The organism is Sphingomonas sp. Sphisp66 (assembly GCF_047324325.1).
Classification (GTDB): Bacteria; Pseudomonadota; Alphaproteobacteria; order Sphingomonadales; family Sphingomonadaceae; genus Sphingomonas.
This window is the reverse complement of the sequence record NZ_CP168508.1, coordinates 559,545-614,141: the sequence shown is the minus strand read 5'-3', so window position 1 is coordinate 614,141 and position 54,597 is coordinate 559,545. Positions and strand designations below refer to the sequence as shown.

Genomic DNA, 54,597 nt, shown 5'->3' with positions numbered 1-54,597 from the left:
TCGTCGCGTGCGCCCATCACCACGATGCGGTCGCCCGGCCTGGCGATCGCGACGAGGTGCGCCGCCGCCGCTGCGCGGTCGGGGATATGGACCGCGTTCCGCCCGGTCGCCGCGACATCGGCGACGATGTCGGCGCTGGTCACCTCGCGGCTGGTGGTGCCGCCGTGATAGACCGGATCGGGCAGGACGAGCACGTCCTCGGCGCCCAGCTTCGCGGCGAACATCCCGACCAGCTCGGCGCGCATCACCTTGAGCGGGCCATAGCCATGCGGCTGGAACAGCAGCAGCAGCCGCCCCTCGAACGCGTGGAGCGTGTCCAGCGTCGCGGCGATCTTGTCCGGGTTGTGCCCGAAATCGTCGATCACCGCGATGTCACTGGCCTCGCCGACCAGCTCGAAGCGTCGCTTGAGGCCCTGGAAGCCCTGGATCGCCTGCGCCGCGTCGCGGATATGGAGGCCCGCCGCCACCGCCGCGCCGATCGCCGCCAGCGCATTGGAGACATTGTGCCGCCCCGGCACCTGCAAGGTCACCGGGATCGACGGCTCGCCTTCCCGCGCCAGCTCGAACGCGATGCCGTAGCGCTGCTCGCGCAGGTTGATCGCGGTCAGGTCGGCCGGGCTGCCGATCGCGAAGGTCAGCAGCCGGTCGCGCGGCATGGTCGCGGCGAGCAGCGCGCCCTCGCCATTGTCGAGGTTGATCACTGCCTTGCCGGCCCGCGCGATGAACGCGCCGAACAGCTCGATCAGCTTCTCCATGGGCAAGTGATCGAGGCTGACATTGTTGAGCACCGCCACCTGCGGGCGATAGAGCGCGATCGATCCGTCGCTCTCGTCGACTTCGCTCACATAGGTGCCGCCCGCGCCGACCAGCGCGGTCGCGAACGGCGCCTCGGGCGTGACGAAGTTCTTCATCACCGCGCCGTTCATCACCGTCGGATCGCGGCCCAGCGCATGGAGGATCCAGCCGATCATGCCCGTGACGGTCGACTTGCCGCTGGTCCCGGCCACGCCGATCGACAGCGGCGATGCGTTGAACAGCGCCGCGTTGAGCTCGGCCCGCGTCATCCGCGGGTTGCCCAGCTCGCTCGCGCGGCGGGCATCGGGCACCGTCTCCTCGATCGCGGCGGAGGCGACGACGATCTGCTCGCTCGAGCTGATGCCGCTGCCATCCTGCGCGAACAGGTCGATGCCGCTCGCCTTCAGGAAATCGAACTTGGCGGGCAGCCGCCCCGAATCGAGGCTGCGGTCCGATCCCGCCACCTTGGCGCCCTGCCCGGCCAGGATCATCGCGAGGGGCATCATCCCCGAACCGCCGATGCCCACGAAGAAGTAAGGTTTGCGATGCTCCATGACCCCGCGCTATCGGCAATTCGAAGCAAAGGGGCAAGGCATGCGCATCGGAGTCGTCGCACCAGCAAGACCGGTCAGCCGCGAAGGATCGCTGCGCATGGCCGCGTTCATGGCGCTGACCTATCCGCAGCACGAGATCGTCTTCCACCCGCAATGCTATCTGGAGGCCGGCCATTTCGCCGGCACCGACGAACAGCGTGCTGCCGCCTTCCTCGAATTCGCCAATGATCCGGGGTTCGACGCGATCTGGTTCGCGCGCGGCGGCTATGGCTCGAACCGCATCCTCGAGGCGGTGATGCCCAAGCTCGGCCCGGCGGCGAACCACAAGACCTATATCGGCTTCTCCGACATGGGCTTCCTGCTCGGCGCGCTCTATGCCCGGCGGATCGGCCGAGTGGCGCACGGCGCGATGGCCTCCAGCATCGGCAAGAACGACGACGGCACCGCCGCCGGCTGGGTGCTCGGCTGGCTGATCGACGGCGACAGGCGCGGGCTCGAACCCGGCCTGGCCGACGGGCGCCCCGCCGCCGCGTTCAACCTGTCGATCCTGGCGTCGCTGATCGGCACCAAGTACCTGCCCGACCTGACCGACCACGTCCTCTACATCGAGGAAGTGGACGAGCCGCTCTACCGGATCGACCGGATGCTGTTCCAGATGGCCCATGCCACCCAGCTCAAGGGCATTGCCGGTGTCCGCCTGGGCCAGGTCACCGCGGTGAAGGACAATGGCGAGGCCGAGGGCAATTACAGCTTCGGCGAGACGATCGACCAGATGATCCTGCGCTGGTGCGCCGAGATGGGCGTACCCTATCTCGGCCGGGCCGAGATAGGGCATGTCGAGCTGAACCGCGTGGTGCCGTTCGGGCTGGCCTAGGGGAAGATGATTTCCTCGTCGCAATGCCTGCCGGTGATCGTGACGGTCAGCTTGGCGGTGGCGGTGCCCCCATTGCCGTCCGACACGGAATAATAGATTTCGTCGGTGCCAACGGAGTCAGCCGAATAGGAGATCATGTTGCCGTCGACTTCGGCATAGCCATGATTGCCCGTCTGCCAGTCGACACTGGTGACCGTGAGCGGATCACCGTCCGAATCATAGTCATTGGCAAGCACGTTGATGGACTGGATCGTCAGACACTGGACCGATGCCGTATCGTTCACCGCGACTGGATTGCTGTTGAACAGAAATGCGGGCGCCGGTTGGGCAACTCCTGCCGCCGCCAGATAGATGCTCGAAAGTACATGAAGCATGGGCATGCATTTCCTCCGCGTCTGAAAGGGCGAGAGACCTCCCGGCCCTTTTGAAAGCTCCCATGCCGGCCCGCGTCACGACAATCCGAATCTGACCGATACGTCCGAAAGCGTTGCTTCTATTGGTATCCGTCCGGTTCAGGCTGTCCCGCACCCCATTCGGGTATCGCCCTTCCGCCGGGCGTGCCCGCTTCCTATCTGTCGCCCGGACAGGGCTGAACAAGGGCGAGCGACATGGCGATCAAGGACATCCTTCCCGGCAAGCTGGGCTTTGGCGCCGCGCCGCTCGGCAACATGTTCCGCGACATTCCCGAGGCGGAAGCGCTCGCCACCGTCGATGCCGCCTGGGACCAGGGCATCCGCTATTACGACACCGCGCCCTTTTACGGCGCCGGCCTGGCCGAGATCCGGATGGGCGACGTGCTCGCGAACCGGCCCCGCGAAGACTATGTGATCAGCACCAAGGTCGGACGCGTGATCCTCGATGAGCTGGAGGATGTCAGCGCGCGTGACCAGGGCGAGAAGGCCGGCGTCTTCGCCCATGGCCGCGCCAACAAGGTGATCAACGACTATTCGGCCGACGCGACGATGCGCTCGATCGAGGACAGCCTGAAGCGGCTCAAGACCGATCGCATCGAGATCGTCTTCGTCCACGACCTCGCCCAGGATTTCTACCGCGACGAATGGGTCGATCGCTTCGCCGAGGCGCGCAAGGGCGCCTTCCGCACGCTCGACCGCCTGCGTGATGAGGGCGTGATCAAGGCCTGGGGCCTGGGCGTGAACAAGGTCGAGGCGTGCGAGCTGCTGCTCGATCTGGAGGAGCCGCGTCCCGACGGCTTCCTGCTCGCCGGGCGCTATACGCTGCTCGATCATGAGCGCGCGCTGCAGCGGCTGATGCCCAAGGTCGCCGAGCGCGGGCTCGGCATCGTGGTAGGCGGGCCGTACAGCTCGGGCGTGCTCGTCGGCGGGGCGCATTTCGAATATGCCCCGGCGCCACAGGCGATGCTCGACAAGGTCGCCCGGATCAAGGCGATCGCCGATCGCCACGGGATCAGCATGAAGGCCGCCGGCCTGCAATTCTCGCTGGCCAACCCGGCGGTCGCCGCGGTGATCCCGGGCGCCAGCAAGCCGAGCCGTCTCGCCGAGGATCATGCCGCGCTGAACGAGGTCATCCCGGCCGATTTCTGGCGCGAGCTGCGCGAGGCGGGCCTGGTCTCGCCGGAAGCGCCGCTGCCGATCGACGGGTGAGGCATGGCGATCGGAATCAACCTGTAACCGTTGCCTACCTCACAAACGTCATCCCCGCGCAGGCGGGGATCCAGAGCCAAGGGCAAGTTGCGCGCCGCAATGTCAGGCATTTCCGGCAGCGAATGGCCTGATTGCTTCGACACCCCGACCTACCCTGGATCCCCGCCTGCGCGGGGATGACGGAGGTACTTAGCCGATCTTCCGCGCCCACAGATGGAACATCCCGGCGAACAGGTGCGGCGCTGTTGCCTCCAGCCGGTCCCACAGCGCCAGGTTGCGCCGGTCGCTTCCCGTCCCGAAAAGCTGCGCGAACAGGCCCTGCGCCTCGGGCGGCGCGTCGAGCATCAGCAGCTCAAGCCCTGCAGCCGCGAGCATCTCGCCGATCGCGGGCAGGCCGTACCAATGCTCGCGGACATGGAAGCACAGGTCGCGGCAGCCGCTCAGCGTGTAGAAATCGTCGCTTTCGCGCAGGCGCGAAATCGGCTGCTCCGCCGGCAGCGCGAGGACATGGGCCCGGAACGCGCGAATGCCCTCGGCACTCGCGTCCCAGCCATGCTCGGCGATCACCCGGTGCGCCTCCGCCACCCATGCCCGCGCCCGCTCGCTGTAGAGCGCGAGGCGCAGCACCCCGCCCGGCGCCATCACCTCCGCCAGCGCGGATAGCCCGTCGCCGGGCCGCTCCATGTGATGGAGCACCCCCGTGCAGCTGACCAGGCCGAAGCGCTGGCCGAGCTGGGCGACATCGAGGATATCGCCCTGCACGAAGCGGACCCGCTCCACGCCCAGCACCCCGGCCATGCGCTTGCCATAGGCGAGGCTGGCGGCGCTGAGATCGAGCGCGGTGATCGCCAGGGACGGGTCCATCCGCGCCAGGTCGATCGGCTCGAACCCGGTGCCGCAGCCGGCGACGAGGACCTCGAGCGGCTCGGCCTGTGGCGCGCCGAGTGCCGCGAGGTGCGCCGCCACCGACACGCGCTGCCGTGCCCCGGACACTCGCCAGCGCGGATAGGGATTAACCTCATACTGGGCGCGGACAGCATCTGAGACGCGTCGTCCCGCCCGCTCCTCTTCTTCTTTCCCTTCCTGTTTCCCCGGCGAAGGCATTTCCACTGCCAGCACACGCTCCTCGGCAAGCTCGACCGCGGCTTCGGCAGGAACCCCCAATTCCTCCCCGCCCCACACATATTCGCTCGCGAATGCCTGCACCGCCAGCGCATCGCGCAGGCCGTCCGGCAGATTCTGCCCGGCCAGCCAGCTCAGCCGCATTTCCATCGCCGGATCGACATTGATGCAGCGGGTGAGGAAAGCCTCCCACAGCGCATCCCCCGTCACCACCGGCTCGGGATATTTGACTAGCAGCATCCGCGCCGCGGCGCGCGCCAGCGTCTGCGGATCGACCGAGCCTGCATGGAGGCACGTCACCAGATCGGCTTCGAGCTGGCGCGGCCAGCTGGTGAGCGACAAGTGGGAGAGCAGCTCGGCATAGGCCGGGGCCGTCGCCTCGGAATCGATCGCCAGCGCATGGCTCAGCATCGGCAGCGCCTGCGCGAAGTCGCCCCGGTTGGCGGCATCGGCCGCCATGCGCAGCAATTGCCCGGCTTCAGTCTGCAACGCGACCGATCCGTACCAGCGTCCCGTCCGGATCGCTCACCGCAAACTCATAGCAGCCCCAGGGCTTGAGGCTCGGCCCTTCCTTCTCGATGATCAGCTCGCGCACCCGATCCGCCACGCCATCGACATCGTCGGTGTAGAGATAGATGCCGAACGGATTGTGCCCCGGCACCAGCCAGCCGAGCACCGCCTTGTTGAGGTGCAGGTGCCAGCCCTTGCCGTCCTCCAGGATCTTGTAGTCGCCATAATCGCTGACCAGCCGGAACCCGAGCCGCTCGTAAAAGGCCAGACTCGCCGCCAGGTCGTTGCAAGGCAGGATCGTCGTCGCGCGCTGCTCTTCCATCTCGCCCTCTCCGTTTCTCCGGCTGCTCTATGCCATCTCGAAACGGGCTTCCAATGTAGGATTTTGTCTGTCACCGCCGATGTATGCGCAAGGGAGCTGCAGAATCGATCGCCGGGAGAGCGATCGGGGCCGCGGGTCAAAGTGGAATGATAGGACGCGACTCCGTTCACTTTGCGCGCTTCCGACAAGCAATTTCGCGAGCGCTTGCTTATATCGCGCCCGCGAAGGCATAAGCCGCGCTCCGACCAACCCTTCACGAAAGTCAAACCCGTGTCCGAGATGTTCCGCATTACGCTGCCCGACGGTTCCGTCCGCGAGGTAGCCCCGGGGACTACCCCGGCGGACATCGCCGCGGCGATCGGTCCGGGCCTGGCCAAGGCGGCGATCGCCGCGCGCGTCGATGGCGAGTTGCGCGACATCGGCCGGCCGTTCGAGGGCGACGCCCAGCTCGCGCTGGTCACCGCAAAGGACGAGAAGGACGCGCTCGAGCTCGCGCGCCACGACTTCGCGCATATCCTGGCGGAGGCAGTGCAGAACCTCTTCCCCGGCACACAGATCACCTTCGGCCCGGCGACCGATGACGGCTTCTATTACGACTTCGCTCCCAAGGACCGTCCGTTCACCGACGAGGACCTGCCGGCAATCGAAGCCGAGATGCGCAAGATCATCGGCAAGAACGAGCCGCTGATCCGCGAGGTCTGGTCGCGCCAGCAGCTGATCGATCGCTGGACGAAGCAGGGCGAGACCTTCAAGGCCGAATGGGCGCAGGAACTGCCCGAGGGCGAGGAACTGACCGTCTATCGCGCCGGCAAGGGCGAGGACGCCTGGCTCGACATGTGCCGCGGCCCGCACCTCGCCTCCACCGGCAAGGTCGATCCCAACGCCTTCAAGCTGACCCGCGTCTCGGGCGCCTATTGGCGCGGCGACCAGAAGAACGCGATGCTCTCGCGCATCTACGGCACGGGCTGGCTCAACAAGAAGCAGCTCGACGAGCACATGATGCGCCTCGAGGAGGCCGCCAAGCGCGACCACCGCAAGCTCGGCCAGGAGATGGACCTGTTCCACCTCCAGCAGGAAGCGCATGGCAGCGTGTTCTGGCATCCGAACGGCTATGTCATCTACCGCGCGCTCGAGGATTACATGCGCCGCGCGGTGAACGGCGCGGGCAGCAAGGAAGTGAAGACGCCGCAGGTGATGGACGCGCGCCAGTGGGAGCAGTCCGGCCACTGGGGCAAGTACCGCGAGAACATGTTCGTCATCCCCGACGAGACGCCGAACATCGAGGACGAAGGTCCGATGGTGTCGGAAGACGTGCAGTGGATGGCGCTCAAGCCGATGAACTGCCCCGCGCACATCCTGATCTTCAAGCAGGGCATCAAGTCGTATCGCGACCTGCCGCTGCGCCTGGTCGAGAATGGCTGCTGCCACCGCAACGAGCCGCATGGCGCGCTGCACGGGCTGATGCGCGTCCGCCAGTTCACCCAGGACGACGGCCATATCTTCTGCCGCGAGGACCAGATCGTCGATGAGGTGCAGGATTTCTGCCGCCTCGCCGACCGCGTCTACAAGGATTTCGGCTTCAACTATTCGATCAAGCTGGCGCTGCGCCCCGACAATCGCTTCGGCACCGAAGAGATGTGGGACCAGGCCGAGACCGAGCTGCGCGACGCCGTGGTCCGTGCCGGCATGGCGACCGAGGAATATGGCTGGGAAGAGCTGCCCGGCGAAGGCGCCTTCTACGCGCCGAAGCTGGAATGGCACCTGACCGACGCGATCGGCCGCACCTGGCAGGTCGGCACGATCCAGTCGGACCGCGTGCTGCCCGAGCGCCTCGATGCGTCGTACGTCGCTGAGGATGGTGAGCGTCACCGCCCGGTGATGCTCCACCGCGCGATCTTCGGCTCGTACGAGCGCTTCATCGGCATCCTGATCGAGCATTTCGCCGGCAAGCTGCCGACCTGGCTCGCGCCGACCCAGGCCGTGGTCGCGACGATCGTCTCGGACGCCGACGACTATGCGAAGGAAGTCGCGAAGAAGCTCCAGGCTGTCGGCATCCGCGTCGAGACCGATCTTCGCAACGAGAAGATCAACTACAAGGTCCGCGAGCATTCGGTGGCCAAGGTCCCCAACCTGCTGGTCGTCGGCAAGCGCGAGGCCGAGGAAGGCACCGTGGCGCTGCGCGTGCTCGGCTCGCAGGGCCAGCAGATGCTCAGCCTCGACGAGGTCGTCGCCAAGCTGGTGGCCGAGGCGACTCCGCCCGACCTGGCGTGAACCCGGCAACGCTCGCGATCTATGCCGGCGCCGCGCTGGCGGAGATCGCGGGTTGCTTCGCCTTCTGGGCGGTGCTGCGGCTGGGCAAGAGCGGCTGGTGGCTCGTCCCCGGCGGCGTGTCGCTTGCCGTGTTCGCCTGGCTGCTCACGCTGAGCAGTGCCGATGCGGCCGGGCGGGCCTATGCCGCCTATGGCGGCATCTACATCCTCGCCTCGCTCGGCTGGCTGGTGCTGGTCGAGCGGGTGACGCCCACCCGCTGGGACCTGGCAGGCGCCGCGCTGGCGGTGCTCGGCTGCATCGTCATCCTCTGGGGACGCCGCTGATGGCCCGTATCCGCCTGGGCACCGAAGCCGATGTGCCGCGGGCGCTGGCGATCTGGCGTGCCGCTGTCGATGCCACGCATGACTTCCTCAGCCCGGAGCACCGCGCCGAGATCGATACCATTGTCGCCGAACAGTTCCTGCCGCATGTCCCGCTCTGGCTGGTCGAGGACGAGAGCGGCACGGTGCAGGGCTTCCTCGCGCTCGACGGCGACATGATCGACGCGCTGTTCGTCGATCCTGCCGCCCATGGCCGCGGCTTCGGCAGTGCCCTGGTCGCCCATGCGCTCAGCCTGTCGCCCGATGCCCGGGTCGATGCAAACGAACAGGCCGACAACGCCTTGCCCTTCTATCTCGCCCGCGGCTTCGAGGTGAGCGGCCGCTCGGAAAGAGACCCCCAGGGCCGGCCTTATCCGATCATCCACTTGCGTTATCCGGGCTGAGTCCCGATATCTGCGGTGCGTCCGCGCCACACTGCGCGGAATTTCGGCGGAAATGCAGGTGCCGGGCTACCGAAGCTTCGTTTCCTGCGTTATTGAGCCGCCCAAACGCCGAGTCTGCAACAACAGGAGCAAGTCGTATACGTCCGCCCATGAATCGCCGCTCGATGGTGGCACCGCCGATGAACGGTCCGCGGTTTAACGAATTCATTCAGTCGCCCAAGGTCCGTGTGATCGACCATGAGGGCGAGAATCTCGGCGTGATGTACACGCGCGAGGCGATCGAGCAGGCGCAGGAGCATGGGCTCGACCTGGTCGAAGTGTCCCCCAATGCGGACCCGCCCGTCGCCAAGTTCCTCGATGTCGGCAAGTTCAAGTACGAGGCCCAGAAGAAGGCCAACCTCGCCCGCAAGAGCCAGAAGACGCAGGAGATCAAGGAGATCAAGATGCGTCCGAACATCGACGATCATGACTATGATACGAAGATGAAGGCCGTTCACAAGTTCATCGGCGAAGGCGACAAGGTGAAGATCACCCTGCGCTTCCGTGGCCGCGAGCTTTCGCACGGCCAGCTCGGCATGAACCTGCTGAAGCGCGTCCAGGAGGATTGCGCCGAGGATGCCAAGGTCGAGAGCTATCCGCGCATGGAAGGCCGCCAGATGCTGATGGTGCTGGCGCCCAAGTGATGCACAAGGCGCGAGGGCTGCTCATCGCGGCCCTCGCCGCCCTTCCCCTGCCCGTGGCGGCGCAGGAAACCACTGCTGCCTCTTCCACCACTTCCGAGACCAGCGAGCCGATGGCGGTTCCCGCCGGCTACAAGCAGGTCTGGGCTGACGAGTTCGACCGGTCCGGCGCCCCGAACCCCAAGAAGTGGCGCTACGACACCAGCCGCAACAAGGCAGGCTGGTACAATAACGAGCTCCAATATTACGCCGCCGACCGCCGCGAGAATGTCCGCGTCGAGAAGGGCCATCTCGTCATCGAGGCGCGCAAGGAGCGGCTGGCCGACCGCCCCGATTTCGGCGGGCAGGACTATGCCTCGGGCAAGCTCGTCAGCCCCGCTTCCTGGACCTATGGCTTCATCGAGGTCCGCGCCAAGCTTCCCTGCGGCCGCGGCATCTGGCCGGCGATCTGGATGCTCGGCACCGACGGCAAGGCCGGCTGGCCGGCGCTGGGCGAGATCGACATCATGGAGCATGTCGGCTGGGACCCCGGCCGCGTCCATGGCACGATCCACACCAAGACCTACAACCATGTCGCCCACACCCAGCGCGGCGCGAACATGCTGGTACCGGACGCCTGCACCGCCTTCCACAGCTACCAGCTGGACTGGAATGCCGAGCGCATCCTGATCGGCATGGACGGCCGTGCCTTCATGCGCTTCGACAACGACCACAAGGGCGACCTCGCCGCCTGGCCGTTCGACAAGCCTCAGTACCTGATCCTCAACGTCGCCGTGGGCGGCTGGGGCGGACAGAAGGGCATCGACGACGCGGCGTTCCCGGCGCGGATGGACGTCGACTATGTACGGGTGTGGCAGAAGCGCTGAGCAGCTTCCTACAACGCGACTCGGGCGCGACGCCGGAAGTTCACTAAAGTCACACCACTGGAGAGTTTCGCGGCGCGCCATATGGCGGATTCCGCAATATTCTTGCGCGGGTGTGATCCTATTTTTCCAACAGATTCAAAGAGCAGCCGTCACCAGGACCGGCCGCGCAAGCCAAGCAGGCAAAATCCTACATTGCAAGCGCACGCCATCAGCGGTCCGCCGTGCACCACACGGCCAGCCGGTCAACCGGCTCCGCGAACTCGATGAGCACGGCGATCTTGCGGTAGCTCGGCTCGGCACTGGTAAGCTGATAGCCTTCCAGGAGCAGAAGCCTGGCCTCCGCACCGTAACGCGCCTGAAGGATCGTACCGTACCCTTCGTCGCTGTCAGCACCAGCGAACAAGCCGGCCCGAACGAGGAGGATCGGACCGGATGTCACCAACCGATCACCCGGGCCGAGCAGCGCAGCCGCCTCGTTCCGATCGAGCGGGATCATCGGAACCTTGTCGAGCCGCGCCTTCGCGCGGGCCTGCAAATCCCAGCGCACCAGGTGAAGCGGTCCACCGCTAGGCTGACCACTCTTTATCGTGTCCAGGATTTTCTCAGCCCCCATGGCGGGATAGCTGGCACCGCACCAACCATGCGCATCCGGGACGGGCTGCACACCGTGGACAAGCAACGCGATGAGCAGAGACGCCATCACGCCGCCGGTGGCTCCCACAGTTCGATCGGGTTGCCCTCGGGATCGTGGATGCGGGCGAAGCGGCCGGTTTCCGGCGTGTCCCATTCGTCCTTCGTCACGATCTCGATGCCGCGGGCGTTGAGCTGCTCGAGCAGGCTGTCGAGATCGCGCACCCGGAAGTTGAGCATGCAGCTCTTGTCCGGCGCGAAATAGTCGGTCGTCGCCTTGAACGGCTCGAACACGATCGGGCCAGGCTCGGGATGCCAGAACCAGGGGCTGGTCTGGCCGCTCTCGTCCGTACCGAAGCCGCCGCCTACGCCGAGCACCTCGCCGTACCAGGCCTTGAGCCCCTCGGGATCCTGCGCCCGGAAGAAATAGCCTCCAAATCCCACAACCGGCATCGTCATCCCCTTTCGTCAGGCGGCCTCTGCCACCGTCCCGTCAGCTGCCGCGGCTTCGAGCAAGCGGCGCTCGATCGTCTTCAATCGCGACCCGGCCTCGATCTTATCGCCGATCAGATCGGTCAGGTAGAAGGTATCGACCGCCCGCTCGCCATAGGTGGCGACATGCGCGGAGTGGATCGTCACCTTCGACTGGAACAGCGCATAGGCGAGGTGGAACAGCAGCGCCGGACGATCTCGCGCATTGATCTCGACCACGGTGAAGCGGTTCGAGGCGTTGTTGTCGATCAGCACGTTCGGCTCGATCGCGAACGCTTCAGCGCGCGGGCGGACGAGCGGCTTGGCCTTGAGCCGATCCTGCAGCTTCGCCCGGTTGGCCAGCGCATCGGCGATCGTCGTCTTGATCCGGTTGAGCCGCGCTTCCTCGTCGAACGGGCGGCCGAGCGGATCCTGGATCAGGAAATTGTCGAGCGCCATGCCGTCGCGCGTGGTGTGGATGCGTGCGTCGATGATGTTGCCCCCAGCGACATGGATCGCGCCGGCGATGCGGTAGAACAGGCCGGGATGGTCGGCGGCATAGACCGTCACCAGCGTCGCGCCGCGCTCAGGATAGACCTGCGCCTCGACCGAGAGCTGGGCATCGCCCGCCGCGTCGATCTGCTTCGCGTTGCGCTCGAGCACATCGGCCGGCTCGGCGATCCAGTAGCTCTCGGTCATCCGCTTCCTGAACGCGGCCATGCGCGGTTCGTCCCAGCGGAGCATGTCGGCCAGCTCCTGCTGCTTGGCCGCGATCCGCTCAGTCCGGCCGCGCTGCTTGTGGCCGAGGCGGAGCACTTCCTCGGTGCCGTCATAGAGATCGGCGAGCAGCTGACGCTTCCAGCCATTCCACACGCCCGGCCCCACCGCGCGGATGTCGACGATAGTGAGCAGCAGCAGCATGCGCAGCCGCTCGGGGCTCTGCACCTGGCCGGCGAAGTCGAGGATCGTCTTGAAGTCCGACAGGTCGCGCTTGAAGGCGGTGGCGGACATGATCAGGTGCCAGCGCACCAGCCAGGCGACCGCCTCGGTCTCGGCCGGGCTCATGCCGAGCCGCGGGCAGAGGCGCTCGGCGACCTCCGCGCCCAGGATCGAATGATCGCCGCCGCGCCCCTTGGCGATGTCGTGGAGCAGCACCGCGACATAGAGCGCGCGGCGCTGGGCGATCTGCTTGAAGATGCTGGTGCCGAGCGGGTGATCGTCGCGCAGCTCGCCCTTCTCGATCTGGCTGAGCAGGCCGATCGCCCGGATCGAATGCTCGTCGACCGTGTAGTGGTGGTACATGTCGAACTGCATCTGCGCGACGACGCGGCCGAAATCGGGCACGAAGCGGCCGAACACGCCGGCCTCGTTCATCCAGCGCAGCACCGTCTCGGGATCGCGCGGGGACGTCAGCACGTCGAGGAACAGCGCGTTGGCGCGCGGATCATCGCGAACATCGTCCACCAGCTTGGCGTCGCGGGCGGCGACGCGCATCGCCAACGGATGGACCTCGAGCTTGTGCAGGTCGGCGAGCTGGAACAGCTCGATCAGGCGGACCGGATCCTCGCGGAAATAATCGTCGCGGGGGATCGCCAGCCGGCCGCGATCCAGGGTGAAGCCCTTGAGTTTCCTAGGTCTTCTCCACAGCTGGGGGAAGCCGAAGCGCGAGCCGCGGGCGGCGAACTTCTCGTCGAGATGGGCGAGGAACACGCCTGTCAGGTCGCCCACGCCCTTCGCCTGGAGGAAGTAGAAGCGCATGAAGCGCTCGACCTTCGACATGCCGGGGCGGTCGGCATAGCGCATCCGCTCCGCGATCTCGCGCTGGACGTCGAAGGTCAGCCGGTCCTCGGCGCGGCCGGTGATCAGATGGAGGTGGCAGCGCACCGCCCAGAGGAAATTCTCGGCACGGCGGAACTGGCGATATTCGAGCTTGGTGAGCAGCCCCTTCTCGACCAGCTCGGCGGTCTCGCGGACGTTGTAGGCGTATTTGCCGATCCAGAAGAGCGTGTGGAGGTCGCGCAAGCCGCCCTTGCCCTCCTTGATATTGGGCTCGACGACATAACGGCTGTCGCCCATCCGCTTGTGCCGTGCCTCGCGCTCGGCGAGCTTCTCCGCGATGAAGGCGCGCGCGGTATCGGCCTGGACCTCGTTCTTGAAGCGCGCCGCGGCCTCGTCATAGAGGCTGGTGTCGCCCCAGACATAGCGCGCCTCGAGCAGCGCGGTGCGCACGGTGACGTCGGCCTTGGACTGGCGCACCATCTCGTCGAGCGAGCGCGACGAATGGCCGACCTTCAGCTGCATGTCCCAGAGGGAATAGAGCATCGATTCGATCACCTGCTCGCACCAGCCGGTGACCTTCCACGGGGTGATGAAGCCGATATCGATATCGGAATGCGGCGCCATCTCGCCGCGGCCGTATCCGCCTACCGCGATCAGCACCATGCGCTCGGCCGCGCTGGGATTGGGATTGGGGTGGAGCCGCTCGACGGTGAAGTCCCAGAGCAGGCGGAGCAGCTGGTCGATCAGGAAGGCGCCCGAGGCGGCGATCTCGTGCCCGCGCGAGGGGTGCTCGGCGAGGCGGCGGGCGATCTCGGCCCGGCCGGCGTCGAGCGCGGCGCGGAGCTCCTTCGTGCCGGCGGCGCGCAGCTTTGCGCCGTCCTTGGCGTGCAGCGCGTGCAGCCGCTCGGCAACGCCGCGCCGGTCGATCAGCGCGCGGCGGTTCGGGACATTGTCGAAGCGGCTGGACATGTGGGGGAGATAGGGCGCCGAGGCGTATACGTCACGTGCTCAATTCCTCCCCGAGCTCGTCTCGGGGAGGGGGACCGTCGGCCGCAGGCCGGTGGTGGAGGGGCAGATACGAGAAGGCCGTCGCTGTCGCGACGGCCCCACCACCACTCGCTTCGCGAGCGGTCCCCCTCCCCCAGCAAGCTGGGGGAGGCATCCATTGTCAGCCGACGAAGGCGCGTTCCAGGACGAAGCTGCCGGGGTTGGCGTTCGAGCCTTCCGAGAAGCCATGGCCCTCGAGCATCTGCGCGAAGTCCTTGATCATCGCGTTCGAGCCGCAGAGCATGACGCGGTCGGTCTCGGGATTGAGCTCGGGATGGCCCTGGACCGGCGCCTTGAACAGCCAGCCATTCTCGATCAGCTGGCCGATACGCCCCGAAGTGCGGAACGGCTCGCGCGTCACGGTGGGGATATAGTGGAACTGGAGCAGCGCCTGGTCCGCCACCAGCGGATCGTTGGCGAGCTGCGCGGTCAGCTCGTCATGATAGGCGAGGTCGCTGACCCGGCGGGTCGAGTGGACGATCACCACCTGCTCGAACCGGTCATAGGTGTCCGGATCGCGGGCGATGCTGAGGAAGGGCGCCAGGCCGGTGCCGGTCGACAGCATGAAGAGGCGCTTGCCGGGCAGCAGCGCGTCGGCGACCAGTGTGCCGGTGGGCTTCTTGCCGAGATAGACCTGGTCGCCCGGCTGGATCAGCTGGAGGCGCGAGGTGAGCGGGCCGTTCTCGACCTTGATCGACAGGAACTCGATCTCGTCCGACCAGGTCGGGCTGGCGATCGAATAGGCGCGCATCAGCGGCTTGCCCTCGCCTTCCAGGCCGATCATCACGAACTCGCCGGCGCGGAAGCGGAAGCTGGCCGGCCGCTCGATCGCGAAGCTGAACAGATGCTCGTTCCAATGCTTCACCCAGCGTACCGCGCCCGTCTGGAAGGCGGGGTGCTCGGGCAGGATGATGGGCGGGCGGGCATGCATATTCACGAAGTCGGCTCTTTCCAATTCCACGGTGCGCTGCAACGTACTTTTCCTTCAACGCGCGAAAGCAACGGCGATACGCGCCACCGCCACGGAAAGCGGAAGGCGCGCTTCGGGTTTCACGATCTGCTCGATGACCGCGTCGACGCGCGGCTGCGCGCCCGCGCGTGCTAGCGCATGCAGCGAAAGGAGCAAGGCCTCGTCATCGCCTATTTCCGCCGCGAAGGGCGGTTTGAAGCAAAGTTGGGACAAAGCCTCGCGCTCGATCAGCAGCATCGCCATGTTGAGATCGGGGAGCAGCTCGACGAGCCCGCGCCCGCGCAGGGCCGGGGCGAGCACGCTGCACGGGCAGCGCCCGGCGCGCATCGTCGCCACCCATTGCCGCATCGAGGTGAGCAGCAGCTGGTCCGTATAGGAGAGCTGGCCGGCGGAGCGATCGAGGAACTGGTACACTGGCGATCCCCTGCCCGCGGGGTATCCACGGGCCGAGATCGCCATAGAGTTATTTGCGAATGATTAGCAATAGCGTAGTTTTCAATCGACCCGCGAAAGCCGCGCGATCTCGGCGGTGAGCAGGTCGATCTTGTGGTGCAGGCTGTCGATCTGCGCCTCGGCGCGCAGATTGGTCTCGTAATCGAGCCGCGCCTCGAACCGGTCCTTCGCCGCCTGGCGGTTCTGGCTCATCATGATGATCGGGGCCTGCAGCGCGGCGAGCATCGACAGCATCAGGTTGAGGAAGATGAAGGGGAAGGGATCGAAGGCATGCGCCCCGAGCAGGACGGTATTGAGTACCGCCCAGGCGCCGAGGAACAGCCCGAAGCTGATGATGAAGCCCCAGGAGCCGCCGACCGCGGCGACCCGATCGGCGAGCTTCTGCCCGAAGGTCTGCCGCTCGTCGAACAGCGCATGGGGATCGCGACCCACGCTGAAGAAGCGAAGATCCGCGAGGAAACGGATGGCTGCGTTCATAATACACCTCACTGCCGACCGGCCGCCCGGGGCGGCTGCGCAGGAGGTGAGCGGATCAGCTCAGCGCGGCGGCCCTGGACGGCACGGTCGATCGACTATGGTCGTTGCTGGACATGACCCCATTCTCGGAGCTGGCGGTTGTGGCTGCACGGTTGTGCATCCGAGGGCGAGATGGTCCCCTCGCCCCCGGATTACAAATGAAAAAGCCGTCATGTTTGGAATGACGGTGAGCCTGGATTGAAATCTTCCCCCGCCGGGGGGAGGATTGCCGGTGGCGCTGCCCTTAGAAGCGCTCGCCGACCATTTCCTCGCTCTTCGCCCAGAGCGCCTTGGCATTCTCCGGATCGAGCGCATAGGAGCGCACGCCCTCGCTCACCGGGTTGATCAGGCCGTCGGTCACCTGCGAGACGTGGCAATTCTCGCAATAGCGCGCGGCGACTTCCTCCGCGGGAGCGACGAAGCCGGCCCAGACGGTGGTCGCGGCGCCCTGGGGGATGGTCTTCCACTGGAAGGGTGGCTGGCCCTGCGCGGCAAGCTCGGCATTGATCCGGGCGATCACCTGCTCGAGCGTCTCCTCGCCGATATGGCGGCCAAGCTCGGTCTGGATGCCGCCGGGGTGGAGCGCGGTGGCGCGGACGCCGCGGTCCTTGTGGCGGCGGTCGAACTCGACGGCGAACAGGATGTTAGCGGTCTTCGAGCGGCCATAGGCGACCATCGGCTCATAGGCGGTGTGCTCGAAATTCGGATCCTCGAGATCGACGTTCGAATAGCGGTGGCCCGAGGAAGCGAGGTTCACCAGCCGGCCGTCGTCCCGGATCAGCGACGCGATGCGATTGACGAAGACGAAATGGCCGAGATGGTTGGTGCCGAACTGGGTCTCGAAGCCATCGACGGTCTGACCGAGCGGGGTGGCCATCACGCCGGCATTGGCGATCACCACATCGAACTGGCGGCCGTCGGCGACGAGCCTGTCGGCAGCAGCGCGCACGCTGGCGAGCGAGGCGAGGTCGAGCTCGATCAGTTCGAGGCTTCCGCCATGCGCTGCCTGGTCGCGGACGATTTGGGTCGCGCGCTCGGCCTTGGCGAGGTCGCGGGCGGCACCGACCACCTGCGCGCCATGCGCCGCCAGCACCCGCGCGGTCTCGACGCCGAGGCCTGCGGACACGCCGGTGACAAGCACGCGCTTGCCGCTCAGATCGACGCCGGCGAGCACTTCGTCGGTGGTGGAAGCTGCATTGAAAACCTGGGTCATTGCCTGTCTCCGTCACGCGGACGCACGGCTCCACCGGCCGCGGGCCCCTTGCCCGGCGACCTGGGAAAGACTAAGTGGAGGGCGTCTCCGGAAATAAATACGGAGGCATCCTCCGCTTTTCAAGGGACCTTTGCACGCGCGTGATCGAAACCGTCGATTCCCCCTCCCGCAAGCCGCGCGCCGATGCCGAGCGCAACCGGCTGCGGCTGCTCGACACGGCCAAGGCGGTGTTCGGCGAGAAGGGCCCGAGCGCGAGCCTGGAGGAGATCGCGCGCGAGGCCGGGGTGGGCATCGGCACGCTCTATCGCCACTATCCGACGCGCGACGCACTGATCGAGGCGGTCTATCGCAACGAGACCGGGCAACTTGCCGCCGCGGCGACGCGCCTCAGCGAGGCGCATCCGCCGGTCGAGGCGCTGCGCCAATGGCTGCTGCTGTTCATCGACTATCTCGGCACCAAATATGGCATGGCGGCGGTGTTCGGATCGGTCACCGGCGGCACCGCGGCGCTCTATGCCACCTGCAACAGCGGTACTCCCGAGGCGATCGCGCTGCTCACCGGCCGTGCGGTGGCGAGCGGCGAGGTCCGGCTCGACATGGACCCGATCGACCTGCTGCGCGCAATCGCCGGCGTGGCGAGCGCGGGGCCGGGCTGGCAGGATACGGCGCGGCGGCTGGTGGATATCCTGATCGCGGGGATGCGGGTTTAGGGGGCGCTACCCTACAAATAGGCTTTCCCCGGCGAAGGCCGGGGTCCAGTCTCAGCGTGCGCGGCGAAGACGCGCCAAGGCGCGTGACTTTCAAGTCTGGGCCCCCGCCGTCGCCGGGGAAAGAAGAAGAAGGGATCAGCGCATAAAAAGGGCCGGGGAGTTACCCCCGGCCTCTTAATCTCGCGATGTCCGCCGAATCAGTCCGGCTTCTTCGCCACGCCGACCAGCGCCGGGCGCAGCAGGCGGTCGCGGATCATGTAGCCGGCCTGGATCTCGGCGACGATCGTGCCGGGCTCGGCATCAGCGCTCGGCATTTCCATCATCGCCTGGTGGCGGTTGGGATCGAGCGCCTCGCCCAGCGCGACGATCTTGGAGATGCCGTGGCGGGCGAAGACCGAGTCTAGCTCGCGGCCGGTCGCCTCGAGGCCGGTGACCAGGCCCTTGAACTTCTCGTCGTCCTTCAGTTCCGCGGGAATCGCGGCCAGCGCGCGCGTGAGATTGTCCGCCACCGACAGCACGTCGCGCGCGAACGCGGTCGCGGCATAGGTCTTGGCGTCCTGCGCTTCCTTCTCGGCGCGGCGGCGGACATTCTGCGTCTCCGCCTGGGCATAGAGCACCGCGGACTTGAGCTCGGCGAGCTGCGCCTCGAGCTCGCCCGCGCGGTCATGCTCGGCCACTTCGGGCGCGCCTTCCGCGGTTTCCGCACGCAGCGTCGTGTCTTCCGAGTCCGTCACCTTCGATTCTTCCGTCATATTTCCCTGTTCAGGCCAGTAGTCGGGCCAAAGTGGCCGCCGTGAAATCCACCATGGGGACGACGCGCGCATAGTTCAACCGAGTCGGGCCGATCACGCCCACCACGCCGACCACGCGGCCGTCGAGCGCGCGCACCGGCTTGGCGATCACCGACGACCCCGACAACGCGAATAGTTTGTTTTCCGATCCAATGAAGATTCGCGTCGCTTCGCCCTCGCGTGCCGAATCGAGCAGCCGGGCGATCTCCTCCTGCCCTTCGAGCTGGTCGAGCAGCTGGCTGACCTTGTCGAGATCCTCGGCCGCGGCGGTGTCGATCAGCCGGGCCTGGCCGCGCACGATCAGCACCGGGCGGCGGCCGCCATCCTCGCTCCACACGGCGAGCCCGCGCTCGACCAGCGCCGCCGCCGCGCTGTCGAGTGCCGCGCGCTGCGCGCCGAGCTCGCGCTCCGCCCGGGCAAAGGCCTGGCTGAGCGTCAGCCCGCCAAAGGTGGCGGAGAGATAGTTGGCGGCGCGCTGAAGGGCGGTGGGATCCATGCCGCCGGGCACCTCGACCACGCGATTCTCGACCGAGCCGTCCTCGCCGACCAGCACGGCGAGCGCGCGGTCATGGCTCAAGGGCACGAAGCCAAACTGGCGCAGCACCGGCTCGGCCTTGGGGACCAGCACCAGCCCGGCACAGGCCGAGAGGCCGGAGAGCGCAGCGGTGGTGTTGGCCAGCGCCTCCTCCACCGGGCCGCGCTCGGCGGCGTTGCGCTCGATCGCGGCGCGCTCCTCGGCCGAGGGCGCGCTCGCCTGCATCATGCCGTCGACGAATAGGCGCAGGCCGGTCTCGGTCGGCATGCGGCCCGCGCTGGTGTGCGGCGAGGCGAGCAGGCCCAGCTCCTCCAGGTCCTGCATCACGTTGCGGATCGAGGCGGGCGACAGGTTGAGTCCGGAGATCTGCGCGATCGTCCGCGACCCCACCGGCGTGCCGGTGTCCAGATACGACTCGACCACCATGCGAAACACGTCGCGGGCGCGGTCGGTCAGTTCGCGGATCGGCGGGGTGGTCATGTCGCTCTATGTAGCGCGCGCATCTCGCCCGCCAACCTCTGCCGTCACCCCGGCCTTGTGCCGGGGTCCACCGGGAGGCGAGTCATGGACAGGAGGCGGGAGCGCAGAATGCGCGGCCTAGTGGACCCCGGCACAAGGCCGGGGTGACGAAACTGGCCTCAGGGCCGCTCGCCGATCAGGTCGTGGATCGGGAGGCCCTCGACCGCGTCGCCGAGCGCCTGGCCGAGCGGGCGGTTCTTCTCCGCGCGGCAGCCATAGTAGAAATACAGCCCCTGGCTGTCGCCGATCGCGCGGGTCCAGGTGACGTCGACGCTCGAGGCATCGGTCACCGCCGGCTCGCAATTCTTCTCGCCGGGGGCATAGCGGACCTGCCCGCTCGCGGGGCGGTACGGCGCCAGCTTCGCGGCGAAGGCATCGTACTGCGCAGGGGTGAGCTTGAACGCCCGCTCGCCGGTCACCGCGGTGAAGCGCTTGCCCTCGAACACTCCGGTGCCGTCGGGACGCACGGTGACGGCGTAGACCGGGCAGCGGCCATAGCAGGGGCCGGTCTCGTAGCGGATCGAATCGCTCTCGATCGCCACCGGCTTGCCCGGGCCGGCCGGCTCGCCACTCGGCCGCACACAGCCCGATAACGCCAGCACGCCAAGTCCGATGATCGCAAGCCTACGCATACCCTGTTCTCCCCACGGCCCTCTACACGGATCGCCCGCCAACACTGGCGCGTTCCGACCGTTCCGTCTACGTGGCGCACGAAACCTTGCAGGAGACTGAAGCAGATGCGCCCTTCCGGCCGCGCCCCCGACGAGATGCGTGCGATCACGATCGAGCCCCATTTCACCCGCCATGCCGAGGGTTCGGTGCTGATCAGCTTCGGGGACACCCGCGTGCTCGTCACCGCCAGCGTCGAGGAGCGGCTGCCGCCCTGGCTGAAGGGCAAGGGCGAAGGCTGGGTGACCGCCGAGTACGGCATGCTCCCCCGCGCCACCCACACCCGCGGCCAGCGCGAGGCTGCCAAGGGCAAGCAGTCGGGCCGCACCCAGGAGATTCAGCGCCTGATCGGTCGCAGCCTGCGCGCCGTCACCGACCTCAAGAAGCTCGGCGAGCGCCAGATCACCCTCGATTGCGACGTGATCCAGGCCGATGGCGGCACCCGCACCGCGGCGATCTCGGGTGCGTTCGTCGCGCTGCGCATCGCGGTGAACAAGCTCATGGCGCAGGGGCTGATCAAGGAAGACCCGATCACCGCGCAGGTCGCCGCGGTCTCCTGCGGCATCCACCAGGGCACGCCGGTGCTCGACCTCGACTATGTCGAGGACAGCGCCGCCGATGCCGACGCCAATTTCGTCCTGCTCTCCAACGGCAACATCGCCGAGGCGCAGGCGACCGCCGAGGGCGCGACCTATGACGAGGAAGGGCTGCTCCGCCTGCTCCGCCTCGCCCGCATCGGCTGCAACCAGATCTTCGAAGCACAGTTGAAGGCAATCGGATGAGCGGCGAAGGCGAAACTCCCCAGGCGATCCGCAAGCTGCAGCCCGGCAAGCTGGTGATCGCCAGCCACAACCAGGGCAAGGTGCGCGAGATCCGCGAGCTGCTCGGTCCCTATGGGATCGAGCCGGTCTCGGCCGGCGAGCTCGACCTGCCCGAGCCCGAGGAGACGGGGACGACCTTCGTCGCCAATGCCGAGCTGAAGGCGCTGCAGGCGGCCGACCTGTCCGGCCTGCCCGCGCTGGCCGATGATTCGGGCCTGTGCGTCGAGGCGCTGAACAACGATCCGGGCATCTTCTCGGCGCGCTGGGCGGGGCCGGGCAAGGACTTCGGGCTCGCGATGCAGCTGGTCGAGGACAATCTCGCCAAGCTGCCGCCCGAGACCAGCCGCGACGCGCATTTCGTCTGCGCGCTCGCGCTCGCCTGGCCCGACGGGCATGTCGAATGGTTCGAGGGGCGTGTGGACGGCACTCTGGTCTGGCCGCCGCGCGGCGATCAGGGCTTCGGCTATGACCCGATGTTCCTGCCCAACGGCCATCAGGAGACGTTCGGCGAGATGGCGCCGGCCGCCAAGCACGCGATGAGCCACCGCGCCGATGCCTTCCGCCAGCTCGTCGCGGCGGTGCTCGACTGAGAAACGTGATTCGCGGCGCGTTAAGGATTTATTTCCCGCAACTTCCCATCGAAACTTAAGTTATGACCCCTCGCTTACCAGAACTTCAGCGAGGGGTCGCAGATGGGTTCATTCCGCCAATGGGCGACGATGATACGACACGTCCACAAGACGCATACCGAAACGGGCATCGAGGAAGAGATGGGGGAAGAGCTTCTCGCGCTGGATGCGCCGAAGGCCCCGCGTGAACGCGCCGAGCGCGACACGCCGGCTAGCGGCGGCGAATCCTGCCCGCTGTGACGCACTGCCGCAACGTTGACCTGTGAAGCGACCGGCCTAGCCTCGCGCGCGTAGGCTTGGGGACCTGACGTTGCGTATTGCCATCATCGACGACAGCGGGCTGCGCGCCACGATCCTCGAGGAGGGTCTGCGCGATGCCGGCTTCGAGGAGATCGAAGTCGTGCCCCCGCACGGCGCCTTTGTCGCGCGGCTCGAGCGTATGGCGCCCGATGTCGTGCTGATGAACCTCGGCAACGCCAATCGCGATTCGCTGGAGGAGATGCTCGCGGTGAGCCGCGCGCTGGCGCGGCCGATCGCGATGTTCGTCGACCAGTCCGACGACGGGATGATCGGCGCGGCGATCGATGCCGGCGTCTCCGCCTATGTCGTCGACGGGCTGCGGAAGGACCGGGTGAAACCGGTTCTCGAGCTGGCGATCCGGCGGTTCAATGCCTTCTCCCGGCTGCAGACTGAACTGGACGCCGCGCGCACCGAGCTGGCCGAACGCAAGACGCTCGACCGCGCCAAGGCGATCCTGATGCAGAGCCGCGGGCTGAGCGAGCCCGAGGCCTATGCGCTGCTGCGCACCACCGCGATGAAGCAGGGGCGGCGGATCGTCGAGGTCGCCGAAGCCCTGATCACAGCCGCCGACCTGTTTGGAGACGGGCGATGACGCCGCTTTCGATCGCCTTCCTGCCGCTGACCGACAGCGCCCCGCTGATCGTGGCGCGCGAACGCGGCTTCGCCGAGGCCGAGGGCATCGCGCTGACGCTGGTGCGCGACACCAGCTGGGCGACGGTGCGCGACCGGCTGGTCTATGGCCAGGTGCAGTGCGCGCACATGCTCGCCCCGTTGGCCGTGGCGGTGACCCTGGGGTTGAGCCAGGCGCCCTGCGCGATCGCCGCGCCGTTCAAGCTCAACGACAATGGCAATGCGCTGACCCTATCCGCCGAGCTGGCCGCCGCGCTCGATCCCGATCCGCGCAACCGGGTCGAGGATCCGATCGCCACCGCGCACGACTTCGCCGCCGCGATCGGGCTGCATCGCCGCAAGCCGGTGATCGGCATCGTCCACCGCTATTCGAGCCATGCGCTGATGCTGCGCTACTGGCTGGCCTATGCCGGCGTGAACCCCGACCGCGACGTGACGCTGCGCGTGCTGCCGCCTTCGCTGATGGTCCAGGCGCTGCGTCTCGGCGAGATCGACGGTTTCATCGCCGGCGAGCCGTGGAGCAGCGTCGCGGTGGCCGAGGGGATCGGCGAGATCGCCGCCGCCGGGGTGAACATCTGGCAGCGCGGCGTCGAGAAGGTGCTCGCCACCCGCGCCGATTGGGCCGAAGCCAATGGCGAGACGCTCGGCCGGCTGCTCCGCGCGCTCGACCGCGCCGCCGCCTGGTGCGACGATCCGGCCAACCGCCAGAAGCTGGCCACCCTGCTCTCCCGCCCGGACCATGTCGGCCAGCCCGCCGACCTGATCGTCCAGGCGCTGGCCGGGCGGATGCCGCTGATGCAGGGCGGCGACGTGGTCGACCTGCCCAATTTCACCGTCTTCCACCGCGGTGCAGCGAACTTCCCGTGGCGCAGCCAGGCGCTGTGGATCTATTCGCAGTTCGTCCGCTGGAACCTGGTCGAGCCCAGCCCCGAGGCCGAGCGCGCCGCGGCCGGCGTGTTCCGCTCCGATCTCTACCGCAGCGCGCTGGCCGGGCGCGGCGTCGCCATGCCTGGGGCGAGCATGAAGGTGGAGGGCGCGCTGACCAGCCCCCTCGCCGCCGCCTCGCACGAAGGCAGCCTGACCCTGGCGCCCGACCGGTTCTTCGACGGCCGCGCCTTCGATCCGCAGGACCTCGAGGCCTATTTGCGCGGACTGAAACAAAGCTGAAATTTTTGCACTTGCGAAGAAACCCACTTCGCGTCAGCTTAAGCGAGTCGCCCGAATGGCCGGGTGACGCATATCGGATCTTCGCGGCGACGTAGGCGCGAGCATCCACCGGAATTCAGCAAAGCCGCTGTCCGATCCCCGCCCTCGCGGGAGATCGGCAGTGGCTTTTTTCGTGCCTGCGGCACAGGAGGGCAGAGCGGATGAAGATCGCGGAACTGGCGCGCGAAGGCTTCGAGGCGATCGGCGGGGGCGCCGACATCGACAGCTTCCCGGAGCGCAAGGCGAAGTCGGCATTCTGGAGCAGCGGCCACACGCCGACGCTGATCGCCGCCTTCCTCTATTTCGACCTGGCCTTCATGGTCTGGGTGCTGCTCGGCCCGCTCGCGCCGGAGATTGCCCGGGATATCGGGCTGAGCCCGGCGCAGAAGGGCCTGATGGTAGCGACCCCCACCCTCGCCGGCGCGGTGCTGCGCCTGCTCGTCGGCCTGCTTGCCGACCGGATCGGGCCGAAGCGCACCGGGGTGATCGGACAGGTGATCGTGATCGCCGGCCTGCTAACCGCCTGGCGGCTGGGCGTGCACAGCTTCGCCGGCACGCTGGCGCTGGGCGGCGTGCTCGGTTTCGCCGGCGCCAGCTTCGCGGTGGCGCTGCCGCTGGCCAGCCGCTGGTATCCGCCCGAGCATCAGGGCAAGGCGATGGGCATTGCCGGCATGGGCAATTCGGGCACGGTGCTCGCCGCGCTGTTCGCGCCGATGCTAGCCAAGGCGTTCGGCTGGAACGCGGTGCTCGGGCTGGTCTGCATCCCGCTGGCGATCGTGCTGGTTGTCTATGTGGTGCTCGCCAAGGACGCGCCGAACCAGCCCGCACCCAAGCCGCTCGCCGCCTATCTCGAGCCGCTCAAGACCGCCGATGCCTGGTGGTTCATGCTGTTCTACGGCGTCACCTTTGGCGGCTTCTCGGGCCTCGCCTCGTCGCTGACCATCTATTTCAGCGACCAGTTCGCGCTCAGCACGATCACCGCCGGCTATTGCACCGCGGCCTGTGTGTTCGCCGGATCGCTGGTCCGCCCGCTCGGCGGCGCGCTGGCAGACCGGGTCGGCGGGGTCGCGGCGCTCACCGCCGTCTACATCGTCGCGGCGATCGCGCTGCTCGGCGTCAGCACCTCGCCCGCCAGCCTCGGCGTCGCACTTACCCTGTTCGTCATCGCGATGCTGGCGCTCGGCACCGGCAATGGCGCGGTGTTCCAGCTGGTGCCGCAGCGCTTCGGCAAGGAGATCGGCATCCTGACCGGGCTGGTCGGCATGGCCGGCGGCGTCGGCGGCTTCTACCTCGCCTCCTCGCTCGGCTTTGCCCGCCAGGTGACCGGCGGCTTCGGCCCCGGCTTCCTGATCTTCGCGATGCTGGCGCTGGGCGCCCTTGCCGCGCTGACCTTCGTCAAGGGCAAGTGGCGGATGCGCTGGGCGGCGGCCGCGGGGGTGCGGATCTGATGCGGAGCCTGGCGCTCCTCCCCTTCGCGCTCGCCGCTACCCCGGCGGCGGCGCAGGAGATGAAGCCGCTGATCGACGCCCGGCTTCGCTATGAGGGCGTCGATCAGGCGGGGATCGCGAAGGACGCCGACGCACTTACGCTGCGCGTCCGCGCCGGATTCGAGCTGAAGCAGGGCGACTTCGCACTACTGGCCGAGAGCGAAGGCACGCTGGCGCTGGTCGAGCGCTACAACAGCAGCGTCAACGGGCGGACCGCCTATCCCACCGTGGCCGACCCCCAGAATGTCGAGATCAACCGGATCCAGCTCCAGTATCGCGGTCTGAAGGACAGCGTCTTCACCGCCGGCCGCCAGCGCATCGCGCTCGATGACCAGCGCTTCGTCGGCAATGTCGCCTGGCGGCAGAACGAGCAGACCTTCGATGCGGTGCGCATCGAGAGCAAGGCGCTGGGGCCAGTGGCGATCGACCTGACCTATGCCTGGGCGGCGCACACGATCTACGGTGTGGAGAGCCCGATTGCCGGGATCGGCGGCGACAATGTCTTCGCCGGGGCGACGGTGAAGCTGGGTCCGGTGACGGCCAAGGGCTTTGCCTATCTGATCGACCAGGACGCGACCGGACGGCGGCAATTTTCCAGCCAGACCTATGGCGGCCGCGCGACCACCACGCTGCCGCTGGGGCCGGCCAAGCTGTCGCTCGCCGCCAGCTATGCCCGCCAGTCGGACTGGCGGGACAACCCCAATCGCTATGCCGCCGATTACTGGCTGGCCGAGGGGCAGCTGCAGGTGAAGGCCTTCGGGCTGAGCGGCGGCTATGAAGTGCTCGGTGCCGACAAGGGGCTGGTCAACACCAGCTTCCAGACTCCGCTCGCCACGCTCCACAAGTTCCAGGGCTGGGCGGACAAGTTCCTCGTCACGCCCGCCGACGGCATCCGCGACCTCTATGCCGGGGGCAGCTATGCGCTGGCGCTGGGCAAGGCACCGACGGTGACGCTCCAGGCGACCTATCACCGCTTCGACAGCGACCGGAACGCGCGCCTTTATGGCGAGGAATGGGATCTGCAGCTCGGCTTCAAGCCGGCCAGGCACCTCGCCGCCCTGATCAAATATGCCGATTACCGCGCCGCCAGCTTCGCGACCGATACGCGCAAGCTGTGGCTCCAGCTCGATTTCAGCCTGTGAGTGACCAAGCATGACGCATCACATCGAACGCCCGCATCTGGTGGTGATCGGCAACGGCATGGCCGGTTGCCGCGCCGTGGAGGAACTGCTCGCCCGCGATCCGAACCGGTATCGGGTGACGATCTTCGGCGCCGAGCCGCATGTGAACTACAACCGGATCATGCTCTCGCCCGTGCTGGCCGGCGAGAAGACGTTCGACGAGATCGTGATCAACCCGCGCGACTGGTATGACGGCAACGGCATCGAGCTGGTCGCGGGCGACAGCGTCACCGGGATCGACCGCGAGGCACGTACCGTCACCGCCGCCAGCGGGCGCAGCGTCAGCTACGACAAGCTGCTGATCGCAACCGGCTCCGATCCCTTCATCATCCCGGTGCCGGGCAAGGACCTGCCGGGCGTGATCAGCTTCCGCGACATGAAGGATGTCGACGCGATGCTCGCCGCTGCCGAGGGCGGCGGCGATGCGGTCGTCATCGGCGGCGGCCTGCTCGGGCTCGAGGCGGCGCACGGCCTCACCCTGCGCGGCATGAGGGTCACCGTGCTCCATTTGATGCCGACGCTGATGGAGCGCCAGCTCGACGAGGCGGCAGGCTGGCTGCTCAAGTCCGAGCTCGAATCGCGCGGCCAGACGATCCTGACCGGCGCCGACACTGCCGAGATCCTGGGTACCGATCATGTCGAGGGCGTGAAGCTCAAGGACGGGCGGGTGATCCCGGCGAGCCTGGTGGTGATGGCGGTGGGCATCCGCCCCTCGACCGCGCTTGCCCGCGAGGCCGGGCTGGCGGTGGGGCGCGGCATCCAGGTCGACGACCACATGGTCACCAGCGATCCGGACGTGCTCGCGGTCGGCGAGTGCGTCGAGCATGACGGCAATGTCTACGGCCTGGTCGCGCCGCTCTGGGAGATGTGCCGCGCGCTCGCCGATGGGCTCGTCGAGGCGCCCACCGGCTATCGCGGCTCGGTCACCTCGACCAAGCTCAAGGTCTCGGGCATCGACCTGTTCTCCGCCGGCGACTTTTCGGGCGGTGACGGCGCCGAGGACATCGTGCTGCGCGACGCCAGCCGCGGCATCTACAAGCGCGTGGTGGTGAAGGACGACCGCATCGTCGGCGCGGTTCTCTACGGCGATACCGCCGATGGCAGCTGGTATTTCGATCTCCTGAAGAAGCAGGAGGACATTTCCGACCTCCGCGACCTGCTGATCTTCGGCCAGGCCTTTGCCCAGGGAGGGGGGCAAACGGACCCTAAGGCTGCCGTTGCGGCGCTCTCGGACGATGCCGAGATCTGTGGCTGCAACGGCGTGTCCAAGGGCCAGGTCGTCGCCTGCATCGAGAAAGGCGCGTGCAGCCTCGATGCGGTGCGCGCGGGGTGCAAGGCATCGGCGAGTTGCGGATCGTGCACCGGGCTGGTCGAGACTTTGCTCGCGGTGACGCTCGGCGACGCGGTCCAGTCCGGGCCCAAGACGATGTGCAAATGCACCAGCTTCGGCCATGACGATGTCCGCCGCGAGATCGTCGCGCAGGGCATGCGCTCGATCCCCGAGGTGATGCAGAAGCTCCATTGGTCGACGCCCGATGGCTGCTCCTCGTGCCGCCCGGCGCTCAACTATTATCTGCTCTGCGCGCTGCCCGGCGAATATCGGGACGACCAGCAGAGCCGCTTCGTCAACGAGCGGATGCACGCCAACATCCAGAAGGACGGCACCTATTCGGTCGTCCCGCGCATGTGGGGCGGGATCACCACCCCGCAGGAGCTGCGCGCGATCGCCGATGTCGTCGAGAAATACGACGCACCAATGGTCAAGGTCACCGGCGGCCAGCGGCTCGATATCTTCGGGATCAAGAAGGAAGACCTGCCCGCGGTCTGGGCCGATCTCAATGCCGCCGGCATGGTCTCCGGCCACGCTTATGGCAAGGCGCTGCGCACAGTGAAGACCTGTGTCGGCTCCGAATGGTGCCGCTTCGGCACCCAGGATTCGACCGGGCTCGGCGTCAAGCTGGAGCGCGGCTTCTGGGGCAGCTGGATGCCGCACAAGTTCAAGATGGCGGTCTCAGGCTGCCCCCGGAACTGCGCCGAGGCGACGATCAAGGATTTCGGCGTGGTCTGCGTGGACTCCGGATATGAGCTCCATGTCGGCGGCAATGGCGGCATCCATGTCCGCGCGACCGACCTGCTGGTGAAGGTCGCGACCGAGGAGGAGTCGCTCCACTACGCCGCCGCCTTCGTCCAGCTCTACCGCGAGGAAGCGCGCTATCTCGAGCGCACTGCGCCGTGGATCGAGCGGGTCGGGCTGCAGTACGTCAAAGACCGGATCGTCGAGGACGCGGAACGCCGCGACGCCCTCGCTGCCCGCTTCTGGCATTCGCAGACCTTCAGCCAGGACGATCCCTGGGCCGAGCGCGCCGCCGGCCAGGAACGCGAGCAGCACGCCCACATGGCTGCGTTCAAACCCATGCTCCAGGAGGAAATCGCATGATCGGCGAATGGCTCGACATCGGCTGGCTGCACGAGATCCCGGTGCGCGGCAGCCGCACCGTGCCGGTCGAGGGCGGTGAGGAGATCGCAGTGTTCCGCACCGGCGACGACAAGGTCTTCGCGCTGGTCAATCGCTGCCCGCACAAGGGCGGCCCGCTCAGCCAGGGCATCGTCCATGGCCACAGCGTCGCCTGCCCGCTGCACAACTGGAACATCGCGCTGGCGACCGGCCAGGCGCAGGGCGAAGACAAGGGTTGCACTCCGGTGATCCCGGTCAAAGTCAGCGGCGGACGGGTGCTGATCTGCCGCGCAAGCACGCTGAAGGCGGCGGCGTGAGGGAGAATTTCTCTTCTCCCTCTCTCCTTCAGGGGAGAGGGTCGGGGAGAGGGGGAAGCGCCACGCGCCATCGATATGCCCCTCTCCCCGGCCCTCTCCCCGCGAGCGGGGAGAGGGAGAAGTGACCCGCACCACCTGCGCCTATTGCGGCGTCGGCTGCGGGATCGTCGCGACGCGCACCGGCGCGCGCGCGGTGGAGATCAAGGGCGATCCGGAGCATCCCGCCAATCGCGGGCGGCTCTGCTCCAAGGGCACGCATCTCGGCGAGACGGTCGGGCTTGAAGGCCGGCTGCTCCAACCGATGATCGGCAAGCGCCGGGCGAGCTGGGACAAGGCGCTCGATCTTGTAGCGAAGCGCTTCAAGCAGGCGATCGCCGAGCATGGGCCGGACAGCGTCGCCTTCTATGTCTCGGGCCAGTTGCTGACCGAGGATTATTACGTCGCCAACAAGCTGATGAAGGGGTTCATCGGCTCGGGCAACATCGACACCAATTCGCGGCTTTGCATGTCGAGCGCGGTGGCCGGCCATGTCCGCGCATTCGGCGAGGACGTCGTGCCGGCAAGCTATGACGATCTCGACGCGGCCGACCTGATCATTTTGGTCGGCTCGAACACCGCCTGGTGCCACCCGATCGTCTACCAGCGCATCCGCGCGCGCTGCGACGCCGGCGCCAAGCTGGTGGTGATCGACCCGCGCCGTACCGAGACCTGCGAAGGTGCTGACCTGCACCTTGCGATCCGCCCGGGCAGCGACGTCGCGTTGATGAACGGGCTGCTCGCCCATTGCCGCGAGGCTGGGCTGATCGACGCGGATTATCTCGCCGCAAGCGTCAGCGTGCCCGAGAATTTCTGGGACAGCGTTGGAGAGGGAAGCGACCTGTGGTCGGTGGCGCGGACATGCGAAGTGCCGGCCGCCGACCTCAGGCGCTTCTACGAGCTGTTCGCCGCGCATCCGCGCACGATTACCCTGTTCAGCCAGGGCATAAACCAGTCGCTGCGTGGCACCGACCAGGTCAACGCGATCATCAACGTCCATCTCGCGACCGGCCGGATCGGCAAGCCGGGCGCGGCGCCCTTCTCGATCACCGGCCAGCCCAATGCGATGGGCGGTCGCGAAGTGGGCGGGCTCGCCTCCAGCCTCGCCTCGCACATGGATTTCGCCCCCGAAAACCGCGCCCGCGTCCAGCGCTTCTGGGCCTCGCCCACGATCGCGCCCAAGCCCGGCCTCAAGGCGGTCGACCTGTTCCGCGCGATGGGCGAAGGCCGGATCAAGGCGCTGTGGATCATGGCGACCAACCCGGCGGTCTCGATGCCCGATGCCGGCGCGGTGCGCGAGGCGCTGGCCCGCTGCCCCTTCGTGGTGATCTCCGACGTGATCGCCGAGACCGATTGCACGCCTTTCGCCCATGTCCGCCTGCCCGCCACCGGCTGGGGCGAGAAGGACGGCACGGTCACCAATTCGGAACGCCGCGTCAGCCGCCAGCGCGCGCTGTTCGAGGCACCGGGTGAAGCGAAGCCCGACTGGTGGATCATCAAGGAAGTCGGCCGCCGCATGGGCTGGCCCGGCGACTTCGCCTATGCCCGCCCCGCCGACATCTTCCGCGAGCATGCACGCCTCTCCGCCTATCAGAATGACGGCGCCCGGCTGTTCGACCTCGGCGACAAGGTCGCAATCGGCAATGCGGACTATGAGACGATGGTCCCCTTCCGCTGGGGCGGCGACGCCTTCGCCGATGGCCGTTTCCCGACGCCCGATGGCCGTGCGCGGCTGGTGCCGGTCAGCCAGATGCCGCTGCCCGCACCGCTCGCCAACTGGCCGCTGACGCTCAACACCGGGCGCTACCGCGACCAGTGGCACACGATGACGCGCACCGGGCTCAGCCCCAAGCTCTCCCGCCACCGCGAGGAGCCGCTGGTCGAGGTCCATCCGGAGGACGCCGCGGCTCAGGGACTGGAGGATGGCGGTCTTGCCCGCGTCTCCACCCCTCAGGGCGCGAGCCTGTTCCGCGTCCAGTGCAGCACCGGCCAGCGCCGCAGCGAGATCTTCACCCCGATCCACTGGACCGACCGGCAATCCACCGGCGGCCGCACGGGCTTGCTCCCGCGTCCGCTAGTCGATCCGCATTCGGGCCAGCCCGGCTTCAAGTCTACACCTGCGAAGATCGAGGCGGTGGCGCCCGCCTGGCGCGGCTTCCTGATCACCACCGAGGCGATGGAGCGCCCCGACTGCCTGTGGGCGACCCGCGTCACCGTGCCGGGCGGCACGCTGTTCGAGCTGGCGGGCGACGGCGATGCGCAGGCGATCGAAGCCCGGCTGCCACGCGGCGAGCGGATCGAGAGCTTCGACCGCGCGCGCGGCTCGCACCGCATCGCCGTGATGCGCGAGGGGCGGCTGGTCGCGGCGCTGTTCCGCACCGAGCGCGGCATGCTGCCCAAGCGCGAATGGCTGGTCGAGCAGCTCGGCCAGGCTGCCACCGCCGCGTTGCTCGCCGGCGCCCCGCCGGGCGCGCGCGAAGATCGCGGGCCGATCATCTGCCTGTGCTTCGATGTCGGCCTGAAGACCATCGTCGCCGCGATCGGCAGCCAGCAGCTCACCAGCGTCGAGGCGGTGGGCGCGGCGCTGTCCGCCGGGACCAATTGCGGCTCGTGCCGCCCGTCGATCCGCCGGATCCTCGAAGAGAACAGGAGTGCCGCCAATGGATGAGACCTTCCTCCCCGGCGAGGTTTGGCTGGTAGGCGCCGGCCCCGGCGATCCGGACCTGCTCACCCGCAAGGCCGAGCGGCTGCTGCGCACGGCCAGCGTGGTGTTCTACGACGCGCTGGTCGGCCCCGGCGTGCTGGCGCTGATCCCCGATCATGTACGGCTGGTGCCCGTCGGCAAACGATCGGGCCGGCATTCGAAGGACCAGGGCACGATCGACGCGCTGCTGGTCGAGGCTGCGCTCGATGGCGAGCGCGTGGTCCGGTTGAAGGGGGGCGACCCCTCGGTATTCGGCCGCTCGACCGAGGAGATCGCCGCACTGGCCGCCGTTGGGGTCCGGGCGCGCATCTGCCCCGGCATCACCGCGGCGAGCGCTGCGGCGGCTTCGGCCGGCATCTCGCTCTCGCTGCGGGGGCTTGCTCGTCGCGTCCAGTTCGTCACCGCGCATGTGCGGGCCGGTGAGCCGCTGGCGCTCGACTGGGCGGCGCTCGCCGATCCGCACAGCACCACCGCTTTCTATATGGGCCGGGGCGCTGTGGGCGAGATCAGCCGCCAGCTGATCGCCGCCGGGCTGGACGGCGCGACGCCGGTGCTGGTCGCCTGCGACATCAGCCTGCCGGGCGAGCGGCTGCTACACACGAGGCTCGACCTGCTGCCGATCGCCACCAGTGCGATCGCTGAGGACAAGCCGACACTCCTGCTGGTCGGCGAGGCGGTGGCGAGCAGTGGCGCGGGAATCGCCGCGGAACTGGCGGAGCGCTGCGCATGAAGCATGTCCGGATTGCCGAGGAGGAGCGCGTGCCTTGCGGTGCTTCACTGCGGTTCGATGCCGCCCAGGCGATCCTCGGCGCGCTTGCCCAGCCACTTGGGACGGAGCGCGTACCGCTCGCCAAGGCAGGCAGGCGCGTGCTGGCAGAGCCGGTCCGCGCGGCGATGGACATACCGTCGCGCGATCTGGCGGCGATGGACGGCTTCGCGGTGCGCGAGGCCGATCTCGCCGCCGGGCTGCGCCGGTTCGCGGTGATCGGCGCCGCCTATCCGGGTGCGCCGTTCTCGGGCGCCGTCGGGCCGGGCGAAGCAGTACGGATCATGACCGGCGCGCCGATGCCCGCCGGCACCGACCGGGTGCTGATGCGCGAGCTGATCACCGCGGCGGGGTCGGCCCTCACGCTCGACGGCTCGGTTCCCGCCAAGCCGCATGTCCGGACGCGTGGCTCGGACACGGCGGCCGGAACGGTCGTGCTGCCTGCAGGCCGGCTCCTCGACCCGCGCGCGCTGGTCGTCGCCGCGGCGGCCGATGCGGCGACCTTGACCGTGTGGCGCACGCCGCGGGTCCGCGTGATCGCGACCGGTGACGAGCTGGTGCCTGCCGGCGAGGCGCAGGCGAGCGGTGGCGTGCCCGACAGCCTGTCCGAAGCGGTACTGCTGATGGCCCGGCAATGGGGGGCAAAACCCCTTGGCGCTGTGCAGGTGCGCGACGATCCGGCGCTGCTCACCGCGGCGGCAGAGACGGCGCTGGTGGACAGCGATGTGCTGGTCCTGTGCGGCGGCGCCTCGCGTGGGGACCGCGACTTCGCCAAGGCGGCGCTGGTGCCGCTCGGCCTGGAGCTGCTCTTCGCCAATGTCGCGATCAAGCCGGGCAAGCCGGTCTGGCTCGGCCGGGTCGGCGCCAGGCTGGTGCTCGGCCTGCCGGGCAACCCCACCGCGGCGATGACGGTCGCCCGGCTGTTCCTCGTACCGCTGCTGGCGGCGCTGGGCGGGCGCGGGGTGGGGCCGGCGCTGCGCTGGGAGCGCGCCCCGCTTCTCGAGGATGTCACCGCGGGCGACCGCGAGGCATTCCTCTGTGCCGAGCGGCTGGACGAAGGGGTTCGGGTCCTCGCCCGCCAGTCGGCATCGGCACAGTGCATGCTGGCCCTGGCCGACACGCTCGTCCGCCTTCCCGCCGGCGCCGGCACGCTGTCCGCCGGCGCGGGCGTCGAGACGCTGCGCTTCTGATGCGAATCCTCGGCGCGGTCCTCGCCGGCGGCCGGTCAAGCCGCTTCGGAAGCGACAAGGCGCTGGCGGTGCTCGAGGGCAAGCCGCTGATCGCCCATGCGATCGAGGCGCTCGCCGCGCATGCCGATACGGTCGTGAGCTGCGGACGCGACTGGCCGGGCCTCGTTTCGATTCCCGACAATCCCGCCGGCGGCCATGGGCCGCTGGCCGGCCTGAACGCCGCGCTGCGTCACGCGGCAGAGAACGGTTTCGACACGGTGCTGTGCGCGCCGATCGACGTACACCCCCTGCCCGACGCGTTACGCCTTCTGGCGGGCGAATCGCCTGCCGTGCTGCGGACGCAATGGGCCGTCGGGCATTGGCCCGCCGCACTGGGCCCGGCGCTCGACCGCCATCTGGCAAGCGGCGCGCTGTCGATCCGCAGCTGGCTGCAGGCAAGCGAAGCGCGGCTGATCGACGACGCGCATCTGGGCCTGCGGAACATCAATTTCGTGAAGGACCTGCCGGTTCCGCTCGCCCCGGGCGAGTGACCTTCCTGATTCGCGCTGGCGGGAAGGTGGTGGACAGGGCTGGATTCGAACCAGCGTACGCTTGCACGGGCAGATTTACAGTCTGCTGCCTTTAACCACTCGGCCACCTGTCCATGGCGCCGTTCGGCGAGAGGGGGGCCATTGCCGAAGCAGAAGCCCCCTGTCAACGCCTTGCGCACAGTCTTTGCGCGGCATAGCGTCCGCCGCTTCCTGATAATATACTCCCCGGGGGCCCAATGCGCCGACTTTCCTTCGCCATCGCCACGCTGCTCGCAGCCACTGCCATGGCACCGCTCGCCATCGCCAAGGGCCCGGACGGCCCCGCCGCGCCGAGCGCACCCGTCGACAAGATCGTCGACGAGGGCACCAACCGCAGCGAAGTGATGCGCGTCGCCCAGTACCTCACCGACGTGATCGGCGCGCGACTCACCAATTCGCCGGGCATGCGCCAGGCCGAGGACTGGACCCAGGCCAAGTTCCGCGAATGGGGCCTGGCCAACGTCCACAAGGAAGGCTTCGAGTTCGGTCGCGGCTGGTCGGCAAAGAACGCCAGCGTAAAGATGATCGCGCCGCGCCCGCTCACCCTGATCGCGGCGCCGCTCGCCTGGACGCCGGGAACCAATGGCCCGATCACCGGCCAGGTCGTGCTCGCGCCCATGGCCGACGAGGCCGCGCTCGACCAGTACAAGGGCAAGCTCAAGGGCAAGATCGTGCTGCTCACCGAGCCGGCCGACATCACCGACGCGACCACCCCCGATTTCCGCCGCTATGAGGACGCCGACCTCGACAAGGCCGACACCTTCCAGCTGCAGAATGGCGGCGCCAGCGCGAATCGCCGCCCGAGCAGCGCCAGCCGCATGGCCTTCGCCGCCAAGCGCGACGCCTTTCTGAAGGCCGAGGGCGCGATTGCCTACGCGACGATGTCGTCGCGCAACGGCAAGCTGGTGCACGGCCAGAACAGCCAGTTCCAGGTCGGCGCCACCCCGCCCCTGCCCGGCTTCGAGATCGCCGCCGAGGATTATCGCCGCCTCGCCCGCCTCGCCAAGATGGGCACGGCGCCGAGCCTCGAGCTCAGCAGCGAGGTCAGCTACGACGACAGCGACACCAAGGCCTACAACATCCTGGCCGACATCCCCGGCACCGACGCCAAGGCCGGCTATGTGATGGCCGGCGCACACATGGACAGCTGGGCGATGGGCGACGGCGCGGCGGACAATGCCGCCGGCGTCTCGATGGTCATGGAGGCCGCGCGCATCATCAAGGCCTCGGGCATCAAGACGAAGCGCGCGATCCGCTTCGCGCTGTGGTCGGGCGAAGAGCAGGGCCTGCTCGGCTCGATGGCCTATGTCGAGAACCATGTCGCCAGCCGCCCGGTCGATCCGGCGCTGACCGGCACCAGCCGCTACATGAACTGGAGCAAGGCCTTCCCGATCAAGCCAGGCGCCGATCATCCGAAGCTCGCCGCCTATTTCAACCTCGACAATGGCTCGGGCAAAATCCGCGGCATCTACACCCAGGGCAACACCGCGGTGGTACCGATCTTCCGCGAGTGGATGGCGCCGTTCAACTCGATGGGCGCGACCAAGGTGGCGACCGGCCGCACCGGCAGCACCGACCATGTCTTCTTCGACGCGGTCGGCATCCCGGCGTTCCAGTTCATCCAGGATCCGCTCGACTATGGCTCGAACGTCCACCACACCGATGTCGACACCTTCGACCACCTGAAGGCCGACGACATGCGCCAGGGCGCGATCATCCTCGCAGCCTTCCTGGTCAACGCAGCCAATGCCCCCGAGCCGCTGCCGCGCCTGCCGCTGGCGACCGAGCCCAAGGCATCGGACGAATTCTACGCCGCACCGGGAGCGCATTGATGGCAAAGCGTGGACATCGGCCGAGCCAGGCATCGTCGAACCGCCCGCGTTTCTATGGGCGGCACGCGGTGCTGGCGGCGCTGGACAATCCCGAGCGGGTGGTGCGCAAGATCTGGGGCACGCACGACGCGCTCGCCAATCTCGACATCCCGGCGACCATCCCGATCACCTTCGCCAATGCCGCCGATCTCGGCCGGCTGGTGCCCAGCGACGCGCCGCACCAGGGGCTGGTCGCCGAAGTCGACCCGCTCGAGGAGATGTGGCTGGGCGACCTGCTGGCACAGGGGGCGGGCGACAATCGCCCGCTTATCGTGCTCGACCAGGTGACCGATCCGCACAATGTCGGCGCGATCCTGCGCTCGGCGGCGGCGTTCGACGCACTCGGCATCGTCACCCAGGACCGGCACGCGCCGAGCGAGACGGGCACGCTCGCCCGCGCCGCAGCGGGGACGCTGGAGCAGGTGCCGTGGTGCCGCGTGGTGAACCTGGCCCGCGCGCTCGAGGAGATCGCCGAGGCGGGCTTCTGGCGGATCGGCCTGACCGGCCATGCCAAGGGCACGCTGGCCGAAGTGATGGGCGAGCAGCGCAAGGTCGCGCTGGTGCTCGGCGCCGAGGGCGAGGGCATGCGGCAGAACACCGAGGCGCATTGCGACGAACTTGCGAAGCTGCCGATCTCGGATAAGGTCGAGAGCCTGAACGTTTCCAATGCCGCGGCGATCGCCCTCTATGCGGTGACCACCCGCGGCTGAACGCCAAGGGGGATAACATGCTGCATCGTCTGAGGGCCGCCCTGTTCGCGCTGGCCGCACCGCTGGTGCTGGCCAGCTGCCTGTTCGTGCCGGGCAAGTTCGAATCGGCGCTGACCATCCATGCCGACCGGACCTTCACCTTCTCCTACAAGGGCGAGGTGATGGCGGTCGACCTGCAGGGCTTCATGGGCAAGGCGATGCAGGAGGGCATGGCGGACGCGGCCAAGGAGAAGTCCGGCAAGAAGGGCAAGACGCCCGAGAAGGAGCCGGACTTCACCCTGACACCCGAGGAAAAGGCCAAGCAGGACGAGAATTTCCGCAAGCTCGCGGTCGAGATCGCCAAGGAAGCCGGCTATCGCAGCGTCGAGTATCGCGGCAATGGCTTGTTCTGGGTCGACTACCAGATCTCCGGCACGCTCGATCACGGCTTCGTCTATCCGTACAATCTCGACAACCAGATGGTCATGCCGTGGATCGCGGTTGAGCTGCGCGGCAAGGACCTGATCCGCATCAAGGCGCCGGGCTATGTCCGCGAGGGCGGCAAGGGCAATGGCATGGGCGACATGAGCGCGCTGGGCGCGGGCCTGGGCGACATGGGCCAGGCCTTTTCCCGACTGGAAGGCACGTTCGTGCTGACCACCGATGCCGAGCTGGTGAGCCAGAACAACGAGGCCGGTGCGGTGACCGTCGGCAAGGACAAGGTCGTCACCTGGAAGACCGACACCAACACCGACGATGCGCCGATGGCCTCGATCCGGGTGCGGGCGGTGCAGTGATTTTCTCCCTCTCCCCTCCGGGGAGAGGGAGGGAGCCGCCGAAGGCGGCGGAAGGGAGAGGGGCAGAACGATAGGCGAGCACTTCGCCTCCCGTTCAGCCCCTCTCCCGGCTTCGGCTACGACTCGCTACCCTCTCCCCGGAGGGAGAGGGAGAATTAGTCCTCTTCCGCGATCCTTACCCGCAGGCCGTCGAGATCCGGGCCGAACGGGATCTGGCACGACAGGCGCGAATATTCGTCGCGGTCACCGGCGCTATCGAGCAGGTCGTCCTCATCCATGCTCATCTTGGGCAGTTTGGCCGCAAATTCCGGATCGACATGGACGTGGCAGGTCGCGCACGAGCAGCAGCCGCCACACAGCGCGAGCAGCTCGTCGAAGCCGCTCTCGCGGATCACTTCCATCACGCTAAGGCCCGCTTCGCCCATGACCTCGCGCTCTTCACCACTCCTGGTCACGACGATAAGCTTGGGCATGACGTTCTCCTTCTATAGCCCCGTCCATGCCGCCGAACGCGGCGCTTCGCAAGGCGGTGCCCCATGGGCCTGAGCGCGGAGCAGCTCCGGGCGTCGCTCGACGCACTCGCCGCGCGCGAGCCGCTGATCGCCGCGGCGATCGGGCGCGTCGGCTATCCCCCGCCCCGCATCCGCGACCGCGGTTATGAGACCTTGCTGCGCACCATCGTCGGGCAGCAGGTGAGCGTCGCCGCGGCGCAGTCGATCTGGAACAAGATGGCCGCGCAGCTGGGCGCGCTGACCGATCCGGGCAATGTCGCGCGGGCCACTCCAGACGAGCTGCGCGCCGCCGGGCTGTCGCGCCAGAAGGCCACCTATGCCCATAGCCTGGCCGAGGAAGTGACCAGCGGCAGGCTCGACCTGACCGCCCTGCCCCAGGACGACGAGGCAGCGATCGCCCAGCTGGTGCGGATCAAGGGCATCGGCCGCTGGTCCGCCGAGGTCTATCTGCTGTTCGCCGAGGGGCGCCCCGATATCTGGCCGGCGGGCGACCTGGCGGTGCAGATCGAGGTCGGCCGGATCATGGGCCATGCCGAACGGCCCAGCGAGAAGCTGACCCGCGAGATCGCCGAGGCCTGGCGCCCCCATCGCGGCGCGGCGGCGGTGTTCGCGTGGCACCATTATAATTCGGAGATGGACGTGATTTGAATTGGAGAAGCCCCTCCCCTTCAGGGGAGGGGTTTGGGGGTGGGGCATGTGTCTCACCGAGAGCAGGAGCCCGTTGACGGCCCCCACCCCAACCCCTCCCCTGAAGGGGAGGGGCTTTAGTTGGTACCCAGCCCCACCGCTATCGCGCCCAGCGGCCCGGCCATCGTCCCCAGCCCAGGCGCGCCGACCCGCGTGTCGATGGCCTCTGCCCATTCGGCAAGCGCGCCATAGCCGCCCAGGCTCTCGACCAGCCGGGTGCGGATGCGCGGGAAGAGCGTGTCGCGGGCCGCCACCACGCCGCCGCCGATGGCGATGCGCTGGGGCGCGGCGGTGACGACGAGATTGTGGAGCATGCCCACAAGATCGTGGACGAACAGGTCCCATTCGGGCCCGTCGTCGGGCAGCTGATCGCCCGGCACGCCGAAGCGCTCGGCGAGGGCGGGGCCGGAGATCAGCCCTTCCAGGCAATCGCCATGGAAGCGGCACCAGCCGGCATAGCTGTCGCCCGGCGCGCGCGGCAGACGCATATGCCCCGCCTCGCCATGCGCCCAGCCCATCAGCGGCTTGCCGCCGGTGACCAGCCCGACGCCGACGCCGGTGCCGATGGTGATATAGGCATGCGACGACATGCCCTGCGCGGCGCCCCAGCGGCCTTCGGCCAGCGCGGCGCCGTTGACGTCGGTCTGGAAGCCGATCGGCTTGCCGTAGCGCGCCTCGAGCCGGCGGACGAGATCGGTGCCGGTCCAGCCCGGCTTGGTCGTCGCGGTGATTGAACCATAGTCGCTGCGCGCAGGATCGAGGCCGACGGGACCGAAGCTCGCCACGCCGATGGCGTCGAACCCCCAGCGATCGAGCACCGCCTCGATTCCCGCCAGCGTGGCGTCGGGATCCGTGGTCGGCACCGTCACCCGATCGCGCACATCATCGGGCCCGGTGGCGAGGAGTGCCACGCATTTCGTGCCGCCGAGTTCGAGCCCGGCGATCAGTTTTTCCTGCGTCATCCGGTTTCGCTAGCGTGGTTGAGGCCGGCACGAAAGCGCCGGAGAAAAAAGAGGCCGCCCGAAGGCGGCCAGATCACCATGGAGGACGGGTGGGGCAGCAGCGGCCGGTTGAAAGGCCCGGCCGCCACTCCCCTTTGCGACCCGATCAGAAGCGGCCCCGCAGCCCGATCATGACCTGGCGGCCCGGATCGTAGAGCGTGAAGGCAGCGTTATCGAACTGGAAGTAGCTGCGCTGCTTTTCCTTGGTGAGGTTGATCACGTCGAGGGTGAGTTCCGGCGCCCATTTCAGGTCGAAGACCTCGGCGAAGTCAACGCTCGCCGACATGTCGAACTGCTGATAATCGTTCGAATAGAGCCGGGCGAGCGCGATGCCGTTCTGATTGACGTCCGACGAGACCGAACCACGCTGGAAGGTGGTCGACAGGCGGACATTGATGCCGCCCTTCTCGTAATAGCCGGTGATGTTGTACGTCACCGGCGACACGCCCACCGCGACCGCCGGGGCGGCGCCCGAACCGGTCTGGTCGATCAGCGTCAGGTTCGCGTTGAAGCCGAAGCCGTTGAGGCCGATCTTGCCGAGCAGGAAGTCGAGCGGCTGCACCCAGTTCACTTCGAGGCCGTTGACCTTGAGCGTGCCGGTGGCGTTGACCTGCTGGTTGAGCACCACGGTGGCGCCGGTCGCGCCGCCACGCGAGTTGATCGCGATCTGCTGGGTGGGGGTCAGCGTGTCGAAGGTCACGCCGTACGCCGCCAGCGCCGAGAAGGGCACCGTCACCGAGCCGTTGGTGGTGAAGCCGGTCACTGCCTTGCGGAAGGCGGTGAAGCCGACATAGCCTTCCTTGCCGGTGTAATATTCGAAGCCCAGGTCGATGTTGGTCGACAGATAGGGATCGAGCGACGGATTGCCGACCGTGCCGACATCGGCCGAGGGGCTCGAGAAGTTGAGGCCCGGCAGCATCGTGTTCGGATTGGGCCGGGTCATCGTCCGCGAGACCGCGGCGCGGACCACTGCCGCGTCGCCGATATGGAAGGCGCCGCTCACCGACGGCAGCCAGTTCTCGTAGCGCGACTCGGTGTAAACGAAGTTGGTGATGTTCGGGTAGCAGCTGCCGTCGCGCGGATTGCCGGTGCCCGGGCAGGCATTGGGCAGCGGGCCCGCGCCGTCCGGATCCTGCGAATTGCGCGGGTCGCTGATCGAGACGCGGCCGCCGATCGTCTGGTCGGTACGCACATAGCGGACGCCGGCATTGTAGTTCAGGTGGTTGTTGTCGCCGATCTGCAGGTCGCCATTCACCTCGGCATAGGCGCCGATCACCTTCTCGCGGACATAGCCGCCGCTGGCGCCAGTGTTCGACGAGCCGGCCTCGGGCGCGGCGTTGTGGAAGGCGTCATAGTTGGAGGCTGCCTTGAACGCGTTCCAGTCGACCGTGACGAAACCGGCCGAGGTCGGGCGCAGCAGGCTGGCGAGCTGCGCGTTCGAGATCAGCGAGCCGCCATAGGTGACGGGGCCGGTCGCGCCGCTCGAATAGCCGGTGCCATAGGCCGGATAGGTCGGATAGCCCGCCGGCGCCGCGCCGGGCTGGACCAGGCCGTTGCACGGCGGCTGGGTGTTGGGCGAAGGCAGGAACACGCTCGGTGCGTTGCCGCACACCGCATTCTGCCAGGCCTGGCTGTTGTCGTATGCGTTGATCCGCCGCGACGTGTCGTCCCAGGCAGCGCCGACCTTGATGTTGAAGCTGCTGTCGCCCCAGGTCAGGTTGCCGCGGATGCCCTTGGTCTCGGTCTCGCGCTTCTCGTCCTGGATGTTCACGCGGCCGCCCGGCCAGGCGAAATTGGCGGGGTTGTTCAGGTCGATATTGGTGGTGATCGACGGGACGTCGCCGCCGGTATTGTCATAGTTCACCGTCACGCCCGAATTGGGCGCGGTGAGCACCACCACGCTCGGCGATTCACGGTGGAAGCTCGACCAGGTGTAGTTGGCCGCGACATCGAGCTTCAGCTTGTCGGCGATCTGCCAGTCGAAGCCGGGATTGACGCCCCAGAACTTGGTCTTCTCGATGAACGGGCGATATTCGAGGAACCACTGGGCGTTGGCATAGGTGCCCTTGGTCACCACGCAGCCGGCGGTGCAGTCGGAGCGGTCATATTGGGTGTTGAGCGGGATCGCCGCGCCGTTGCGGCCGACCCAGTTCATGTCGACGCGCTCGAGCTGGTTGTCCTTCCAGCCGAACATGCCGTCGACATAGGCGTGGAAGCTCTCACCCTTGTACTCGAGGCTGGCGATCGCGTTGATGCGGTCCTTGGTGCCTTCCTCGAACATCGGGCGGCCGAGGCGCGGGATGATGCCGTTGTCGATCTGCGTGATCGAGGCGCCGGGGTTCTGTGCCAGGAGGAAGTCCTGGTTGATGATCGTGCCCGTGGTCAGCCCGTTGCCGGCATTGACCGGCACGCTGCCCGGAATGGTCCAGTTGCCGCCGCCGGTGCTGTTGCAGCTCGCATTGTTGGCGCGGCACTGCGACGCGGCGATCTGCGCTGCGGTGGGCACGTTCTGGACGCCGCCCGTAGTGCCAGCGATGCTGTTCGGCGTGCTCAGATTGGGATTGGTCCAGCCGATGGTCTCGAAACCGGTGCTGCGCACCTTGTTGTGGACGCCGGCGACGCCGAGCAGGATGCCGAAATCACCCATCGTGGTGCTGCCGAGCAGCGAGCCGCGATAGCCCCAGTCCTTCGAATTGGTGTTCTTGGTCAGCTGCGCGCCATAGGTGACGCGGGTGCCCGCGCGATCGAACGGCCGGGCACTGCGCATGTTGACCGTGCCGGCCGCGCCGCCCTCGACCTGGTCGGCGATGCCGCTCTTGTTCACCACCAGCGAGGTGAACAGCTCGGTCGGGAACATGTCGAGATCGACTTCGCGGTTGGTGTTCTGCGAGTCGGTGCGGCCGGTCGAGGCGACCGCCACCGGCGCGCCGTTGAGCAGCACGCGGGTGAAGTTGGTGCCGAGGCCGCGGATGGTGACATTGAGGCCCTCGCCCGTCACTTCGCGCGCGATGGTCACGCCCGGAATACGGTTGAAGCTCTCCGCGATGTTGGTGTCGGGGAACTTGCCGATGTCCTCGGCGAAGATCGAGTCGGTGAAGCCGACCGAGTTCTTCTTCGCGTTGGTCGAGCTGGCGAGCGAGGCGCGATAGCCGGTGACGACGATCGACTGCTCTTCCTCGGGCACATTCTGCGCCTGTGGGGCAGGCGTGTCCGAAGCGGTGGTCGAAGTCTGGGCAAGCGCGGGCCAGGCCGAGCCGGCGAGCAGCGCAGCTCCCATGATTGCCATGCGGCGCGCAGCCGAACGAGATGCAACTCGGGCGTGCATAGATCCCCTCCTGTAAGGGCCTCTTCCGGGCCATAGCTCGCATCGCACAGCGCGATGTTAGCGGTCACATTTGGCTATGCCCGACGGGCGCGGCTGTCAACTCATACATTTGCACCCAATAAGTTTTGCGTGATTGCAATGCCTTAACCATGCACCGCGAGAACATTGCGGGTGCGCAACTTATTGTATGAGTTTGCTGACACCGTTGCCGGAGCTCGACTCAGGCGATCGCGGCGCAAATTTCGCGCTTCGCTACCATTGCGGCGGCGCACCCCCGACCACATTTGCCGGGCCTCTTCCCTCCCTTCCCAGAGGTATCCATGCGTTACAACCAGCTCGGCCGCACCGGCCTGATCGTCTCCGAACTTTGCCTCGGCACCATGACCTTTGGCGGCGAAGGCGAGCTTTGGGGGAAGATCGGCCAGCTCCAGCAGGAAGAGGCCGATGCACTGGTGAAGGCCGCGCTCGATGCCGGGATCAATTTCTTCGACACGGCGAACATGTATTCGGAGGGCCGGTCAGAGCAGATCCTTGGCCAGTCGCTCAAGAATCTGGGCGTGCCGCGCGACGAGGTGGTGGTCGCGACCAAGGTGCTCGGCCGGATGCATGCCGGACCGAACGGCGCCGGCGCATCGCGCGGGCACATCCTGGCGCAGGTGGAGAAGAGCCTGGAGCGGCTCGGCACCGACTTCATCGACCTGTACCAGATTCACGGCTTCGACAGCGCGACGCCGTTCGAGGAGACGCTCTACGCGCTCGACAGCCTCGTCCGGAAGGGCGTGGTGCGCTATGTCGGCCTGTCCAACTGGGCAGCGTGGCAGGTGATGAAGGCGGTCGGCATCGCCGCCGCGAAGGACTATGCCCCGATCGCCTCGCTCCAGGCCTATTACACCCTCGCCGGGCGTGACCTGGAGCGCGAGGTGGTCCCGATGCTCGACAGCGAAGGCGTGGGCCTGATGGTGTGGAGCCCGCTCGCCGGCGGCTTCCTGTCGGGCAAGTACACCCGCGAGGGCGAAGGCGAGGGTCGCCGCGCCGCGTTCGACTTCCCGCCGGTGAACAAGGACCGCGGCTATGCGGTGATCGACGTGCTGCGCGAACTGGCCGAGGCCAAGGGGCGCTCGGTAGCGCAGCTCGCGCTGAGCTGGCTGCTGCATCAGAAGAGCGTCTCCACGGTGATCCTGGGCGCCAAGCGGCCCGAGCAGCTGGCGGACAATCTGGGTGCGGTGGACGTGGCGTTCACCCCCGAGGAGCTCGCCCGGCTCGACGAAGTCAGCAAGCTGCCGGCGGAATATCCCGGCTGGATGATCGAGCGCCAGAACGGCTATCGCGGCGGGCCGAGCGCGCGGCGGTAAGAAGGATCGTCATCCCGGCGAAAGCCGGGATCTTGTGCCGCGGGCCGTTCGCTTGCCGCCTGAGACCCCGGCTTTCGCCGGGGTGACGCCCCGTCAGTCGAACACCACCGTCAGCGACTCCGCGAAGGGGCCGTTCTTGACCAACCGCCCGGCACCGCCGGGCGCGCGGCGGAGATTTGCGCGCTTTAACAGTGACTTGAGCATCAGATGCAGCGTCGCGCGGTTGATGTGCCGGCCGAAGCACTGGTGCAAACTATATCCGAAATGGATGTAATCGCTGGCCGGGCGGTGCGGATCGAAGCGGGCGGGATCGGTCACCCGGCGCGGGTCCATCATCGCCGAGGCGAAGGCGGCCAGCACCGTGTCGCCGGCCTTGACCTCGGCCTGGTGCGCGGTGCCGCGGGCGATCACGCCATCGACCAGCACGTTGCGCGGCAGGCCCGGGGCGAGCGGATCGAAGCGCATCGCCTCGACCACATAGCCCCAGAGCAGATCGTCATCCCCTGCCCGCGCCGCCGCCTGTGCCGCGGCCAGTTCCTTAGGCCGGCGGAGCAGCTGCTCCATCGCCTGGGGCACGACCATCGGCGGCTGGGGCGGCCCGCCGACGATGAAGCCCATCAGATTGGTGCGGATCTCGACATCCGAGAAGCCGGGCACGCCCTTCTTCTGCAGGGCGAGGCAGCGCGTCAGCACATCGTCGCGGCCGGGCGAGGCCTTCCGCGCGGCGATCTCCGCATCGATATGCGCGCGCAGCGCCGGCGCGATCTGGTCGACATCGGCGCGCAGCGCGGGATCGCCCTTGGGATCGGCGAACTGGAACTCGAACAGCCGCGTGCCCCAGACGCGCAGGTCGCCGCCCTTCGGCTCGGGCACGCCGAAATAGTCGGCGAGCACCGAGAAGGTCACGCGGCGCACCAGCGTATCGACCACCTCGACCCGGCCCGGCGCCGCCGCGACGATCGCCTCGGCCATCGCCTCGACCTTCCGGCCCAGTTCGGGCAGGTCCTTCGGCAGCACGACCATGCGCATCGCATCGGTGTCGCGGTGGTAGAGCGGCGTGTCGCCCATGCCGAGGAAGAAGGGCTCGCCGCCCATGATCACGTCGAGCTTGGCCTTGTAGGGCGTGCCGAACACCGGATCGGTGCCGAACACTTCCTTCACGTCATCGTAGCGCGAAGTGAGCGTCATGCCGCCGAACTTCACCACCGGCTTCCAGCGCCGGAAAAAGGCGAAGGCATAGGGCATGAGCGCGAACACCCGCCCCTCGATCCAGCGCGCAATCCCCTTCTTGCCGGGGCGCAGCACGTCGCGGGAGGTGAGCGCGTTCATAGCGACCCCAGATAATCGAGCGCCGGCATGCTCGGCAGGAAGAAATATTCGCCGCCCGCCATCTGCACGAAGGTCTCCACGTCGATGATCCGGCGCAGCGGATTCTCGGGGATCGTCATCGTGCCCTTGGGGCCGATCAGCGGATCGGTCTCGTCATAGAGGAAGGCGAAGTTCGGGTTGAGGATCCAGGTCTGCTGGACGAACTCGAACTGGCGGGTGATGTCGGTGTTGAGGCAGATGAACAGCAGCCCGCGATCGACGTCGTCGGGCGTCGGCGGCACGCTGATCGTCTTGCCGTACTTCCGGCCGCGGCGGAGGATGCGGTGGTTGTTCGCCGCATCGAGCAGGGTCTGCTTGTCCGCCGGCGTCGGCGCCAGACCATCCCGGGGATTCGCGCGGCGGACGTGACTGCCCATCGGGCAGCCATGGCCGTGGCGATCGCGGTCCCAGAAGCCGAAATCATTGTTCTCGACCGGGATCGTGCCACCGAGCGGGCAGAGCAGATTGCCATGCGTGTCGCGCCCGACCACGCGCTCGGCGAGCCAGGTGGTGGTGACATGGGCCGAGCCCTCGGGGTCACGCTCGCGGATATAGGCCGCGCCGGCCCGCATCGACTGCCAGAAGGCATAGACGTCCTGCTTGAGCTCACGGACGACCATATAGCTGCCGTTGAGGCCGAGGTCCTTGAAGCCGACGCCCCGGGGATGCTCGGGCAGGCCGCTGGTATCGCCGATGCCGTCGGCGACCACCGGGCCCTGCGCGATCTCGTTATGGCCGTTCATATGGCCCATCAGGATCTCGCCGAGCGGCACGCCGTTCCAGTAATCCTTCGGCACCTCGGTGCCGTCCTTGTAGACGACGGTGCCCTCTTCAAACGGGATCGGCTGCGAGATGCCGTCGGCAAAGCCGAAATGCTCGCGGGCGATGCCCTGCTTGTCGAGGCGCAGATCGAGCGGCAGGTGGTGCGAGACGGTGACCTCGAAGGGCGCGAGCGCCGCGCTGACCTCGGCGCACCAGGCCTCGGCCGCCTCGTCATGCTCGCAATAGAGCAGGACGAGCGCATGGACCGTCACCGGCGTCTTGATCCGCTGCTCGCGGATTTCCTCACGATCGTCGAAGGCGCGCGCCTCGTCGTCCACCGCGGCATCGTCGAGCGGGGTGTTGCCGCTCCACTTCGGCCCGCCCGGGATCACCGTGCCCTGCCAGTCCTCGCCGCGCCGGTCACCCAGGCGGCGGAGGCGATCCTCCTGGAACATGCCTTCCTTGAAGGGCCGGTCGAACGAGGCGAGCGCATTCTGGTTGAGCCCCATCTTCTGGAGCCCGGACCAGGTGAAGCCCATCGCCACGGCGCGCGGATCGCGGCCATCGGCGTCGGTGACCTGCGCCACCTTGCGCAGCGCCTCCACCCAGGCGCCGCCGCCCTTCTTCTTCACGCCCTTCCAGGTGAATTCGAGGAACAGCGCGCGGCCCGTGGGCAGGTTGGCGAAGCCGCTTACCACCAGGCCCTGGGCCTTGGTGTTGGTCGGCGCGGAGAGATGCCAGTTCGGCGTGCCGCCGCCCTCGCTCACAGGTCGTTGATCCACGCCGCAGCCTCCTTTTCGCTGAGCTGTTTTTTCCTGAGGCCGCAGGCGATGCGGTAATTCCGCTCGACCTGTTCCGCGGTGAGATCCTTGTAGGCCGAGTACCAGAAGCGGCTGACCGCCATCGAATGGCGCGCCCATTCCTTGAACTGGCGGCCATGGCTGGCGCCGTCCTTCACCAGGAAGCGCGTCGGCGGGAAGCCCACCCCGCTGCTCCAGGCGAGGGTGAGGCCGGCATGCGCCTTCTCGATGAAGTCATCGAGATAGCTTTCCCAGGTCTGGTCGAAGTTCGAGAAGAACATCAGCCGGCTGTCGTTGTTGACCCGGGCCCAATGGGCGAAATGGATCGTGCGCATCGAGCCGAGATAGCCGTTGCGCGCCGCCTTCTGGGCGCGGAGCAGCAGGTGCAGGCCGTGATGGCCGACGCGGATCAGGATCGCGCGCAGCACGCCCGGCTTGATCAGGACGACCGAGCCCATGTGGTTCTGCGGGATCCAGTCCTCGCGCCGCGCCATCTCGCGCAGCATCTTGGGATCGACCGGCGGGGCGTCCTGCGAGGCGTCGCGCCGCTCGAGCCAGCGCAGCCAGACGAGGATGCCGGCGACCGTCACCGCGATGCTGGCACCGCTCCAGGCGGCCCAGATCGCCATGTCCTTCCATGCCGGCCAGAAGGCCTTGTGCCCGATCCACGACCAGACCGGTGCGCTGAGCGTGGCGGCGATCGCGACATAGGCGGCGACTGCGATCGCCACGGGGACGAGCAGGTGGCGGAGGAAGAAGGTCAGGAAGCTGAACCGCGTGGGCGTGGCGGTACCGGGAAGCGGCTTGCCCATCCGGTAGAGGATGCCGGTGAACAGCGCGAACAGGCCGATACAGAGCCCGACATACCATTGCCAGCTGAGCTGGCTCTTGAGCACCAGTCCGGGGATCGACAGCGCGAACACCACCAGCAGCACGAACCAGGCGAGGCGGAGATAGTCGCCGACGCTCTGGGTGAAGGGGATGCGCGCCGGCGCCTTCTGATCGAGCCAGCCGAATTGCGGGAGCAGGGCGGCGCGGAGCTTGGCGTGGATCTCGACCGGCGTGAGCTTGCGATAGGGGCTGGGCCCGCCATCGTTGCTCTGCGCCAGCTCGGTGCGGGTGCCGAGGAACAGCTTGCCCTCGTCGAGGATACGGTCGCGGGTCATGCCGCGATTGCCGTGGTGATAGACGGTCGGGGTGAGCGTCCGCGCCTCGAGATAGGGCGCGATCGGGGCACGGCTGTCGGGCGCGGTGACTGCGTCGTAGAGCGGGCCGGTATGGTCGAGCGGGCGCTTGCAGCAGCGCAGGAAGGCGCGCAGGTCCGGGCCGATGGCGGCTTCGAGCTGGGCCCAGAAGGGGCCCGGCGCGCCGTCGAAATTCGCCTCGATCACGAAGAGCGGATCATAGTCGAACCCCGGAAAGGCGGTGAGCGACATGAAGTGCACCGCCGGCACCGTGGTCAGGAAGTCGGCGAAGGGGCCGGTGCCCCCCGACGGGTTCTGGCTGCGCCGGTCGCGCAGGGCGTCCAGCAGGCCCGACAAATGGTCGAAGCTCTCGGGCTTCACCTCGAGTGCAACCGACAGCGTAGTTTGCCGCATCCCCATTACGCCCCCTCAAACGTCGGAGCGTTTTAGGCACGGGATTTCCTACATTAATAGCAAATATTCGACATCGCGCCGAAGTGGACGCAACCGTCCGCCGAAGTGCCCGAAGTTGGCGACGGCGAAGGTCCCTTCCCTTGAAATGACACCGGTGCCATAAAGGTCCAAACAGGAGAGGATCCGGAATGGACATCAGTCGGCGTGGAACGTTCGGTGCGCTAATGTTTGCGGGCGGCGCAGGCCTCCTCCGGCCGGGTGCGGCCGGCGCCACACCAAGCGCGGCCCCAGCGGACGCTCCGGTCCCCGACTGGAAGCGCGGCTTCGACAACCAGCGGATCTGCGACCTGGGCGACGGGCGTTTCCTCAACCCGCTGCTCGCCGGCGACCACCCCGATCCAGCCATCCTGAAGGACGGCGCGGACTATTACATGACCTTCTCCAGCTTCGATTCCTATCCGGGGCTAACCATCTGGCACAGCCGCGACCTGGTGAACTGGCAGCCGCGGGGGGCCGCGCTGACCAAGAACATCGGCGCGGTCTGGGCAGTGAGCCTGGAGAAGCACAACGGCCGCTATTTCCTCTACATCCCGGTCAAGGCCAGCCCCAACTCGATCTTCGTGATCTGGGCGGACCATATCGACGGGCCGTGGAGCGAGCCCGTGGACCTGGGGCTGCACGCCCATATCGACCCCTGCCACGCGGTGGGCGAGGACGGCTCGCGCTGGCTGTTCCTCTCCGGCGGAGACCGGGTGCGACTTTCCGAGGACGGACTGTCCACTGCGGGCCCGGTCGAGCATGTCTATGATCCCTGGCACTATCCCGAGGACTGGGACGTGGAAGGCTTTTCCCCCGAGGGGCCGAAGATCCACCGCCATGGCGGCTGGTTCTACATGATCACCGCGGTGGGCGGCACGGCGGGCCCGCCGACCGGGCACATGGTGATCGCGGCGCGTTCGCGCTCGATCCACGGGCCCTGGGAGCAATGCCCTGCCAACCCGCTCGTCCGCACCGTCCGCAACGACGAGGCCTGGTGGTCGCGCGGCCATGCCAGCCTGGTCGAGGCCCCCGACGGGAGCTGGTGGTCGGTCTATCACGGCTTCGAGAACGGCTATTGGACGCTGGGCCGCCAGGCGCTGCTCGATCCGATCGAATGGACGGCGGACGGCTGGTTCCGGATGACCGGCGGCGACCTGTCCAGGCCGATCCGCAAGCCGAAGGGCGGCGCGCGGGTGCCGCATGGCCAGAAGCTGTCGGACGACTTCTCGGGGCCGCTCGCGCTCGGGCGGAAGTGGAACTTCTTCAAGCCGGGTCCGAGCGAAGCGGACAGAGTGTCCGTGGAAGCTGGCACGCTGGTGTTGAAGGCCTCGGGCAAGGCGCCGGTCGATTCCTCGCCGCTGCTGCTGATCGCGGGCGACACCGGATATGAGTTCGAATGCGACATCGAGATCGCGCCGGGCGGCACCGCGGGGCTGGTGCTCTTCTATGACGAGAAGCTCTATTGCGGGCTCGGCTTCGACGAGAAGAAGTTCGTCACCCATCAATATGGCATGGAGCGCGGGCGGCCAGCCAATCCCTATGGCCGGCGGCTGCGGATGCGGGTGTCGAACCGGGAACACATCGTCGCCTTCCATTTGTCGGGCGATGGCGGGAAGACGTGGAAGCGGTTCGACCGGGGGATGGAAGTGTCGGGCTACCACCATAATGTCCGCGGCGGCTTCCTGATGCTGCGGCCGGGGCTGTACTCGGCGGGTGCGGGCGAGGCGAAGTTCAGGGACTTCCGGTTCCGGGCGCTTTAGGACTGGCCTTATCCTCCCCCGCCAGGGGGAGGTGTCAGCCGCCAGGCTGACGGAGGGGGAGGTGAGCGAACCGATAGTGGGTTGCTTACCTCCCCCTCCGTCGCGCTGCGCGCGCCACCTCCCCCTCGCGGGGGAGGATAGGGAAGCTTGGCGATCCTGGCGGTTCCGCGCTAGGCGGGCCGCTATGATCGATGCCGGCATCTTGCGCACCTCTTCCGCAACAGGCGCGGCATGACCCTTGTCCGGCTCAACAAGCCCTTCAATGTGCTCAGCCAGTTCACCGACCGCGGTACGGAAACGGCGCGGGCTACCCTGTCCGGCCTGATCGACCTGCCCGGCGTCTATCCGGCCGGCCGGCTCGATCGGGACAGCGAGGGACTGCTGCTGCTCACCGATGACGGCAGGCTGCAGGCGCGGATCGCCGACCCGAAGTTCAAGCTGCCCAAGACCTATCTCGTCCAGGTCGAGGGCGAGCCCGGCGACGCGGCGCTGCACCAGCTGTGCGCCGGGGTGGTGTTGAAGGACGGCCCGACACTGCCGGCGCTGGCCGAGCGGATCGAGGCACCCGAGTTGTGGCCGCGCGATCCGCCGATCCGCTACCGGGCGAACATCCCCGATTGCTGGATCCGGCTGACCATCCGCGAGGGGCGCAACCGCCAGGTGCGCCGGATGACCGCGGCGGTGGGCCACCCGACCCTGCGGCTGGTGCGGTGGAGCATCGGGGACTGGACGCTCGACGGCCTGCCGAGCGGCGAATGGCAGCTGGTGCGAGGCTAGTGCAGATGCGGCAGCCGCCATGCGCCGAGGAGCGCCGCGGCACGTAGCGCGAAGATTGCCACGCCGCCGGCCGCGCCCGCCACGTCCTGACGGACCTGGAAGCGGCGGACCAGCAGGACGATAAGCGTCGCGCCGGCGATCGCGGCGGTGGCGTAGAAATCCTCGTGCAGCACCTTGGGCACCCGGGCCAGCAGCACGTCCCGCAGCATGCCGCCGCCACAGCCATTGACCGTGGCGATGATCACGACGGAGGCGCTGTTGAGCCGATAGTCGAGGCACTTGCGCGCACCGGCGATCGCAGCGAGCGCCAGGCCACCGCCCTCGAAGATGTCGATCGCCAGCGGCGGGGTGTAGCTGCCGACATCGCCGGTCGCGAGCGAGGCCAGCAGCACGACCAGCGTCGCCGCCAGCGCCAGCGCGGCATAGCGCCAGTCACGGAACGGCGCGGGCGGATGCTCGCCGAGCAGCAGGTCGCGGAGCACCGCGCCGCCGACCGAGCCGACAAAGGACAGCACCAGGATGCCGAACAGGTCGAAATCGGCCTGGACTGCGGTCAGCGCGCATTCGAGGGCGAGCACGAAGGTCGCGGCGAGATCGACGATCTCCAGCACCCGATCGCGGATACGGCTGGCGGCGGTGTCGTCGAGCTTCATGGAGGAGTCTCCGCTGGCGCGCCTTGGAGGCTAGTTGAGTGGAGGGCCGGGCTCAACTTCAACCGTCATTCGGTTCATACGCCACACTCGTCATCCCGCGCGCCACAACCGTCATCCCGCCCCACTTCCGTCATCCCGGCGAAAGCCGGGATCTCGTGCGGCTCCTTCCCCGCGCCTTCGCCTGAGATCCCGACTTTCGTCGGGATGACGGATAAGGCTGCAATCACGGATTAGTGGGATGACGGATTGGTGGCAGGATCACGGGTGGAGTTGCCCCCGCCCCCACGCTAAGCTTCCCCGCGCATGGGCAAGAGGCGTATCCTTATCGTCGGCGGGGGCACCGCCGGATGGCTGACCGCGGCCTATCTCGCGCGGTACCTCGACATCGCCGACCAGGCGCAGATCGAGATCAGCCTGCTCGAATCGCCCGAGCTCGGCATCATCGGCGTGGGCGAAGGCACCTTCCCCACCATCCGCTCGACGCTCAAGTTCCTCGGCATCGACGAGACGCAGTTCATCCGCGCCACCTCGGCGACGTTCAAGCAGGGCATCCGCTTCAACGACTGGCTGCACGCGCCGCAGCCCGATGGCACACGCCACCATTATCTCCACCCGTTCGAGGCGCCCTTCTACACCGAGGGCGCCAGCCTGGTGCCCTATTGGCTGCTCCAGGATGCCGAGACACGGCCGCCCTTTGCCGAGGCCGTGACCATCCAGAACCGCGTCGCCGAAAGCCGGCGGGCGCCCAAGAAGCAGGGCGAGGGCGAGTTCTCCGGGCCGCTCAACTATGCCTATCATTTCGACGCCGCCAAGCTCGCCCGCATCCTGAAGGCGCGCGCGGTGGAACTGGGCGTGCGCCATCTGGCCGGGCTGCTCACCCACGTCGCGCTGGACGCAGACGGCGCGATCGCCCGGGTCGAGACGCGCGAGCTGGGCGCGCTGGAGGCCGACCTCTATATCGACTGTTCGGGGTTCCGCGCCGAGCTGATCGGCAAGGCACTGGGCGCGCCGTTCAAGTCGGTGCGCGACGTGCTGTTCGCCGACCGGGCGCTGGCCGCCAAGATCCCCTATGGCGATCCCGACGCGCCGATCGAGAGCTTCACCATCGCGGCGGCGCACGAAGCAGGCTGGACCTGGGACATCGGGCTGGAGGGCGCGCGGGGCATCGGCACGGTCTATTCCTCCGCCCATATGACCGACGACGCGGCGGCGCAGGTGCTGCGCAGCTATATCGGCCATGACGATTTCTCCGCGCGGCTGCTGCCCTTCGAGCCCGGCTATCGCGAGACGCAATGGGTGAAGAACTGCGTGGCGGTGGGCCTGTCGGGCGGGTTCGTCGAGCCGCTGGAATCGACCGGCGTGCTGCTGATCGAGGCCGCTGTCGGCATGATCGCCGAGCTGTTCCCGCATGGTGGCCCGGTCGATGCCCCGGCGAAGCGCTTCAACCAGCTGATCGTCGGGCGCTACGAGCGGATCATCGACTTCCTCAAGCTGCATTACTGCCTGAGCCGGCGCGAGGAGCCGTTCTGGCGCGACAATGCCGATCCGGCCTCAATCCCCGACACGCTGCAGGAGCTGCTGCGGCAATGGCGCCACCGGCCGCCGGGCCGCTTCGACTTCCTGCTCGACCTCG

50 protein-coding genes and 1 tRNA gene (2 of these 51 running past the window's edge) are annotated in these 54,597 nt (G+C 67.7%); 29 read left to right on the top strand and 22 right to left on the bottom strand.

Features of this window, described 5'->3' with window-relative positions:
- On the bottom strand, positions 1 to 1,349 hold the 5' portion of the coding sequence (locus tag ACEN8G_RS02905; RefSeq protein ID WP_413415255.1) for a glutamate ligase domain-containing protein. It extends 49 nt beyond the left edge of the window; only the first 1,349 of its 1,398 coding nucleotides appear in the window; the start codon lies at positions 1,347 to 1,349; the stop codon falls past the left edge of the window.
- A gap of 40 nt (positions 1,350 to 1,389) precedes the next feature.
- Between ACEN8G_RS02905 and ACEN8G_RS02900 the strand changes: the two genes are divergently transcribed.
- On the top strand, positions 1,390 to 2,223 hold the full coding sequence (locus tag ACEN8G_RS02900) for an LD-carboxypeptidase (protein WP_413415254.1): 834 nt from the start codon (positions 1,390 to 1,392) through the stop codon (positions 2,221 to 2,223).
- Here ACEN8G_RS02900 and ACEN8G_RS02895 read toward each other — a convergent pair.
- Positions 2,220 to 2,597 (bottom strand): Ig-like domain-containing protein, encoded by a 378-nt coding sequence (locus ACEN8G_RS02895; protein WP_413415253.1) that lies wholly within the window; start codon positions 2,595 to 2,597, stop codon positions 2,220 to 2,222. The genes ACEN8G_RS02900 and ACEN8G_RS02895 overlap by 4 nt on opposite strands.
- A gap of 234 nt (positions 2,598 to 2,831) precedes the next feature.
- Here ACEN8G_RS02895 and ACEN8G_RS02890 point away from each other — a divergent pair, with 234 nt between their 5' ends.
- The gene (locus ACEN8G_RS02890) at positions 2,832 to 3,845 is read left to right on the top strand and encodes an aldo/keto reductase (RefSeq protein ID WP_413415252.1); all 1,014 of its coding nucleotides are present in this window, start codon (positions 2,832 to 2,834) and stop codon (positions 3,843 to 3,845) included.
- 189 nt (positions 3,846 to 4,034) lie between these two features.
- Here the strand turns inward: ACEN8G_RS02890 and ACEN8G_RS02885 are convergent, their stop codons facing one another.
- Together ACEN8G_RS02885 and ACEN8G_RS02880 are read right to left on the bottom strand one after the other, a co-directional pair.
- Complete coding sequence (locus ACEN8G_RS02885) at positions 4,035 to 5,456, bottom strand: class I SAM-dependent methyltransferase (protein ID WP_413415251.1); 1,422 nt, start codon at positions 5,454 to 5,456, stop codon at positions 4,035 to 4,037.
- A complete protein-coding gene (locus ACEN8G_RS02880) occupies positions 5,446 to 5,799 on the bottom strand; it encodes a VOC family protein (protein ID WP_413415250.1) in 354 nt (117 codons plus the stop codon). Before ACEN8G_RS02880 ends, ACEN8G_RS02885 begins: the two co-directional genes overlap by 11 nt.
- A gap of 279 nt (positions 5,800 to 6,078) precedes the next feature.
- Between ACEN8G_RS02880 and thrS the strand changes: the two genes are divergently transcribed.
- The 5 genes from thrS to ACEN8G_RS02855 all read left to right on the top strand — a co-directional run bounded on the left by thrS (position 6,079) and on the right by ACEN8G_RS02855 (position 10,379).
- Positions 6,079 to 8,070 (top strand): threonine--tRNA ligase, encoded by a 1,992-nt coding sequence (gene thrS / locus ACEN8G_RS02875; RefSeq protein WP_413415280.1) that lies wholly within the window; start codon positions 6,079 to 6,081, stop codon positions 8,068 to 8,070.
- A complete protein-coding gene (locus ACEN8G_RS02870) occupies positions 8,067 to 8,393 on the top strand; it encodes a YnfA family protein (protein ID WP_413415248.1) in 327 nt (108 codons plus the stop codon). The genes thrS and ACEN8G_RS02870 overlap by 4 nt, the downstream gene beginning before the upstream one ends.
- Positions 8,393 to 8,833 (top strand): acetyltransferase, encoded by a 441-nt coding sequence (locus ACEN8G_RS02865; RefSeq protein WP_413415247.1) that lies wholly within the window; start codon positions 8,393 to 8,395, stop codon positions 8,831 to 8,833. The genes ACEN8G_RS02870 and ACEN8G_RS02865 overlap by 1 nt, the downstream gene beginning before the upstream one ends.
- 149 nt (positions 8,834 to 8,982) lie before the next feature.
- Positions 8,983 to 9,516 (top strand): translation initiation factor IF-3, encoded by a 534-nt coding sequence (gene infC / locus ACEN8G_RS02860; RefSeq protein WP_116838799.1) that lies wholly within the window; start codon positions 8,983 to 8,985, stop codon positions 9,514 to 9,516.
- Positions 9,516 to 10,379: a family 16 glycosylhydrolase gene (locus ACEN8G_RS02855; RefSeq protein ID WP_413415246.1), complete on the top strand. Its 864-nt coding sequence runs from the start codon at positions 9,516 to 9,518 to the stop codon at positions 10,377 to 10,379. The genes infC and ACEN8G_RS02855 overlap by 1 nt, the downstream gene beginning before the upstream one ends.
- A 208-nt stretch (positions 10,380 to 10,587) precedes the next feature.
- On the opposite strand, the gene ACEN8G_RS02850 is transcribed toward ACEN8G_RS02855, so the two are convergent.
- The 7 genes from ACEN8G_RS02850 to ACEN8G_RS02820 all read right to left on the bottom strand — a co-directional run bounded on the left by ACEN8G_RS02850 (position 10,588) and on the right by ACEN8G_RS02820 (position 17,458).
- The gene (locus ACEN8G_RS02850; RefSeq protein WP_413415245.1) at positions 10,588 to 11,079 is read right to left on the bottom strand and encodes a hypothetical protein; all 492 of its coding nucleotides are present in this window, start codon (positions 11,077 to 11,079) and stop codon (positions 10,588 to 10,590) included.
- Positions 11,079 to 11,462: a VOC family protein gene (locus ACEN8G_RS02845; protein ID WP_413415244.1), complete on the bottom strand. Its 384-nt coding sequence runs from the start codon at positions 11,460 to 11,462 to the stop codon at positions 11,079 to 11,081. The genes ACEN8G_RS02850 and ACEN8G_RS02845 overlap by 1 nt, the downstream gene beginning before the upstream one ends.
- 15 nt (positions 11,463 to 11,477) lie before the next feature.
- Positions 11,478 to 14,228 (bottom strand): [protein-PII] uridylyltransferase, encoded by a 2,751-nt coding sequence (locus tag ACEN8G_RS02840; RefSeq protein ID WP_413415243.1) that lies wholly within the window; start codon positions 14,226 to 14,228, stop codon positions 11,478 to 11,480.
- Between the two features lie 199 nt (positions 14,229 to 14,427).
- Positions 14,428 to 15,237: a ferredoxin--NADP reductase gene (locus tag ACEN8G_RS02835; RefSeq protein WP_413416874.1), complete on the bottom strand. Its 810-nt coding sequence runs from the start codon at positions 15,235 to 15,237 to the stop codon at positions 14,428 to 14,430.
- Between the two features lie 54 nt (positions 15,238 to 15,291).
- Positions 15,292 to 15,690, bottom strand: a complete 399-nt coding sequence (locus tag ACEN8G_RS02830; RefSeq protein ID WP_413416872.1) for a hypothetical protein — start codon at positions 15,688 to 15,690, stop codon at positions 15,292 to 15,294.
- A gap of 81 nt (positions 15,691 to 15,771) precedes the next feature.
- Positions 15,772 to 16,206 (bottom strand): DUF1003 domain-containing protein, encoded by a 435-nt coding sequence (locus tag ACEN8G_RS02825; protein WP_184000796.1) that lies wholly within the window; start codon positions 16,204 to 16,206, stop codon positions 15,772 to 15,774.
- Between the two features lie 283 nt (positions 16,207 to 16,489).
- Positions 16,490 to 17,458 carry an SDR family NAD(P)-dependent oxidoreductase gene (locus tag ACEN8G_RS02820; protein WP_413416870.1) on the bottom strand — a complete coding sequence of 323 codons (969 nt, stop codon included), beginning with the start codon at positions 17,456 to 17,458 and terminating at the stop codon, positions 16,490 to 16,492.
- 140 nt (positions 17,459 to 17,598) lie between these two features.
- Between ACEN8G_RS02820 and ACEN8G_RS02815 the strand changes: the two genes are divergently transcribed.
- Positions 17,599 to 18,168 carry a TetR/AcrR family transcriptional regulator gene (locus ACEN8G_RS02815; protein ID WP_413416868.1) on the top strand — a complete coding sequence of 190 codons (570 nt, stop codon included), beginning with the start codon at positions 17,599 to 17,601 and terminating at the stop codon, positions 18,166 to 18,168.
- Between the two features lie 197 nt (positions 18,169 to 18,365).
- Here the strand turns inward: ACEN8G_RS02815 and grpE are convergent, their stop codons facing one another.
- The 3 genes from grpE to ACEN8G_RS02800 all read right to left on the bottom strand — a co-directional run bounded on the left by grpE (position 18,366) and on the right by ACEN8G_RS02800 (position 20,645).
- Positions 18,366 to 18,920, bottom strand: coding sequence for a nucleotide exchange factor GrpE (grpE, locus tag ACEN8G_RS02810; RefSeq protein WP_413416866.1), 555 nt, complete (start codon positions 18,918 to 18,920; stop codon positions 18,366 to 18,368).
- Between the two features lie 10 nt (positions 18,921 to 18,930).
- A complete protein-coding gene (hrcA, locus tag ACEN8G_RS02805) occupies positions 18,931 to 19,974 on the bottom strand; it encodes a heat-inducible transcriptional repressor HrcA (protein WP_413416864.1) in 1,044 nt (347 codons plus the stop codon).
- Positions 19,975 to 20,132: 158 nt separating this feature from the next.
- Positions 20,133 to 20,645, bottom strand: coding sequence for a DUF6438 domain-containing protein (locus ACEN8G_RS02800; RefSeq protein ID WP_413416862.1), 513 nt, complete (start codon positions 20,643 to 20,645; stop codon positions 20,133 to 20,135).
- Between the two features lie 105 nt (positions 20,646 to 20,750).
- On the opposite strand from ACEN8G_RS02800, the gene rph reads away from it, so the two are divergent.
- The 13 genes from rph (at position 20,751) to ACEN8G_RS02735 (ending at position 34,934) form a co-directional block, all read left to right on the top strand.
- A complete protein-coding gene (gene rph, locus ACEN8G_RS02795; protein WP_413416860.1) occupies positions 20,751 to 21,464 on the top strand; it encodes a ribonuclease PH in 714 nt (237 codons plus the stop codon).
- Positions 21,461 to 22,093 (top strand): RdgB/HAM1 family non-canonical purine NTP pyrophosphatase, encoded by a 633-nt coding sequence (gene rdgB / locus ACEN8G_RS02790; RefSeq protein ID WP_413416858.1) that lies wholly within the window; start codon positions 21,461 to 21,463, stop codon positions 22,091 to 22,093. Before rph ends, rdgB begins: the two co-directional genes overlap by 4 nt.
- 102 nt (positions 22,094 to 22,195) lie before the next feature.
- Positions 22,196 to 22,372, top strand: a complete 177-nt coding sequence (locus ACEN8G_RS02785) for a hypothetical protein (RefSeq protein ID WP_413416856.1) — start codon at positions 22,196 to 22,198, stop codon at positions 22,370 to 22,372.
- A gap of 70 nt (positions 22,373 to 22,442) precedes the next feature.
- The gene (locus ACEN8G_RS02780) at positions 22,443 to 23,024 is read left to right on the top strand and encodes an ANTAR domain-containing response regulator (protein ID WP_184000787.1); all 582 of its coding nucleotides are present in this window, start codon (positions 22,443 to 22,445) and stop codon (positions 23,022 to 23,024) included.
- Positions 23,021 to 24,229: a CmpA/NrtA family ABC transporter substrate-binding protein gene (locus ACEN8G_RS02775; protein WP_413416853.1), complete on the top strand. Its 1,209-nt coding sequence runs from the start codon at positions 23,021 to 23,023 to the stop codon at positions 24,227 to 24,229. Before ACEN8G_RS02780 ends, ACEN8G_RS02775 begins: the two co-directional genes overlap by 4 nt.
- A gap of 200 nt (positions 24,230 to 24,429) precedes the next feature.
- Positions 24,430 to 25,716, top strand: a complete 1,287-nt coding sequence (locus tag ACEN8G_RS02770) for a nitrate/nitrite transporter (RefSeq protein ID WP_413416851.1) — start codon at positions 24,430 to 24,432, stop codon at positions 25,714 to 25,716.
- Positions 25,716 to 26,897 carry an alginate export family protein gene (locus ACEN8G_RS02765; RefSeq protein ID WP_413416849.1) on the top strand — a complete coding sequence of 394 codons (1,182 nt, stop codon included), beginning with the start codon at positions 25,716 to 25,718 and terminating at the stop codon, positions 26,895 to 26,897. The genes ACEN8G_RS02770 and ACEN8G_RS02765 overlap by 1 nt, the downstream gene beginning before the upstream one ends.
- Before the next feature lie 10 nt (positions 26,898 to 26,907).
- Positions 26,908 to 29,373, top strand: coding sequence for a nitrite reductase large subunit NirB (gene nirB / locus ACEN8G_RS02760; protein WP_413416847.1), 2,466 nt, complete (start codon positions 26,908 to 26,910; stop codon positions 29,371 to 29,373).
- Entirely contained in the window at positions 29,370 to 29,708 is a 339-nt protein-coding gene (gene nirD, locus ACEN8G_RS02755) for a nitrite reductase small subunit NirD (RefSeq protein ID WP_413416845.1), read from the top strand. Before nirB ends, nirD begins: the two co-directional genes overlap by 4 nt.
- A gap of 121 nt (positions 29,709 to 29,829) precedes the next feature.
- Positions 29,830 to 32,412 carry a molybdopterin-dependent oxidoreductase gene (locus tag ACEN8G_RS02750; protein ID WP_413418380.1) on the top strand — a complete coding sequence of 861 codons (2,583 nt, stop codon included), beginning with the start codon at positions 29,830 to 29,832 and terminating at the stop codon, positions 32,410 to 32,412.
- Positions 32,405 to 33,178, top strand: a complete 774-nt coding sequence (cobA, locus tag ACEN8G_RS02745) for a uroporphyrinogen-III C-methyltransferase (protein WP_413418382.1) — start codon at positions 32,405 to 32,407, stop codon at positions 33,176 to 33,178. The genes ACEN8G_RS02750 and cobA overlap by 8 nt, the downstream gene beginning before the upstream one ends.
- On the top strand, positions 33,175 to 34,404 hold the full coding sequence (locus ACEN8G_RS02740) for a molybdopterin molybdotransferase MoeA (RefSeq protein WP_413418384.1): 1,230 nt from the start codon (positions 33,175 to 33,177) through the stop codon (positions 34,402 to 34,404). Before cobA ends, ACEN8G_RS02740 begins: the two co-directional genes overlap by 4 nt.
- The gene (locus ACEN8G_RS02735) at positions 34,404 to 34,934 is read left to right on the top strand and encodes a molybdenum cofactor guanylyltransferase (RefSeq protein ID WP_413418386.1); all 531 of its coding nucleotides are present in this window, start codon (positions 34,404 to 34,406) and stop codon (positions 34,932 to 34,934) included. Before ACEN8G_RS02740 ends, ACEN8G_RS02735 begins: the two co-directional genes overlap by 1 nt.
- Positions 34,935 to 34,961: 27 nt before the next feature.
- Here ACEN8G_RS02735 and ACEN8G_RS02730 read toward each other — a convergent pair.
- Positions 34,962 to 35,047, bottom strand: a tRNA-Tyr gene (locus ACEN8G_RS02730).
- A gap of 123 nt (positions 35,048 to 35,170) precedes the next feature.
- Between ACEN8G_RS02730 and ACEN8G_RS02725 the strand changes: the two genes are divergently transcribed.
- Genes ACEN8G_RS02725 through ACEN8G_RS02715 form a run of 3 tightly spaced genes read left to right on the top strand, consistent with a single transcriptional unit; the run spans position 35,171 to position 38,330 of the window.
- Entirely contained in the window at positions 35,171 to 36,805 is a 1,635-nt protein-coding gene (locus ACEN8G_RS02725; protein WP_413418388.1) for a M20/M25/M40 family metallo-hydrolase, read from the top strand.
- The gene (gene rlmB / locus ACEN8G_RS02720; protein ID WP_413418390.1) at positions 36,805 to 37,554 is read left to right on the top strand and encodes a 23S rRNA (guanosine(2251)-2'-O)-methyltransferase RlmB; all 750 of its coding nucleotides are present in this window, start codon (positions 36,805 to 36,807) and stop codon (positions 37,552 to 37,554) included. The genes ACEN8G_RS02725 and rlmB overlap by 1 nt, the downstream gene beginning before the upstream one ends.
- A gap of 17 nt (positions 37,555 to 37,571) precedes the next feature.
- Complete coding sequence (locus tag ACEN8G_RS02715) at positions 37,572 to 38,330, top strand: hypothetical protein (protein ID WP_413418392.1); 759 nt, start codon at positions 37,572 to 37,574, stop codon at positions 38,328 to 38,330.
- Between the two features lie 155 nt (positions 38,331 to 38,485).
- Here the strand turns inward: ACEN8G_RS02715 and ACEN8G_RS02710 are convergent, their stop codons facing one another.
- On the bottom strand, positions 38,486 to 38,803 hold the full coding sequence (locus tag ACEN8G_RS02710; RefSeq protein ID WP_184000760.1) for a 2Fe-2S iron-sulfur cluster-binding protein: 318 nt from the start codon (positions 38,801 to 38,803) through the stop codon (positions 38,486 to 38,488).
- A 63-nt stretch (positions 38,804 to 38,866) separates the two neighbouring features.
- Between ACEN8G_RS02710 and ACEN8G_RS02705 the strand changes: the two genes are divergently transcribed.
- A complete protein-coding gene (locus tag ACEN8G_RS02705; RefSeq protein ID WP_413419414.1) occupies positions 38,867 to 39,490 on the top strand; it encodes a DNA-3-methyladenine glycosylase family protein in 624 nt (207 codons plus the stop codon).
- A gap of 116 nt (positions 39,491 to 39,606) precedes the next feature.
- On the opposite strand, the gene ACEN8G_RS02700 is transcribed toward ACEN8G_RS02705, so the two are convergent.
- Entirely contained in the window at positions 39,607 to 40,491 is an 885-nt protein-coding gene (locus ACEN8G_RS02700) for an ROK family protein (protein WP_413416427.1), read from the bottom strand.
- 145 nt (positions 40,492 to 40,636) lie between these two features.
- Entirely contained in the window at positions 40,637 to 43,816 is a 3,180-nt protein-coding gene (locus ACEN8G_RS02695) for a TonB-dependent receptor (RefSeq protein ID WP_413416426.1), read from the bottom strand.
- 359 nt (positions 43,817 to 44,175) lie between these two features.
- Between ACEN8G_RS02695 and ACEN8G_RS02690 the strand changes: the two genes are divergently transcribed.
- Positions 44,176 to 45,207: an aldo/keto reductase gene (locus tag ACEN8G_RS02690; RefSeq protein ID WP_413416425.1), complete on the top strand. Its 1,032-nt coding sequence runs from the start codon at positions 44,176 to 44,178 to the stop codon at positions 45,205 to 45,207.
- Between the two features lie 93 nt (positions 45,208 to 45,300).
- Here the strand turns inward: ACEN8G_RS02690 and ACEN8G_RS02685 are convergent, their stop codons facing one another.
- Genes ACEN8G_RS02685 through ACEN8G_RS02675 form a run of 3 tightly spaced genes read right to left on the bottom strand, consistent with a single transcriptional unit; the run spans position 45,301 to position 49,741 of the window.
- On the bottom strand, positions 45,301 to 46,536 hold the full coding sequence (locus tag ACEN8G_RS02685) for a cytochrome P450 (protein WP_413416424.1): 1,236 nt from the start codon (positions 46,534 to 46,536) through the stop codon (positions 45,301 to 45,303).
- Positions 46,533 to 48,119, bottom strand: a complete 1,587-nt coding sequence (locus ACEN8G_RS02680) for a Dyp-type peroxidase (RefSeq protein ID WP_413416423.1) — start codon at positions 48,117 to 48,119, stop codon at positions 46,533 to 46,535. Before ACEN8G_RS02680 ends, ACEN8G_RS02685 begins: the two co-directional genes overlap by 4 nt.
- The gene (locus tag ACEN8G_RS02675; protein ID WP_413416422.1) at positions 48,101 to 49,741 is read right to left on the bottom strand and encodes a hypothetical protein; all 1,641 of its coding nucleotides are present in this window, start codon (positions 49,739 to 49,741) and stop codon (positions 48,101 to 48,103) included. The genes ACEN8G_RS02680 and ACEN8G_RS02675 overlap by 19 nt, the downstream gene beginning before the upstream one ends.
- 182 nt (positions 49,742 to 49,923) lie before the next feature.
- Here ACEN8G_RS02675 and ACEN8G_RS02670 point away from each other — a divergent pair, with 182 nt between their 5' ends.
- Both ACEN8G_RS02670 and ACEN8G_RS02665 read left to right on the top strand, forming a co-directional pair.
- Entirely contained in the window at positions 49,924 to 51,534 is a 1,611-nt protein-coding gene (locus ACEN8G_RS02670; RefSeq protein ID WP_413416421.1) for a family 43 glycosylhydrolase, read from the top strand.
- Between the two features lie 231 nt (positions 51,535 to 51,765).
- Entirely contained in the window at positions 51,766 to 52,311 is a 546-nt protein-coding gene (locus tag ACEN8G_RS02665; protein ID WP_413416420.1) for a pseudouridine synthase, read from the top strand.
- Here the strand turns inward: ACEN8G_RS02665 and ACEN8G_RS02660 are convergent.
- Complete coding sequence (locus tag ACEN8G_RS02660) at positions 52,308 to 52,964, bottom strand: trimeric intracellular cation channel family protein (protein WP_413416419.1); 657 nt, start codon at positions 52,962 to 52,964, stop codon at positions 52,308 to 52,310. The genes ACEN8G_RS02665 and ACEN8G_RS02660 overlap by 4 nt on opposite strands.
- A 303-nt stretch (positions 52,965 to 53,267) precedes the next feature.
- On the opposite strand from ACEN8G_RS02660, the gene ACEN8G_RS02655 reads away from it, so the two are divergent.
- Positions 53,268 to 54,597, top strand: the 5' portion of a protein-coding gene (locus ACEN8G_RS02655) for a tryptophan halogenase family protein (RefSeq protein ID WP_413416418.1). Its footprint extends 194 nt past the window's final position; the window shows 1,330 of its 1,524 coding nt (coding positions 1-1,330); it begins with the start codon at positions 53,268 to 53,270; its stop codon lies beyond the right edge, outside the window.

What these genes read in the sequence shown, in the direction of transcription:
- cobA (WP_413418382.1), top strand. Translation starts at nt 32,405, where the DNA reads ATGGATGAGACCTTCCTCCCCGGCGAGGTTTGGCTGGTAGGCGCCGGC.
- rdgB (WP_413416858.1), top strand. Translation starts at nt 21,461, where the DNA reads ATGAGCGGCGAAGGCGAAACTCCCCAGGCGATCCGCAAGCTGCAGCCC.
- ACEN8G_RS02865 (WP_413415247.1), top strand. Translation starts at nt 8,393, where the DNA reads ATGGCCCGTATCCGCCTGGGCACCGAAGCCGATGTGCCGCGGGCGCTG.
- ACEN8G_RS02700 (WP_413416427.1), bottom strand. Translation starts at nt 40,491, where the DNA reads ATGACGCAGGAAAAACTGATCGCCGGGCTCGAACTCGGCGGCACGAAA.
- ACEN8G_RS02770 (WP_413416851.1), top strand. Translation starts at nt 24,430, where the DNA reads ATGAAGATCGCGGAACTGGCGCGCGAAGGCTTCGAGGCGATCGGCGGG.
- thrS (WP_413415280.1), top strand. Translation starts at nt 6,079, where the DNA reads ATGTTCCGCATTACGCTGCCCGACGGTTCCGTCCGCGAGGTAGCCCCG.
- ACEN8G_RS02775 (WP_413416853.1), top strand. Translation starts at nt 23,021, where the DNA reads ATGACGCCGCTTTCGATCGCCTTCCTGCCGCTGACCGACAGCGCCCCG.
- ACEN8G_RS02725 (WP_413418388.1), top strand. Translation starts at nt 35,171, where the DNA reads ATGCGCCGACTTTCCTTCGCCATCGCCACGCTGCTCGCAGCCACTGCC.
- ACEN8G_RS02880 (WP_413415250.1), bottom strand. Translation starts at nt 5,799, where the DNA reads ATGGAAGAGCAGCGCGCGACGACGATCCTGCCTTGCAACGACCTGGCG.
- ACEN8G_RS02840 (WP_413415243.1), bottom strand. Translation starts at nt 14,228, where the DNA reads ATGTCCAGCCGCTTCGACAATGTCCCGAACCGCCGCGCGCTGATCGAC.
- ACEN8G_RS02835 (WP_413416874.1), bottom strand. Translation starts at nt 15,237, where the DNA reads ATGCATGCCCGCCCGCCCATCATCCTGCCCGAGCACCCCGCCTTCCAG.
- ACEN8G_RS02820 (WP_413416870.1), bottom strand. Translation starts at nt 17,458, where the DNA reads ATGACCCAGGTTTTCAATGCAGCTTCCACCACCGACGAAGTGCTCGCC.
- ACEN8G_RS02845 (WP_413415244.1), bottom strand. Translation starts at nt 11,462, where the DNA reads ATGCCGGTTGTGGGATTTGGAGGCTATTTCTTCCGGGCGCAGGATCCC.
- ACEN8G_RS02895 (WP_413415253.1), bottom strand. Translation starts at nt 2,597, where the DNA reads ATGCTTCATGTACTTTCGAGCATCTATCTGGCGGCGGCAGGAGTTGCC.
- ACEN8G_RS02695 (WP_413416426.1), bottom strand. Translation starts at nt 43,816, where the DNA reads ATGGCAATCATGGGAGCTGCGCTGCTCGCCGGCTCGGCCTGGCCCGCG.
- ACEN8G_RS02675 (WP_413416422.1), bottom strand. Translation starts at nt 49,741, where the DNA reads ATGGGGATGCGGCAAACTACGCTGTCGGTTGCACTCGAGGTGAAGCCC.
- ACEN8G_RS02735 (WP_413418386.1), top strand. Translation starts at nt 34,404, where the DNA reads ATGCGAATCCTCGGCGCGGTCCTCGCCGGCGGCCGGTCAAGCCGCTTC.
- ACEN8G_RS02690 (WP_413416425.1), top strand. Translation starts at nt 44,176, where the DNA reads ATGCGTTACAACCAGCTCGGCCGCACCGGCCTGATCGTCTCCGAACTT.
- ACEN8G_RS02685 (WP_413416424.1), bottom strand. Translation starts at nt 46,536, where the DNA reads ATGAACGCGCTCACCTCCCGCGACGTGCTGCGCCCCGGCAAGAAGGGG.
- ACEN8G_RS02765 (WP_413416849.1), top strand. Translation starts at nt 25,716, where the DNA reads ATGCGGAGCCTGGCGCTCCTCCCCTTCGCGCTCGCCGCTACCCCGGCG.
- ACEN8G_RS02705 (WP_413419414.1), top strand. Translation starts at nt 38,867, where the DNA reads ATGGGCCTGAGCGCGGAGCAGCTCCGGGCGTCGCTCGACGCACTCGCC.
- ACEN8G_RS02670 (WP_413416421.1), top strand. Translation starts at nt 49,924, where the DNA reads ATGGACATCAGTCGGCGTGGAACGTTCGGTGCGCTAATGTTTGCGGGC.
- infC (WP_116838799.1), top strand. Translation starts at nt 8,983, where the DNA reads ATGAATCGCCGCTCGATGGTGGCACCGCCGATGAACGGTCCGCGGTTT.
- ACEN8G_RS02715 (WP_413418392.1), top strand. Translation starts at nt 37,572, where the DNA reads ATGCTGCATCGTCTGAGGGCCGCCCTGTTCGCGCTGGCCGCACCGCTG.
- ACEN8G_RS02825 (WP_184000796.1), bottom strand. Translation starts at nt 16,206, where the DNA reads ATGAACGCAGCCATCCGTTTCCTCGCGGATCTTCGCTTCTTCAGCGTG.
- nirB (WP_413416847.1), top strand. Translation starts at nt 26,908, where the DNA reads ATGACGCATCACATCGAACGCCCGCATCTGGTGGTGATCGGCAACGGC.
- ACEN8G_RS02710 (WP_184000760.1), bottom strand. Translation starts at nt 38,803, where the DNA reads ATGCCCAAGCTTATCGTCGTGACCAGGAGTGGTGAAGAGCGCGAGGTC.
- ACEN8G_RS02665 (WP_413416420.1), top strand. Translation starts at nt 51,766, where the DNA reads ATGACCCTTGTCCGGCTCAACAAGCCCTTCAATGTGCTCAGCCAGTTC.
- hrcA (WP_413416864.1), bottom strand. Translation starts at nt 19,974, where the DNA reads ATGACCACCCCGCCGATCCGCGAACTGACCGACCGCGCCCGCGACGTG.
- ACEN8G_RS02785 (WP_413416856.1), top strand. Translation starts at nt 22,196, where the DNA reads ATGGGTTCATTCCGCCAATGGGCGACGATGATACGACACGTCCACAAG.
- ACEN8G_RS02890 (WP_413415252.1), top strand. Translation starts at nt 2,832, where the DNA reads ATGGCGATCAAGGACATCCTTCCCGGCAAGCTGGGCTTTGGCGCCGCG.
- ACEN8G_RS02850 (WP_413415245.1), bottom strand. Translation starts at nt 11,079, where the DNA reads ATGGCGTCTCTGCTCATCGCGTTGCTTGTCCACGGTGTGCAGCCCGTC.
- ACEN8G_RS02660 (WP_413416419.1), bottom strand. Translation starts at nt 52,964, where the DNA reads ATGAAGCTCGACGACACCGCCGCCAGCCGTATCCGCGATCGGGTGCTG.
- ACEN8G_RS02740 (WP_413418384.1), top strand. Translation starts at nt 33,175, where the DNA reads ATGAAGCATGTCCGGATTGCCGAGGAGGAGCGCGTGCCTTGCGGTGCT.
- ACEN8G_RS02900 (WP_413415254.1), top strand. Translation starts at nt 1,390, where the DNA reads ATGCGCATCGGAGTCGTCGCACCAGCAAGACCGGTCAGCCGCGAAGGA.
- rph (WP_413416860.1), top strand. Translation starts at nt 20,751, where the DNA reads ATGCGCCCTTCCGGCCGCGCCCCCGACGAGATGCGTGCGATCACGATC.
- ACEN8G_RS02800 (WP_413416862.1), bottom strand. Translation starts at nt 20,645, where the DNA reads ATGCGTAGGCTTGCGATCATCGGACTTGGCGTGCTGGCGTTATCGGGC.
- ACEN8G_RS02855 (WP_413415246.1), top strand. Translation starts at nt 9,516, where the DNA reads ATGCACAAGGCGCGAGGGCTGCTCATCGCGGCCCTCGCCGCCCTTCCC.
- nirD (WP_413416845.1), top strand. Translation starts at nt 29,370, where the DNA reads ATGATCGGCGAATGGCTCGACATCGGCTGGCTGCACGAGATCCCGGTG.
- rlmB (WP_413418390.1), top strand. Translation starts at nt 36,805, where the DNA reads ATGGCAAAGCGTGGACATCGGCCGAGCCAGGCATCGTCGAACCGCCCG.
- grpE (WP_413416866.1), bottom strand. Translation starts at nt 18,920, where the DNA reads ATGACGGAAGAATCGAAGGTGACGGACTCGGAAGACACGACGCTGCGT.